A 53,438-nucleotide genomic window follows, 5' to 3' on the forward strand; every position below is an offset into this window, starting at 1 on the left:
TTATTTGCAAGATGTATCTTCGTCCCCTGCACCTTTTTTATGAAACAGGTGAAAATCCGGAAGGCACAAATCTTCATAATGAAGACATGTTAAGAACAAATACGGGGTTGGGATCAAAGGGGATTCGGGCAACAGGCCGTCAAGGGCTGACCCTGATTTCCTGATTTTTTAATTTATGAATTAGTACCTGTACTTATTTGTTATAGGGAAATTCCAGTCTTTTCCAAATGATCGCTTTGTGATTTTCGGTCCAGGGGCAGATTGCCGCCTTTTATACTCATTCCTATGCACCATATCTATAATGGTCTTTACAAGCCCGGCATCGTATCCTGATGCAATTAACTCGTCTGCTGTCCTGTTATCTTCTATATGCGCCGTGAGGATAGGGTCAAGCAAATCATACGGCGGAAGCGTATCCGTATCTTTCTGGTCATGCCTAAGCTCTGCTGAAGGGGATTTGTTTAATATCCTTTCGGGTATAACTTCCCTACCCTCTTTTTCATTTACCCAATGAGAAAGTTTATATACGAGGGTCTTCGAAACATCTTTTATGACTGCATAACCGCCTGCCGTATCACCGTATAATGTTGAATATCCTGTGCCAACTTCAGATTTATTGCCTGTCGAAAGGACAAACCATCCGTAGTTGTTTGAAAGCGCCATAAGGATATTTGCCCTGACGCGGGGCTGGAGGTTCTCCAGTGTTATTTGAGATGCCGGGCCTTTGAAAGGTTTTTGCAGTATTCCTAAATACGTTTCAAAAAGTGTATCTATGGGCACCTCGATCAACTTAATACATAGATTTTTTGCAAGTATTTCAGCATCAACCTTGCTCTCTTCAGATGTGTATTTGGAAGGCATGGACACACCAAACACATTTTCTTTACCAAGGGCATCTTTCGCTATCGCAGCGACAAGTGCAGAATCAATCCCGCCGCTGAGACCCAATACGGCCTTTTGAAAACCGTTTTTTCTCACATAGTCCCTTGTTCCCAGACAGAGCGCATTATAGACTTCTTCAACGGGACTTTGCTGTTTAACCACTTTTTTTCGCAGGACCTTTTTCTGTTGTACCAATTTCACCGGAATCATTACGGTTAGGGCTTCATCCGATTCCATAACAGCTTCTTCTGTCTCTATATCTCTTATAAGAATACTTTCCTCAAATAACGGGCTCTTTGCAACAATTTCTCCATTTTTGTTTATGATCGAGCTATTGCCCCCAAAAACCCATTCGTCCTGTCCGCCTACAATATTTACATAAGCCAAATATCCATGGTGCTTAAGGGCCTCCACGCACAGCCGTTTTTCTTTCTGCGTGTTGCCGGTTATCCAGTACGGAAATGCATCGACATTTACGATAAGTCCTGCATCATGAAATATATCGTTGCCAATAACAACAGAGAAGCTCAAGCCTCCGACATTGAAGAATGGATTTCTCTTGCCTTTTAAAAAATACCGGGACTCGTCATATATGCCCTGTCCCCTGAATGTAGATTTATAGCAGGTGTCCACAAGGCTCCTGTTTTGCATGACTGCTGCCGCATTATATATACCCTTGCCTCTGCCTTTATTTATTGAATCCACAAAGCCTACCACTGCAATAATCCCTTCTGTATGCGGGATTATCCTGCCAAGGCAAGCAATGTTATCTTTTATAAAGCCTTTATTAAACAGAAGATCTTCCGGGGGATATCCTGTAATTGCAAGCTCAGGAAATGCGACAATATCCGTATCATGTCCCTTTGCCTTTTTTATATACTCTATAATTTTGTCTGTATTACCTTTCAAATCCCCGACAGTAGGGTTAATCTGTGCAAGGGCAATTCTCAATGTTTTCATGGCTATTTTTTAGCACAATGAAATGAGAAAATACAGGTAAATGTTGGTCGGAAGGTAATCTGCCGTAACCATTAATTTTGAACCCCTTTCATGCATCCCATGGAGGCGGAAGGATAGGAGATTCGAACTCTACCAGAAAGGGCTCATCCCAGATAATATCCCGAACGAACACCTTCTTTAACCCGTCAAGGGTCTTAACCCTTTTTGCTTTAATGTTGAAGGCGCCTGCGATTTTAACAAAATCAGGGTTTTCCAGTTCCATAGTACCTGATATTCCATAACGCTCATCCATGATGTCTTCGAGAATGCCGAAGCTGTTATTGTTCTGGACAAAGATCACCACTGGAATATTATATTTTTTGATTGTTGCCAGCTCCGCTATTGTGGGAAGCAAGCTGCCATCTCCTGCCAGGCACAAGCAGGGCCTTTCAAGCCTTCCGATTTTTGCACCAATGCTCGCAGGCAGAGAGTAAAAAATAGGAGATATACCCCTCGGCATAAGAAAGGTATTTTGATGATATACAGGAAAGAAATACTCTGCCCAGTAAGAGGGATAATTAAGGTCACAAACAGTTACCGTATCTTCAGGAATAACCTGTCTTATAAGCTCTATCATACGAAGTCCGGGCGATACTTTTTTTAAGGCATCATATTCTTTCCTCTGCATCTCTTTCATGTCCTTGAGGTTCCATTCAAATGTCCTCCCTTTAAGCGTCTGGTAAAGGCCTTTCAGGGGCTGCTCTATATCCCCTGTAATTTTTAATGTTGCAGGGTAATTTTTGTTGATCCATCGATCATCTATATCAATATGAATAAGCTCTCCTATTTTTACCCCTCTACGTTTTGCATCCGTGTCCCGAAGCCTTGTCCCGATAGCTATAACGATATCCGACGATGCTATCATGTCCCGTACAAGGCCCTTCTGTATAATATTCCCGAAGGCGTATATACTGTCTTCCCGAACTAGACCCTTACCGCCCGTGCTTGTAAGAAATGGTATGGACGCCTCTGTGCACATTTCATCGAGAATCAGCCTTGCCTCTTTGAACATCAGAGACTTACCGCCAAGGATGACAGGTCGTTTCTTTCCGCGCAGGGCCTCTTCAAGTCCGTTCAGATCAAAATCAATCCCCTGACTTGTTTTTGATTCACTTCCGATTCCCGATCCCTGGTCCACAACCAACGACCCTGAAGTTGTGTTTCTTTCCAGGAAATCATAGGGCAGGGAGACAACAACAGGTCCCTTTCTCCCGGAAACGGCAGTTTTATATGCATCATCAAGCGTTTGGATTATTTCATGTGTGTTTGATACAACAAAAGTCTTTTTTGTAAAATGTGTGAATATCCCTTCCGGTTCGGCAAGTTCATGGAGTACCCCCCTGCCTCTTTCTTTCCTTTTTGTATCGATATGGATTATAAGAAGGGGTACATCATCGCCATAGGCCTCCATGCATCCGGATACTGTATTTCCCAGACCCGGACCCGGCGTCACGATAACTACCCCGACATTGCCGGACGATCTGGCATATCCGTCAGCCATAAATAAGACATTCGCCTCATGCCTGCCGACAAAAACATTGATATTATGCTTAGTTAGCTCTTCGTTTAACGGAAGTGTATGAATTCCCGGCAAATGGAATATATTATCGATATTATTCTTCTTAATAAACTCTATAACTGCCTGTTTTCCAAGCATTTATTGCCCTTTTATATGAGTTTAACATACTAAACCTGAAAGTTAAATAAATATTTACTTGACAATAAAACAGATAATTTAGTTTAATACTGTAAACTTTCTGTAAGCTTATACTGTTATTATGAATATTGACGGATCGAGGATAGCTGAAAGAATTAAGATGCTAAGGCAGGCCAAGTCTCTCACGCAGGAGGAGCTTGCTACAAGGGCAGGACTTACCAAGGGATTCATCTCCCAGGTTGAGAGGAATCTTACATCACTGTCCGTAGAGAGCCTGATAGGCATTCTTGATGCCCTTGATGAGAAACCGTCTGCTTTTTTTGATGGGGCAATAGATGAAAAAATTGTCTTTAAATTGAAAGACAGAGTTGAGTTGGAATGGGAAGATGTAAAAAATTTTCAGATACTTGTTCCTGCTGCTCAGAACAGAATGATGGACCCTGCGCTGCTTGATCTTGATGCAGGTGAAAAAACACCTGAAGAAGAACCTCATGAAGGCGAGGAATTCGGTTTTGTACTGTCAGGCAGCATCGAGCTTGTGCTTGGCGGAAAACCTTACAAATTAAAGAAAGGTGAATGTTTTTATTTTAAGGCAACAAGGAAACACTATATAGTAAATAGGCGAAATAACAGGGCATATATTCTATGGGTATCATCACCCCCTAATTTTTAGCGCCCTCGCGGGTAAAAAGGTATTTAGCAGGACTGAAAAGTAAAAACATTCTTAAGACTATGTATTTACAGGTTTTTACGGTTTGGAATATAATGCTTTAAATAGCATGAATATAAGGATTTCTTTGCCAAAGAAATCACCCACAAACGTGTTGGGTATTTAAAAGTTTGGGAGGTGGTCAAGTGATTATTAAAACACCCACGAAGTTTTTTCTTGTCAGCGGTTCATCTGAAGGATTCTCATTATTAAACGCATTCGATGGCGCCCTTCTGGACTCAGGCGTCGGAGATACCAACCTCGTTAAGATGAGTAGTATCCTTCCTCCCGGCTGTGAAGAAATTAAACCACCACCAATTCCATTGCCTCAGGGAGCCCTTGTGCCTGTAGCCTACGCGTCTCTTAATAGTGACATTCCCGGAGAAACCATTTCTTCAGCAGTAGCAATAGGCATACCAAAGGATGAGAATCGTGCCGGCTTAATCATGGAATATTCGGCAAAGGCAGAGGAAAACATCGTGTTGGAACAGGTCAAGAAGATGGTTAAAAAGGGCATGGAGATGAGGAACAGGGAAATAAAAGAAATAATGGCTATTTCAGCTTCATATAAAATTGCTGCTATCGGCGCCGTGTTCGCCGGTGTAGTCCTGTGGGATTAGCATGGAGAGGAGGAATGCAAAAATGACTCCAAAAAAGATTTTTTTTACGAAAGGGGTGGGCGTTCATAAAGATAAATTGTCATCCTTCGAGGTTGCCTTAAGAAATGCAGGCATTGAGAAATGTAATCTTGTGTATGTATCAAGTATATTTCCACCAGAGTGTAAGATTATTTCAAAGACTGCCGGTTTGAAGCTTCTCAGCGCCGGCGAGATTACTTATTGTGTAATGTCACGAAATGAGACTTGTGAACCGAACCGTCTTATTTCTGCAGCAATCGGTGTTGCAAGACCAACGGATTACTCCCAATACGGTTATCTCTCCGAGCACCATGCTTTCGGTGAAAAAGCCATTGTCTCCGGGGAATACGCAGAAGATCTTGCGGCTACAATGCTTGCAACAACGCTTGATATTCCTTTTGACCCTAACCAGGCATGGGATGAGCGGAAGCAGTCTTATACAGCAAGCGGCCACATATTCAAAACTAAAAATATCTGCCAGTCGGCTGAAGGCAATAAAGACGGTCTCTGGACTACAGTATTGGCTACGGCAGTTTTTATTATAGATTGATACAATGTCGCCAAGGCTTCCCTTCAGTTTCTGTGGGTTACCCAATGATGATAATGATTACGAGCAGGCATCTATCGTCATATTGCCGATTCCCTTCGATAAAACAAGCACATGGCAAAAAGGCGCCGACAAAGGCCCGGCAGCGATAATCGAGGCCTCTGAATATCTCGAACTATACGATATAGAGACAGATAACGAGGTTTTCAGGAAGGGAATTTTTACTGCCAGGCCGATCCACTCGGCCTCTTCTTCCGCTTTGTTAAAAAAAACCGATTCAGTAGTCTCAAAATATCTTAAAGACAATAAATTTGTTGTAACCCTTGGAGGTGAACACTCTGTTTCTATCGGCGTTATCAAATCATATGCCGGGTGCTATAATGATCTGAGCATACTTCATCTTGATGCCCATGCCGACTCACGCGACTCATATGAGGGAACCCCTTACAGTCATGCCTGTGTTATCGCACGTGTCCGGGAATTTACCGGAAACATTGTTTCTGTGGGGATACGCAGTATGGATGTCTCGGAACGCCCCGATATTGACAATAAGAAGACGTTTTTCGCACATGATATACACGATTCTGACAAATGGATAAATAAAGTAGTTCCTTTGCTGACAGATAGCGTGTATATCACCATTGATCTTGACGTCTTCGATCCGGGTATTATGCCGTCAACAGGGACCCCGGAACCGGGCGGTTTAGGCTGGTACCAGGTTATGAAACTCCTCTATGCTGTTTCTAAATCAAAACAGATAGTCGGGTTTGATGTTGTCGAGCTTTGTCCGTCAGATTCTAAAGCACCCGATTTTCTTGCAGCCAAATTAATCTACACACTTTTAAGCTATATTGATGTAAACAAGCAATGACTGCTGTGAACCCCTTAAATTATTTCAGGTCTTGCAGCCAGTCCCCTTCCTTAAACCATTTTTCCATCATCATTTGAAGTGCACCGCTTCCTTTAAGACTACCAATAACATTGTCAAGGAAGTTGACGAAAAGAGGATCGTTGGCCGGTATGGCAACGCCGATTGGTTCGAACGTAAGATTATTGGTGGCGACAATTCCCTTATCTTTGTGGCGTACTGTGGCTACCGAACCGGTTGCTCTGTCGGTTAAGATTGCTTTGACCTTGCCTTCCAGAAGAAGCTTCAATGCTTCATCCATGTCTTTTGCTACTATCAGCTTTGCCTTGGATATGTTGTTCCTGACAATCATTTCACTTGTTGTTCCCTTTGGAGCAGCAATGGTAAAGTCAGGCTTGTTGATATCGTTTAAATTTTCTGCATTTAGGGCTGTTGCTTTTGTGGTCACAAGTGATTGACCCGAAATGAAGTAAGGGCCTACAAAGGCAACCTTGAGATTCCGTTCCGGTGTCATAGTCATAGCGGCGATTATTATGTCAATCTTACCGGCTTCGAGAGCTGATAAAAGGTCCGGGAAAGGGATTTCAACAAATTTTGGAACTACTCCCATGCTGCTCGCTATGATCTTTCCCAAATCAATATCTAAACCCATCAGCATCCCGCTTTTTGATTTCGCACTGAAAGGCGGATATTCACCTGTGGTTCCGATGACAAGTTCACCTTTTTTTAGTATTTTATCAATTACCGGTCCCGCCTGGGCAACTGTTACTACAACAAGTAAAACAAGAATAACAGCTATGGTTGCAATGGCTTTTTTCATTTCCTCTTTCTCCTTTTAGACATTTATTATGCCGCGAAATATCGTGTGAAATAACTCTATAAGGATATCACCTGCCTTGTCAAGAAAAATGCTGGACCCTTTCCCGGAAATTCCTTGACACATTGTTTCTAAATATCTACAATAAATAGCGACATCAAAGGGGACTTAAAGGCAGTGAATAGTAGATAGTGAATAGCTAAAAAGGCAGAAAATATGAAAAGGCAGTGAATGGTAAAATAGGTTTTTGACTAACGACTATTCACTAACGACTATTCACTAAAATTAAAACAGGGGGTAATTATGGCAACGAAGAAGACGAGTGCAAATCCTGAATTTCTGTACATTCCCGTAGACAAGATTGTAGTGTTGGAACAGGTGAGATCGAATATTGATATTGAAACAGATTCATTCAAATCGCTCATGCAGTCGATCAAAGACAAGGGCATCTTAGAACCGCTTATCGTAACCGGACAGGATGACGGGACATATCTACTCATCTGCGGGGAGAGGCGTCTTGTGGCAGCACGGCAGTTAGGGTTTGAATCCGTACCAATAAGAGTTATTGAAGCAGGTAAAGAATTAGGGGACACCATAGCCCTTCAACTGACAGAGAATCTTCAGAGAGAAGACCTCAACCCTATTGATCAGGCGAAAGGAATACTCTCATTTATTCAGGCAAAACATCCCGATAAAGGGTATGATGTTGACGGGGTGATGAGTGAACTGGTGATGTACAATAGGAGGCCCGAAGACCTGCCGGAAGAAATTGCTATCACTGTGATAGCAATTTCTGAAATCTCCGGAAAGTCAATAATGACGCTGCATCGCACGATATCACTTTTAAAACTTTCTTCAGAAATTCAGGTAGAAATCCGGTCAGGAAATCTCCCTGTTTCTCAGGGTTATCTCTTTGCCGCAAACCTTGATTGTCCTGATCTTAAAAATATATTCGATACCGTCATAAAGACACCGATAACCAATGCCACATTAGAAAGGATGCTCACAGCATACAAAGAAGTCAAACCTGACCCTGTTGATACGAAGCCAAAATCCGTTAAGAAACAAGTTAAAGGCCTGGTATCCATTAAGACGGATTTTGAGAAAGGCCTTGGAACCTATGTACGGGAAGACGTTGAAAAATATCTCTATGAACTGCAGGTTTTCTGTGATTTTATACAACAGCAGATGCCCAAAATACCATACGGTAAGAAAAGACCGCCACAAGTGTAAAAGACCGTGAAGCGTGAAGCGGGAAAGGCCGGGAAGCAAAAGAATCCGTGAAGCCCCCGCCAAGCGAGGACAGGCGTGAAGCGGGAAAGGGAGGTAATGTTGAAAACACCAGACGATCAAAAGAAGCCAATTTCGGGGAGCGTGAAATTGATTAACCAGGCCGAAAAAGTGAGTCAGCGGGAACAAGAGATCGCAGAACAACTATTTCATTCGAAATGCGAGAGTTTGGGCGAACAAGAAAGGAATGTTGCACGACATCTCGCCGCAAGGACCCATATTGCGAGGAACACGTCTCAAGAGTTTGCCGACCAGTTGACATTAGGCCAGCGACTCGCTGATCGGGTAGCGGCTTTCGGAGGTTCCTGGACCTTCATCTCAGCGTTCGGAGCCGTGCTTTTCCTTTGGATTGCGCTTAACTGGTTCCTTCTTCTCAAATTGAACAGCACTTTCGACCCGTATCCCTATATTCTCTTAAACCTTGTCCTGTCAATGCTGGCTGCAATTCAGGCGCCGGTAATCCTGATGTCCCAGAACAGGCAAGCCCATAGGGATCGCCTTGACGCCGAACATGACTATGAGGTGAATCTAAAGTCAGAACTCGAAATAATGACACTCCACGAAAAAATTGACGGACTCAGAGAGGAACAATGGAGCGAACTTATCGCAATTCAGCATGAACAGCTCAAACTCCTGGGACAACTTATTGATGGTTTGAAGAACCGTCAATAAAATCGTTCCTTCAGGTTCATTCGGATATATCCAACTCTCGCGAGAGAGCTTGGGACGGCTAAGGAGATATTGGTCTAAAGCAAACTTTTTGGCAGAATTGATTAGGGTGGCGGCTTAAAGCAGCGCAGATCGGGAGGCCGGGAAGAGCTTAATTTTACGGAAGTTGCTTCACAATTAAAAAGATCAGGGTTTTCTTAGAGTTGAAAATGATATAATAAAAACAAGGGTATTGTATGGCAGAGAGTGGTAATATATGGCAACCGATAACTTGTCTTTTAATGACAGACGACTACAGCAAATTACCATAATTAAGTAAGATATGGAGGAAAATAACCAATGGCAATGACACATATCAGCGGCAGCGACAAAGGGGACCTGGTTCTCTACACATTGAGCACCTGTATATGGTGCAAAAAAACAAAGGCTTTTCTTAACAACCTTGGTGTACAATATGACTACGTGGATATGGACAACCTTGATGATGATGAAAGAGAAAAAAAGATGGAGGACCTGAAACGCTGGAACCCGAAATGTTCTTTTCCTTCAATTGTAATCAATAATGAGACATGCGTCGTTGGTTATGATGAGGAAAAGATAAAGGAAGTCATAGGAGTATGAGTTATAAAGACACAGTAGACTTGCATGACATTGATACGCTCTTTGATACATTGTCACAAGATGCAGAGTCAGCCGGATACATTCTTAACCCTGATAAGGAATTTACAAAAGCCCTGATAAGGGGCCTCATTATTAATCAGGGAAGATACGGTTACCCCTCTTGCCCATGCAGGCTGGCCGATCAAAAAAAGGGAGATGATCTCGATATCATATGCCCTTGTAATTACAGGGATGCTGACCTGAACGAGCATGGCGCCTGTTACTGCGCCCTCTATGTAACCAGAGACATAGCAGATGGCAAGAGACCGTTGAAACCCATCCCAGAGAGAAGGCCACCCAAAGAAGAAAGGATTAAAAAGAGTCGCCCCGTTGAATCAGGCACTACCCGGCTCTCCCATCCGGTCTGGAGATGCACGGTATGCGGCTACCTCTGTGCAAGGGAAAACCCACCTGAAGTCTGTCCCATATGCAAAGCCCAAAAAGAACGTTTTGAAGAATTCCTTACACGTATATAATTTGTGTATGCTGAGAGGCGTAATTGAATATAAGACATAACATTACCCTTGATGAGGATATTTCTCGGGAATTGGATACAATTTCCAACGAACTCGGTGAAAAGAAAAGTTCTGTAATAGAAAAGACACTCGCTGTTTATTTTGATTTTCTTGATCCCAAGCTTGTACAAAAAAGAATGAAGGACCTCAAAAAAAGGCGGGACACGATTATAGACGCAAAAGAAGTATGGAAAGAGATCGGGAATTAAAAGGCGTGTACGCTCTCAAATTCCTTGGCTTCCACAGGTGTGAGAGCAGGAACAAACTTAGTTCCTATGAGTAAAAATCAGTTGCAATTTTATTCAGTTTGCAGGAAAATGGAAAGAAAAAGGGTGGGTATAACAGGAATCAATCGGTTTAGAAACTCCTTGTTGCCGGAGGAAAGTTGTTTATGATTTTATGGGCCCCTCCACCCTCACTTTTGTTCCTTCCTTGCATCATATCAGTTGGTAAGATCTGATTTCGTTATTTTTTTTATTATTTTTATAATGGCATCATCATTTATTTTCTTAATTTTTTGTAGAAATAAGCTTATAATACTTCAACCATGATTGAAGCCTATTATGATAAAAATAGATTTAAATTGTACAAGAACAACTGCATAGAAGCCTTGGAAACAATTCAAGAAGACTCTGTTGACTTGATATTTGCTGATCCACCATATAATCTCTCAAATGGTGGCTTTACATGTCACGCTGGCAGGAGAGTAAGTGTAAATAAAGGAAAATGGGATGAAAGTAGAGGCATGGAGAAAGACTTTGAGTTTCATAAAGAGTGGTTGGCTAGCTGCAAGAAGGTTTTTAAACCTAATTTCTTTTGCGTGTGACTTATTATGAAGCAATATGAAATGGTCATAAATGTTATGACACAAAATGGAGGTTATGCAACATTGGGATTTTTGAATCAAAATATAAATGTGAAAGATTGGAAAACCAAAACCCCATTCGCATCTATTAGAAGAATTGTGCAGGATAGCAAATACTTTTTTAAAATACGGCCTGGGCTTTGGGCATTAAAAAGTCATCAAAAAGAAGTGTTGAAAGAATTTAATATCGAAAGTAAAAAGAAAGCAGACATTGAAAAATTTAATCATACATATTATCAAGGCTTGATAGTTGAAATTGGTAATCTTAAAGGATACAAAACCTATGTCCCTCCTCAAGATAAAAACAAACTTTTTCTGGCCAAGAAGTTATCATATCTGGCGGGATTAGAGCATATATATGAGTTCACTTATGAAGACGTTTTGAGAAAGGCAAAAACAATAGATGTTATATGGTTTAATGATAGAAAATACCCAAATTCATTGTTTGAGGTAGAACATACAACAGACATTTATAAATCTTTACTTAAATTTTATGACCTACAAGATTTTAACACAAAATTTCACATTGTAAGTTCTGTTACAAGAAAAAGAGAATTTGAGCAGAAAATTAATTCTAACGCGTTTCAGTCAATAAAGAACAAAGTCCATTTTGTAGATTATGATTTCATTTCAGATTTGCACACCAAAACATTTGAATTGGCAGTTTTGGGAAGTTTATGATGTGTTATAAGAAAAAAATATTAACCAATGAACTGATTTTATTATTAAAATCTAATAAAAGAAAATTTATCGAAGCTAGTCTAAACGATGGTATTATTAATGCTACTCATTTTATCTGGTTCGGCGGAAAAACGATATATGACATGGGTATCGATAGTAATGAGGTTAAATGGAATATTAACAGTTTTCAGAATTGGTATCAAAGTGCATACTGGAGAATAGACCAAATAGTCGGCTAAAGAAACAAGGAAGTTTAGGAACATCCTTCATTATTTCAATAACTTTTTCATGTAAAATTTCCGCAGCATTTCCGGCTGAAGCCATTATTTGATGCATGACGGGGTGGCAAGGACGAGCACACCGGAAGCACAGGCGAGCGAGGTCACAACTCAAGTTCAGGTCATATAGTTATAAAACAAAATCCGGATAGTTTTCCGGATTCACTATTGAAAATGTGGCGTCCTTGTATTCATTCAGCCATGATTTTGGCTGTTTATATTTTTTTAGTTGAGACCACTTGAACGGAAAGCTTACCATCCCGCTCTTCCAGGAAATCCAGCTCCTGACCATCGTAAGTTCGCCAGAAATAAAACGTGCCATACAGGGACTGATAGGCATATTTTTTCATCCGTTCGACAACGAGAAAGTTTTCCCAGAGCTGCCCTGCATCGTTCCGGCTGTCAAGCAGATTAAACATATTAATAATTGCATTGCGAATCCCGTTATCCAGAAAATAGTATTCTGATAATGTAAATCCACAAATTAAACAAGTTATTTGGAATTACACTCCATAAATTAGTATATTTTCTCTACATTTTCCGCTCAACACTTCGCCAGGCTGGTCCATTTGGATGATGTCAACTTGCCCGTCAGTCCATCAATGCACGTAATGCTTCGTTGGCATGCACGAGGCGCCCCCCGAGGCAATTGACAATGAACCTGTGGAATGCCAGGGCTACCAGAGGCTCATCCTCCTCCAACTTTTGCAGCGCCTCCTCAGACAGCCGGTAAAACACACTCGGCCTGTCTGTTATGACTGACGCGGTGGAGAGCAATCGCAGGTACAGCCCAAGCTCGCCGACAACTGTACCCGGGCCCATCGTTCTCAACCGAACGGCTTTGCCTTTGCCTTTGCCTTCAAGCTGTGCGGTAACCTGACCTGATTCAAGGAAATAGAGTGATTGGGGAGGATCGCCCTGGCGCATAAGATAATAACCTTCGGGTACCTCTTGTCGTTCCAGATACTTCATAACAGACCCGGCTTCTGTGCCGGGAGGCATAAAATCACTCAACTGGTCTTCCAGGCTGAGTCTCTGTCCATCATGAGTTATTTGCCCTTCTATAAGAATCCGGTTCTCACACCATTCCATAGCGCGGTCAAGATCGACAAAGGTGCGGAAGTGCCCGTCCTCTTTTACATCGAATCCGCCCCGTATAAACTGGCCCGTTACAATGGGTATAAGATGAGAAAATATCAGCTTAAAACCTTCAGTCTCCGCGTACTGCTTCATCTTTGTGAAGCTATTCGCCGCAGAGGAATCAACTCCGTTAACAAACCGAAAGTCGAGAAGAATATAACAAATAGATTGCCGTGTCTTGTCCCTGGCACGTTTACGGATTTCTTCGAGCAGATTGTTTGCAGTCCCGAAGAATATGAAACCCTGCAATTTCAGGATATAGATGGACTCGCCCTGTTCTGCAAGCAGATGCCTGTCGTCTGGAGGGCGGTCTACGCTGCTGTAATAATTCGTGCCTGAAAAGGACTGCTTGATCACACTTACGCGGCTGTATCTGACCACAAATATCACAACTGCAACGATGAGTCCGGCAGCTACACCCTCGAGGAAACCAAAAACGCCTATTACAACAAGGATGAAAAGGATAAGCAAACAATCGATTCTGGGTAATTTAAACCAGCTCGCGTAGAGCCACTCGTAAAGAAAGGTCAGGCTTATATACACAAGAACCCCGCCCATTACGGGCATCGGAAAATAAGATAACATTGTACTCCCGAAGAGGAGGGCCAAACCGCATACAGCCGCCGACAAAAGGCCTATTATCCGGCTCTTTACGCCCATTCTGTGGCCGAGCGTAGACAGGCTGAGTGAATGGATGCCGACAATTCCACCAACAAGGCCTGCCAGGACATTTACCAGGCCGGTAGACCGGAGTTCCCTGTTCAGGTCTATCTCTTCGCGTACCACAAGCTCGATGCCGCTTGCATTGAGGAGCAGCGCTATGCAACTGATTATCATAATTGTACCGATTCTGTTGAACTGGCCGAGAATGATGGTCCAGTCAATCTGAGCCCAGGATGATAATGACAACGGTTGTGCCAGCCCCACTTTCTGGAAAGACCCCATAAGCCAGCCATGGTCCCGGGCTACGGCCAACGAGGTATCTGTCACAAGCAGGATTGAGTAAAATAACCCCATGGAGATTAGAAGCCATGCCGGCATGACGATATAATGATTTCGCCAGCGCAGGATCGAAAACAATATGACGGCAAGCAACAATCCCGGCAGCCATTTAACAAGAATGTCGGATTGCAAGAGGGAAAACAAGTCCATTAATGTAAAGGGCTTTCCTGTCATAAAACTGAAAGCCCCTCTCATGAGCAGCAGTCCGGTACCGGCAAGAAAACCTCCTATGACCGGATACGGGATAAACCGAATCAGGTTTCCCGCCTTAAGAAAGCCCAGGGCAAGAAACAAAGCGCCGGTGCTCAGAGAAGTAATAATGATTATGGCTACGACGTTGATAAAGGCTGCGTCTCCTGTTCCGGAGGAAGTCATGGCAGTAGCAATGATTGATGCAACAAGCGCGAGAATTGCCGGAGGGATTTCGCTGGGATGCACCACCGTTCCCGCGTAAGAGCTTGTTAGAGCAGTACCTATGCCGATTATAACCGCACCAAGAAGGATAAAGCTGACCCCCTGGGAGACGTAGCCCGAGAGAGGGCCTGAGAATATCAGTGCAGCGAATGCCGTCGACGTGATAACAGTAAGGATTCCCGATATAAAACCAGCCGTCAGGATAGCAGGATATTTTTGTAGGAAAGAGGGGTTTCTCCCACAGGCAGGCGGAACCATGCGGCTGCAGGATAGCGGTTCAGATTCAGATGTGCATGGGAATGACATTCACTAAATGATAACGGTACGTTAGCAAAGTGTCAAGAGGAATCGGGGAGCCGGAAAATAGACATACACTTTCATACAATCGGAGAAAATAGGATTAACACTCCATAAAATAATATTATTTCTCCACATTTTCCGCTAAACACTTTAAGTCAGGTACTGTATTCGTGTATTATTACACGGAGAATCCGGGTGATTTGTTGAGGCAAATTGGTTGTTACAAAAACAGCTTCAGTACAACATGCATGATCGATTTGATACCTTGGAAGTTGATATTAAGGCAAAAAAATAATAAAATAAAGCACATGCAATTTATTGCTCAGGAGAGTGTTTATGAATAATACAAAGAATCAGGGAAGAATTATGATAATCGGTGCCGGAGGCGTTGCCGCCGTTGCAATGCACAAATGCGCACAGATTCCTGAAGTCTTCAAGGAAATAATGGTTGCAAGCAGGACACTCTCAAAATGCGAGGCTATCAGAAGGGATATCAACAAGAGGTACGGCAGGGACATTCAAATAGCGCAGGTAAATGCCGACAACGTGCAAGAGCTTGCCGCTCTGATAAACAGATTTCAACCGGACCTTGTACTTAATCTCGCCCTTCCCTACCAGGATCTGCACATTATGGATGCCTGTCTGGAAACAGGGGTACATTACATAGACACCGCAAATTATGAACCTCTCGATGAAGCCCACTTTGAATATAGTTGGCAATGGGCCTATCAGGAAAGATTTAAAGAAAAGGGGGTCATGGCAGTTCTCGGTTCAGGATTCGATCCCGGTGTAACGAATATCTTCACAGCCTATGCGCAAAAGCATCTCTTCGACGAGATCAATTATCTGGACATACTGGATTGCAATGCCGGAACACATGGCCATATCTTTGCCACAAACTTCAATCCTGAGATCAATATAAGAGAAGTAACACAGGTAGTAAGACATTGGGAAGGCGGGAAATGGATTGATACGCCTGCCATCATCGAAGAAGGCAGCGTGCATTTCAGTTTTGATTATCCAATTGCAGGGGCAAAGGAGAGCTATCTTCTCTACCATGAAGAGCTGGAATCGCTGGTCCTCAATATCAAAGGGCTGAAGCGTGCCCGGTTCTGGATGACCTTCTCCGAAAATTACCTGAACCATTTAAGGGTGCTTCAGAACGTGGGCATGACGCGCATAGACGAAGTCGACTTCGAGGGACAGAAGATCGTACCCATAAAATTTCTCAAGGCCCTGCTTCCTGAACCTGCATCCCTTGGGACGGGATATACAGGGAAGACGGTTATCGGCAACATTATGACCGGGAAAAAGGACGGGAAGACCATTACCAGGTACATTTACAATGTCTGTGACCATGAAGATGCCTTTAAGGAGACGGGAACACAGGCGATTGCCTATACGACGGGCGTACCTGCCATGATCGGGGCCATGATGGTACTCACAGGGGTATGGCAAGGGACCGGGGTATATAACATAGAGCAGCTCGATCCCGACAAATTCATGGAGGCGCTGAACAAATACGGTCTGCCCTGGCAGGTTGTTGAGCACACACCGCTTCCAGACAAGGTATGAAGCATAACTTATGACTGTTGATAAACAAATTGAAGAGATAATCCAGGCAATTAAGGCGAAAGATAAATCCGCTGCAAGCCGATATCATGCTTTATCCGGCAATGAGAGAAGGAAAGTGCTTGAAGCTCTAAACGCTGACGGTCTCAGGTCATTGACGGATTTGATCAAAGATGCCAAAGAAAGAAGCTTTACTGCGGCAGAAAAAAGATTCCTCGAAATCGCTGCCGGTGCTATAGCAACTCCTGTATATCTCCTTGATGAAACCCTCATAGAAGAAAACATGCGGACATTGCAGTATGTAAAAGACCGCACTGGCTGCAAGATATTGCATGCCTTGAAATCATACGCATCATTCGCAACCTTTCCCATGATGAGCAGATATCTGGACGGAATCTGTGCCAGCGGTCTCAATGAAGCCAGACTTGGCCATGAAGAATTCAAGAAAGAGGTGCACACCTTCGGGACAGCATATAAAGAAAAAGAGATCCGACAGATATTGAAGTATTCCGACTCCATCATATTCAATTCATTTTATCAGCTTGAGAAATATGGGAAAATAGCCCGGAAAAAGGGCGTTGAAACAGGCTTGAGGGTGAATCCGGGACATGCCGAGGTTGCAACAGAAATGTACAATCCGTGTGCCGGCTATTCGAGGCTTGGCATAGTTCATGATACGTTCAGCGAGCTATTCCCGAAGTACAGGGAACTGGTTGACGGACTGCACTTCCATGCCATGTGTGAGCAGAATTCAGACGTCCTTGAAAGAATTCTAAAATCATTCGAAAAGCTCTACGGGCAATACATTAAGGGGTTGAAATGGGTGAATTTCGGGGGCGGGCACCACATAACCCGTGACGATTATGACATAGAGCGCCTTATCAATATTATAAACAAATTCAAGAAAAATTACGGGGTACAGGTGTATCTCGAACCCGGCGAAGCCAGCGTACTGAATGCAGGGGTTTTGATCTCCTCTGTACTGGATATTGTAAAAAACAAGATGGAGATCGCGATAATGGACGCATCGGTGGAAGCACATATGCCCGATGTGCTGCTTATGCCCTACAGGCCCCACATAATGGGATCAGCCCGGCCGGATGAGAAGAAATATACCTGTAGAATCGCCGGGCCAAGCTGTCTTGCCGGGGACATAGCGGGCGATTATTCCTTTGATGAGCCCTTAAAAAGGGGAGATAAACTTGTTTTTACAGACATGGCTCTATACAGCATCGTGAAGAGCACTACTTTTAACGGCATAAACCTCCCGGATATCGCAGTGATAAGAGCTGGGGGGAAGGTAGAGATAGTGAAGAGATTCGGCTATAAGGATTACAGGGGCAGGCAATCATAATTCCCGGCGTACCAATTTGCCTTAACTCAATGTAACTTTATCACCATCAAGCCCGCACAATTCTCAATTTAGTTTAAAATAAGTTATCGAAGTAACAAAGGGTCAATTAGCGCACGCACAGAAAAATGAAAATCGCTGTAAAATGAATGGGCCGTGGAGGATTCGAACCTCCGACCAATTGATTAAGAGTAGTATGGTGTTGTACATTAATATTAATCATTATCATTAGTTACAATTGTGTGGTTGCGTTTTGGTTGCGCATAAACATATATGCCAATTTCACAGGAGTAATAAAGAAACATGCGAGAAACTTGTCTACGCCTTCCATCGTGGAAACCGTATATTGTCCATAAATTGATACTACACCAGATTATATACAGTATTAGAACTCTAATGAGAGCGGCTTCGTTTTCATAGGCATTTTGTAAGTTACTTTTATCATCAATTCGGTTTTTCTCCTGCCATGAAATGTTTCAAATCGTTATTGTTAAGTTTGTTTTAAACAGCATATACAATATCGGCAGAGATATTTTATCTAATAAGCAAATTGTAAAATACAAATCCTTTGCTTACTTTTCGGCATTGAGCATGGAATCGATCTTGGCAATGATCTTTTCAACGCTCGTGCTCTTGGAGGCCATATGGCGTCCACCTATGAATCCTCCAGTAGCATCCATTTCCTCTTTTGTAACCAGTGATGAAAGAAAAAGGAGCGGGATACTCTTCGTTGCATCTGTCTTTTTTAATAAATTTGCCACATCTGCCCCGTCTACAAAGGGCATTTTTATGTCCGTCACAATAAGGTCAGGGCCAATCTCCTGTGCCAATGCAACAACGCGGCTTCCATCCGTTGTGATAACAATTTCGAACCTGCCGGTCTTTTCGAGTTTTAGCTTAAACGCATCCAGAATGGTATCATCATCATCAACCCATAGAATTTTTTTCATCTCTGACATATGTTTTCTCCTTTCCCGCACGCTGTGCGAGCTATTTTCTCTTTGATGCCATTGCTACAAAGTGTCCTTTTTGTACTCAATCCTGAGATTCGTAAAGTAATCCTTCAATCGTACAAGATGCCCTAAGGCCTTGTCTGTGTTCCCATCCTTGACCGAATTTTCAATATCTGCGCACACCCCGCTCAAAACAGCAAAGCAATAAATACTGAAACTCCCCTTCAATTTGTGCGCAATTGCTTTCGTGGCATCAAAATCATTATTGTGGAGTGACTCCTGCAATGCCGATATATTGATGTCCATCTTCTTTAGGAATGATGGTATGAGTTCCTCAAGATCAGGGTCTATTATGGCAAGGTAATCGAGCTTTTCTTCAGGATGGGAACTCTGATTTTCCGACACCTGGGGAGGCAATCCGGTAAAAAAATCAAGAGGTGTATTATTTGCTTCGGCTGATTGCCGCACGATTCTGAGAAGATCCTCTCGTTTAGCAGGTTTTATAAGGTAGCCTGTAAAACCAGCCTCTGCACATCTCTGCTTTGCTGCGTCATCGTCATGACCTGAAAGGGCTATGACCGGAACGGGCCTTATTTTTTCCGATTCTTCCCATTCACGGATGGCACGGACGGCTTCAATGCCGTTCATAACTGGCATCTCCACATCCATAAAAATAACATCATATATTGATTCACGATGTTTTTCATAGGCGTCCCTGCCGTTTTCCGCACAATCTAAGATAAACTTCGGATAAGTAAGGTGTTTTTCCAGTATCTTCAGGTTAAAAGATTCGTCATCGACAAGGAGGATTTTCTGGTCGTGGATATACTCCAGGCCAGATAACAATTTTTCTTTTTGCTGTTCCCTACTGTCAAGCGTTTTATCATCACGGACATCTACCTTAGCGGCAAGAGGCAACATGATTGTTATCGTTGTCCCTTCATGTTCGGAGGTCTCCATCGCAATTGAGCCGCCTTGCGTCTCTGCGATGAGCTTTGCCGAGTAGGTTCCCAGGCCCGTCCCCCCGCTTTTACCTGCTGTTGCATATTTCTCAAAAAATGTTGAACGGATTTTTTCCGGTACGACGCCACTGTTGTGGATACTTATATGCCCCTCCTGACCGGCTGATGCGAGGGCGACGGAGACGGCTTCTCTCTGTGGCGATGCTTCAATGGCGTTTTTTATGAGATTTGAAAACATGGAATAGCAAAGGAGCTCTTCTCCCTGTAAAAAAAACCTTTCATACTCCTGTATCGGATAACCTTGAAGAGTTATTTCAAGACTTATACTTTTTGATGCTGCAATTCCTCTGTTCTCTGAAAAAATCTTACTAATTATCTTTACAACATCCACAGAGGCAGGCTCAAATTGATACATTCCTCTCTCCATCTTGAAGAGGTCAAGTGAAAGGTTGATCATCCGCAGCATCCTGTATCCTGATTCTTCGATAGCCCGAAGATGTTCTGCACTTTCACCGGCAGCCAGTCTTTCCTGAAGAATAATTTGCGGCAGACTTATGATGCTGTTCAGGGGTGCTTTAAGGTCATGGCGGACAATATTTTCAACGTCCTCACGGAGGCGTGCTGCTTCACGCAATTCTTCATTCTGCCTTGCTAATATTTCCCTTGCTTCTTTAAGGGCAAGATGCGTTCTAACCCTTGCTTTTACCAGAGGGGGACTGACGGGCTTGGTGATATAATCTACTCCCCCAAGTTCAAAACCTTTGAGTTCATCCTCCACTTCACTCTTGGCTGTCACAAAGATAATCGGTATATCTCTGGTTTTAATATCCGCTTTCAGCTTTGCACAGGCTTCATATCCGTCCATAACGGGCATCATAACGTCAAGGAGAATCAGATCGGGAACAGGATCTTTTGCGGCGAGACGCAGGGCCTTTTCCCCGTTTGTTGCCACAATTGTTGTATACTCGTCTTTCAGCACCTCAACGAGTATCTGGATGTTTGCAGGTGTATCATCCACAACAAGGATTGTCTTTCGTTCCTTCACGTCAATCATGAGTTATTCTTACACCTTTTTTTCTTCCTCAATGGCAATCTTTAAAAACTGGGCCTTTTCTTCAATATCTTTGTCCGTATCCTTGAAGTGTTCCGCTACAACCCGGAATTCTTCGGCATTTTCCACAAAAGCATCCGTTACATCAGGGTCAAAATGGATGCCCCAGCCTTCTTTTATGATTTCAACAGCCTTTTCATGGGGCATGGGTTCCTTATAAACACGTCTGCAAATAAGGGCATCATAGACGTCTGCTATCGCCATCAGTCTGGCTGAAATAGGAATCTCGTCACCCCCGATGCCCTCCGGATAACCGCTGCAATCCCACTTTTCCTGATGATAAAGGGCTATTTCACTGGCAAGGCCAAGGAAAGAGTTCGGCTCATCGAGGAGCTTCTCCGATTCTTCTATTGCATGACGGCCCAGGACGGTGTGTGTCTTCATAATCTCAAACTCCTCGGCGGTAAAGCGGCCCGGCTTGAGGAGAATCCGGTCCGGTATGCCTACCTTTCCAATATCATGCAAAGGTGCTGATTTATAAAGGAGTTCAATATTCTCGTCTGTCAGGAAATGGCTGAAACGTGGATGTTTCTGGAGTTTTTTTGCCAGTAGCTTCACATAATTCTGTGTACGGCGGATGTGATTGCCCGTATCGCTATCACGGGTTTCAGCCAAAGATGCCATAGCCACAATTGTCATATCCTGTGCGGTTGTTAATTCCTTCATTCGGCGTTTTATTTCCTGTTCCAGGTACTCATTTTTATCTTTGAGAAAATCCCGGGCAGTTTTAAGGGTAAGATGCGTTTTTACTCGAGCCATGACAATGGGAGGGCTGATAGGCTTTGTGATGTAATCAACCGCCCCTAGTTCGAAGCCTCTCTGCTCGTCCTCCACTTCAGCCTTAGCTGTAAGGAATATTACAGGTATATCAGCCGTTTCAGGGTTCTCTTTCAGCTTCGAAATAACCTCATATCCATCCATCTCCGGCATCATGATGTCGAGGAGGATCAGATCAGGCATAGGCTTGGCTGCTGCAACCTGGAGCGCCCGTGTACCGCGGTTTGCAACCTTTACTGTGTATAAATCTTTCAAAAGACTGCTTACAAGGGCAAGATTCGCCGGTGTATCATCCACGACCAGAACGACCGGTTTTTGTTCAAAGCTCACAGCATCAGCCATATGGTCCTCCTCATTGTTTCATTTTTTGCTATACTATATTGTACGTGGTTTTATCATGTATGAAATTCCTCAATTGCCCTCCTGCATATCCTTTCCGCCTCCTCAAAGTCATATCCTTCTATGGCCCTGGAAACAGCATCAAGTTCTGCGGCAGGGATGACAGCAGACAAATCCTCCCGGTTTTCCTCGAAGAGTTCTCCTGCTTCGGAGTCAGAGTTCTCAAGGAGGGTGATTAATTCGTCAAGTACTGCCTTCCCCTTCGCGGGATCACCGGAAGAGGGAGGGGTAATAATCTCTGCAGCAACCCCGGGGGCAGCACTCAAGGCGCTGACCATTCGTGAGAGGGCTTCATCGAGGGCATTTAGTTTCGCATCCAGCACTTCTGAAGATTCATTGTTCCGGATAGCGGCCTCAACAACAGCAGCCTTCTCCTGGACATCTGATGCGCCTATATTGCCGGAGACACCCTTGGTGGTATGGGCCAACCGCTCCGCTGTCCCTCGATCATCAACCTTAAGACTCTGGCGTATCCGGGCCAGGGTCTGCCCCTGGTCTTCAATGAATTTTTTCAGCAAGCTCATGTATAACTTTTTCTTACCCATGACCCGCTTTAGGCCTAGGCCCGTGTCGAGACCGGGAATATTGGGCAGGTCGTCCTGCTGTGCAGGTTTGAGTTCTTCCTTTTCTGTCTTTTCTGCATGCATCCCGGCGACTTCCTGGCGCTGGCTGGCCTGGCGGGGTTTTACCCACTTTAGCAATTTGCCGAAGAGTTCATCGGGGTCAATAGGCTTACCGATGTGGTCATTCATACCGGCTTTGTAACATTTATCAATGTCATCGGCCATGACATTTGCCGTCATGGCGATAACGGGTAGATATTTGAAACATTCCTGCTTGCGTATTTCCTGTGTCGCTGTAATACCGTCCATGACGGGCATCTGCATATCCATGAGCACAATATCATATGTATGCTTATCCAGCATCTCCAATGATTTCTGTCCGTCTTGGGCAATGTTGACCTCGAATCCTGCATCGGTAAGAAGCTCACAGGCAAGTTGCTGGTTGAATTCGTTATCTTCTACGAGGAGGATGGATACACCCTTCATGGCAGCGAGATTTTCCATCAATGGAGCCGCTTTTTGTTCTTCCCGGGACATCTCAGCCGGTTCTCCACCCAGCACATGAACGAGGGTGTCGAGCATCGTTGAAGCGCTTACCGGTTTAATAAGTACGTCCTCAAGCCCTGCCATGGCCGCCTCTCTCAATACCTCCTCGCGGCCGTAAGCCGTGACCATGACCATATGCGGCAGGGGACTCAAAGGCAGATCCCGGATAGCCCTGGCTGTTTCAATTCCGTCCATTCCCGGCATTCGCCAATCGAGCAATACAACCTCGTAAGGTTTGCCCGATTTGGCAGCAGAACTTATCTCCTTCAAGGCTTCTTTGCCGGAGGCCACATCATTCACTATAAAGGTCATGCCGGTAAGCATGTCAGAGAGAACAACGCGACTCATCTGGTTGTCATCAACCACCAGTACCCGGCGACCCCGCAGGTCAGGTTCCGGCAGTAACTTCCTTGCTTTGGCAATGCCCTTGCCTAATCGTGCCGTAAACCAGAAAGTGCTGCCTTTGCCATATTCACTTTCCACGCCCACATCGCCGCCCATAAGGCTGGCCAGTTTTTTGGAGATGGCCAATCCCAGCCCGGTACCGCCGTACTTTCGCGATGTGGATGTATCCGCCTGCTGGAAGGATTGGAACAGCTTGCCTATCTGTTCCTCTGTCAGTCCGATGCCCGTATCCTCGACGGCAAAACGAAAAAGTCCGTCACTGTCTGTTTCTTCAACAACTTCCACAGAGATAACCACTTCTCCCTGCTCGGTGAATTTAACGGCATTATTGGCATAATTAACCAGGATTTGACCGAGCCGCAGAGGATCTCCCACAAGATATTTGGGTGTTCCTTTCTCGATACGGAACACAAGCTCCAATCCTTTGGTGGCAGTCTTTTCGGAAATAAGGTTGGAAACATTATCCATAACCTTCTCCAGTTCAAATTCCGTATGCTCTACTGATAGCTTTCCTGCCTCTATCTTGGAAAAATCAAGAATATCGTTGATTATGCCGAGCAGATGTTGTCCTGACTGTTGAATCTTCTGTATGTAGTCGCGCTGCTTTCGATTCATATCCGTTTTCATTGCCAGACTGGAAAACCCGATTATAGCGTTCATGGGCGTACGGATTTCATGGCTCATATTGGCCAGAAAGTCAGCCTTGGCTTTGGCGGCAGAGTCAGCTTCCTGTCTGGCTTCATCAAGATCTTCTAAGATGTTTAACATCGCTTTTCGTGCTTTGTCCATCTCCGCAATCTGATTCTGGAGATCCTCCTCGGATTCCTTTCGTTCCCGAAAGGAGGTTTGCAACTGCTTGGTCATGCTGTTGAAGGCCTCGGAAAATTCACCCATAAAGCTGACTCTTTGAGCGAAATCTCCTGTGGCAATCTGTTTGGTGACCCAGGTCAAGGTTCTCAGGCTGGCGTGGAGACTCTTGAGCGACTGGCCGATGATCAATCCTACCTTGGGCGGGTCGATATCGATCTCACCCCTCCCCAGATGATAGGCAAAGGCGGTCATTTCATTATATTCAGCAATGAATTTGTTGATATAATCGACGGCCTGCCGGATTTCATTGTCCGGATATTCTTTCGGAAGTTCGACAGGTACGGGCTTCTTGCCTTTGAGGATGGAATAAAAGACTTCCGTGATCTTGTCGATATCCTTCTCGTTGATCTCGATCATTTTATGTCCTTAAGCTGTTGGTTTGATATCAAACCGGCATACCCGGTCACCTGAGCACCAGCAATCGACCTCTTTTACAGCGAAATTTTTTCCTGAAAATCCAAAAAGCAGGCCGCTGATGAATCCTTCATCATAGGTGCAGATTGTTTCGTCGGAGACTGGAAGCCCTGAGCAATCGAGGTCTTCTGCAACAGTCAAGGTAAATTCCATTTTATCTAAATCTGCTTTTTCCACTCTCAGGATACCGATCTTTAAAGCAGCCAGCAGATCCTGCAGTTCTTTCACAAAAGCGCCGAAATCGGTCTTTTGAGTAATCAAGTTCTTGAAGAGTTCCCGGCCTGCGAGTTCACCGGCCTTGTAATAAATTCGCTCGGCCGTTGCCGTGTCAAACTCCTGGATGATGACATCTCTCAGCGTAAACTGCATGAGACGATAGACCGCCACATCCATGTTTGCTCCGAGGTTGGGCCTCCCTTCGCCGATATTTCCGATCATGCTCCAATCAAACAACGAAGTGTCTCTTTCCTCTTTGAACATGGGTTCCTCCTTGGATTCTCGGTTGGTAGCTCATTTACTCAACAATCTTATACTTTTTCTCCTTGCCCGTTTGCTCCAGGATCGTATTGATTTCCGCCTTGAGCTGAATCATCTTTTCCTCGCGGTTGATGGTCAGGCGACTGAACCGCTCCAGGTCTTCCATGCGTTCCTTCAGTTCTTTCTCTGCCTGCTTGAGCGAAGTGATATCTACCAGCCATCCCAGGATGCTCGGCTGGTCTTCGTACGTCGTCGGCAAAAAGGTCAACATAATATCGACGGGGGATCCGTCCGCGCCGTTCATCCTGATCTCATAATTGCTGACGATACCATCGCGTTGCAGGGCTTCAATTATCGGCACCCGATCATCCGGGTTGAGATATATTTTTGTAATGGGATCGCCAATCTTGATGTTCAGTGTGCTTAAGAATTGCGGATTGGCAAACTTCAGGAATCCACTCGTTGATATGCCGACACAGATGGGGCTGCTGTCCATCATACCCTGCAGCCTTTCCCGCTCTTTGTGAATAGCGTCTTCCATCGCCTTACGCTCCGTGATATCGCGAAACGAGATTACCGTCCCGACCACCTGGCCGTCTTTCCAGACCGGAGTTGTGGAGTATTCCACGGGCACCGCCGTGCCGCCCTTGCGCCAGAGCACCTCATTGTCCACAGTGCGGGTCTTGCCGTCCTGGGAGGACAGGTACATGGGGCACTGCAACCGCGGGAATGCCGAGCCGTTGGGATAGGCGTAGTGGACCTCGGCATGCATTAATTTGCCGAGCAGTTCTTCTTCTGTATAGCCAAGGATGGAGCTCACCGCGGGATTGACGAATGTAACCCTGCCCCCAGCATCCAAACCGAATATCCCCTCACTCACGGAGCTGAGAATTAAGCGGCCTCGCTCCTCGCTGGTATGCAGTTCGTCGGTCCGCTCCTGAACCAGAAGCTCCAGGCGGTCTTTATAGCGCTCAATTTCTGCACGGGCCGTGTTGGCGTCCTCAGCCAGACTCATGGCAACGGCGCGTTCCCGTTTAGATTCCTCGACCCGCTTGGCTATGGAGATCTCCGCCTGTCGGGCCTGGTTGCGCTCCACGGCCATGGCAGCCACTATTTGGGCCATTTCCACAAGGAAACCCAATATAGCTTCGAGTTTGTCCTCACTCACTATGGGCACTTCCTTGATGGCCTCCAGATATGGCTCTATATCCAGGCCACACTCTTCGGCCTGGCGGCGAAAAAATTCCATATCCGGAAGACCGGTGAAAAACTGCCCCACGAAGGCGTTGGCGATGTGCTTCCCATCGATGATGATAGGCGAGGCGGCGTCAGTCAGACCGTTTTTGCAGGGGTAAACGGAAAACGGCTTGCCTTCGTTAAGATTCAGGGCAAGCCCGGTGTCGCTTTCTATGCAGCGGGCGCAGGTCTTTTCGTTGACGCGGTGAAAGTCCGTGCAGGCCCTCTGCCAGCGTGCCGCGGCGAGGACTTCGCCTTTCAGGTCGATGATGGCGGAGGCTATTCCTACCGACTCACAAAAATCCACTAGCAGGCGCTTGAACTGATCCACGCTGAGTATTTCGGCCAGGGTGTTTGGGGCAATCTCCGGCTGCTCTGGCTCCATGACGGTCGATTCTGCCTTGGCCAATTCTTCATCCAACCCACCCATTAGCTCGTGTTCCTGATAAAATGCCTTCTCGCCTGCCTTTACGGCCAAGGCATTCACCTGCTCCTTGATCTCGATGATTCGTTCTTCCCGGCCTAAGGAAAGGCGGTTGAACCGTTCTATCTCCAAAACCTTGGCCTTGAGTTCCTCCTGGGCCTGTTCTGCCCGGGCGGCCGCCTCCTCGGCAACCTCCTTTTCCACCTTCAGGCCTTCAGCCCGTTTGCGTTCAGTGATGTCGTGAAACGAAACGACCGCCGCGATTACCCGGCCGTCTTTCAAGACCGGTGTTGTTGAATATTCCACGGGCACCGGCGTGCCGTCCTTGCGCCAGAACACCTCATTGTCCACTGTGCGGACCTTGCCGTCCTGGGAAGTCAGGCACGTGGAGCATTGCAACCACGGGAATTCCGAGCCATCCGGATGGGCGTAGTGAACCCTTTCATGCAGCAGTTCGCCAAGCATCTCTTCTTCTGTATAACCAAGGATGGCGCTCACCGCGGGGTTGGCGAATGTCACCAAGCCATTGGTATCCATACCGAATATCCCCTCGCTCACGGAACTGAGAATCAACCGGCTCCGCTCTTCAGCCTGAGCGAGCAGTTCCTTCTGCCCCTCGAGTTCATCTGTTCGAGCCCGCAGTTGACTCTCTGAATCAGCAAGGGCCACTGCCTGGTATTGACTCTCTTCGAGTAGGCTCTTCATACTGAAATTCGATTGCGTAAATACATAAATCACCGCAATAAAGCTTAGTGACAATAAAATGGTAAGCAGGGTAAGAATAATACCGAATGACCGGTACATGCTGATCTGTCCTGTTGGCCAGAGTAGGACCACAGAAATGCCCTCATAAAGTGTGGCAGCTTGTGCTGATAGATATTGCCCTCCCTTAAAAGTCACTTCCGCCTCGGCCTTGAGTTGTTTTTGAAAAACAGGTTCGAATGGTCCCGGACCGTATTGTTTTGAAAGGATAATTTTTTGTTTCTGCTCGTTATCCAGGGGCCATAGAGTTTTCAGACGTGCTTCCGGCTGCGAAGATATAAAGATGATGCCGTTTTGGTCCACCAGGAACCAAACATACTGCTTGAGCTTTATCTCTATGTCTTCGAGTTCCTTCTTTATTACCACAACTCCGACGATCTGACCTTCCTTATCCTTGACGGAAGCGCTTGCGAAAAATCCGCGTATCCCCGTTACCGTACCGACGGCAAAATGCCGGCCAACGCCGCCTTTTATCGCCTGCTGAAAATAAGGCCGAAATGTATAGTTCTGCCCTACAAAACTGTCCTTCGCGTTCCGGTTGGAGGATGCCAGCGTTAATCCGTCATGATTGATAAGATAACAGGCGGCTGCATCCAAAGACTTGTGATATCGATCCAATATGTTGTTTATTTTCTCGATGTTCGCAGGGGTATTGGCCTGCAAAACAGGAAGTGTTAAGGGGGATCCGGCAACGGCCACTGCCGCGCTTTCGATTCTCTTTAATTCATTGGTCAAGTTAAGTGATATAATGAGATTCGCATCTTCCACATCATGCGTTACTGTGCGCGTTGCAATTTCTACTAGGTGGCCGGTAAAAATCCAGCCTGCAGCCGTCACAATGAAGATTGCGCACAAGGCTGTAATAGCAAACCATTTTTTGGTAAAATGAAGTGTTGGCATGATCAAAATATCCCTGCTGTAAGATAAATTCGTTTTTTTAAAAATGTATTTAATATTCTATTCATCACTGACAATACCCCGCGCGTTTGAGGTTTTTGGCAGGTAGCAAATATTCGGTACCATGCCCTATCAGCCGCTGCACCTCAAATTTTTGAGATGTTAAAAAAATATGAGGCACTATTGTTTTAATAATACTATAAATTATTTATGGAGAAAAAGTAATATATTACTGGTTGAAATACCTCATATTAGTCTAGATTGGCATTTTGTGGACTTCATTAAGGCAACTGTATATCTCATAGATAGAAAACAAGCTGCCAGACATTTGCATATTTCATTCAGTATTCAATAAGTTCAATTAAATATATATGGTGCAGATTTGTATTTGCTATACATAACATATCTTGCTTTCACTCTTAATATTAGTTACTTACGCCCTATTTTCCTTTATCCATTTTTTATTCAATTCAAAGTCATCGTTTCCACTTGACTGGGTACGTTGCACGACAATCTCAATAGCCTTGTAGCAGTCCCTTTGCACCTTCAGGGGTGGTGATCCTATTTCCCCCGAGAACAAATATTGCCCTTGTAGTGTACTCTCATGTTTGAACCGAAAGAAGATGATATTTTCTGTGAATTTTTGGTGGGCCGTGGAGGATTCGAACCTCCGACCAATTGATTAAGAGTCAACTGCTCTACCGGACTGAGCTAACGGCCCCGGGATGGTTTTATATAGCATATAAACCAAAGAAAATTCAAACCAATTATTTATATTAGTTATAGCAAAAGATATTTTTCACATATGTATTCAAAAATAAATTGACTAAAGGGAATCTGTATGATAAAAAAAGACTGGTTTTGAATGGATGTGTCTATGTCTGACAACAAAAATAATGTAGTCAGATCTCTTATAAGCTTTAGTTCGCTTGGCTTGGAGATGGGTCTTTCCGTGGCCATAGGCATTGGGATGGGATACTTCCTTGATTCTTATTTTAAGACATCCCCCTACTTAACCATACTATTTATGCTTTTTGGCATCGTAGCAGCATTTAAAACAATATATATGCTGTTGAAAAAGGTTAAAAAGGAAGATGAAAGAGACAACAATTATTAATATTGAGCATGTTAATGTTATCGTACTTGTAATAGGTTCCATATTGTCCATATTGATTATGAGAGAATTCAAATACCTCTTCAGTTTTGCCGTTGCAAGTGCCATTATGACATTAAATTTCAGGTTTTTAAAAAAGATCATGGAAGCAGGATTCCTTGAATCCGGTGGTGGTAAAAAAGGCTTTCTTATTGCGCTTCCTTTAAAATTTCTTGTTCTTACAGGTCTGATAGTGGTTGTATTTTTATATGGAGAAATAGATATAATTTTTTTTATGATCGGTTTATCGACTGTATTTATATCCATAGTGATAAACCAGATAGCTATTTTATTTAATCCTGAAGCAAAAAGGAGGCAAAAAGATGGGGCATGAAGTTTTTACATGGGCTTCTTTATTTCCATTTTTGAAAAATTTACCACCCCATGTATCAAATGCGATTATTGTTTCAATAATACTCCTTATTATTGTAATTTTGGGATATAGGCAACTGAAGCGTACAGAAGACGAGGTAGTGCCCGAACCTAAATGCACATTCAGGAACTTTATTGAAATGATAGTTGAGAATCTCTCGAGTATTATAGTGGATTCCATGGGTCCCAGGGGTAAGGAGTTTGTTCTGGTTGTTGGAACGCTTGCACTTTTTATCCTGTTTAATAATCTTTCAGGGCTTGTACCGGGTTTATTACCGGCCACTGACAGTGTTAACACAACATTCGCCTGCTCATTAACAGTTTTTGTTATGACACATTATTACGGGTTTAAAGAGCATGGCATAAAATATTTGAAGCAATTCGTGGGGCCTATGTGGGCTATTGCACCACTAATGATACCTGTAGAGATTATCGGACATATAGCCCGGCCATTATCACTTGGGTTAAGGCTTTTTGGAAATATAACAGGCGACCATCTCGTAACTGCCATTTTTTTTGGTCTCGTACCTTTGTTGGTTCCTTTGCCTGTTATGTTTCTCGGGTTGTTTGTAGCATTTGTTCAAACGTTTGTGTTTATGCTGTTGTCCATGGCGTATTTTTCAGGGGCAATTTCGCATGAAGAGCATTAAAATCTAATAGAAAGGGGTGAGATTTAATGAAAAAATTTTTAACAGTTACGTTGCTTCTTATGGTTTTCGTAGGCTTTTCCTTTGGTATCGCAATGGCTGCTGAAGAAGCAAAGGGGCTTGACCCGCAGGTAAAACAGATGATTGCCCTTGCAGCCGGTTTTGGTATTGCCCTTGCAGCCTTTGGTGGAGCACTTGGACAGGCGAAGGGTATTGTGGCTGCACTTGACGGGATAGCAAGAAATCCGGGAGCACAAGGGAAGATAGTCACTCCTATGATCATCGGTCTGGCTATGATTGAATCACTCGTAATATATTCCCTCGTTGTTTCATTGCTTTTAATTTTCAAGCTTTAATAAAAGCATTTACGGGGCAGGCGACTATGTCTGTCCCGTAAGGTATTGCCCCTCTGCTATTTGAGACAATTCTGAAAAATGCGCTGTACATCGACAGCATGGCTGTTAATATGCTTTTGAATGACTGTGTAATCAGATGGATCATGGATACGATACTGATCTATGCATGAAGAAAAAAGGGCTCTCATTTTGTTTTCGTTCATGGATTTCAGTGTGTCTATAAAAACATCGATCTTTATACCGGGGCAGTCACCTTTGAATTCCATTTTCCTTAAAGCATCAAGAAAACCCTCCAACACCGCCTTGAGAATAGACGCCTCAACCCAATAAGGTTCGCCAACCCCTTCCAATTTATCTAACCGCATTTTTATGGTGATATCGAAAAGAAATAGCATGAGCGCCTTCAATGGATCAACTCTTTCTTCCCCGCTCGGTAATTCAATCGGTTCGTAACCACGGACAGTTACCAATCTGACATCTACAATCCCATCAACAGTTTTCACCACAAAATCGCCGGCGCCGTGGTGCCAGGGATAAATCCGGCAATAGGTGTCTGAATTATAATAAAGAGTGAGGATCTTCGATGCCTGCCTGATGATTTCATGAACTTCATAATCTGAGGCAAACCGGTATCCTCCATTCATATCCCAGATTATGATACGTTCCACATTGTTGTCATCCTTAGAGAAATGCCATTCATGGTAATTTTCAAACCACTGCGACATTGTCATGAGGATCGTCTCAGACATTTCCTCCCTTATCAAAGTTATCGCCTGCCTGTAATAGGCACGTGGAAGATAGGGAAGTCCTTTCTGATAATACAGGTGCTGGATAAGATCAAATTCCCGGTTGAGTGTTTCCTTTGCTTCGCCGGAGATGGCAGTGCTTACAGAAAATTGTTCCTGTTGATCCTGCGAAAAGACTTCTGCGCTAACAATTTGATAAAGAGTGCCATACTTTTCGTAGCGGATTATTATTTTCTCAATATCTATAATCTCTACCTTTTTGTCCCACAAATGTGCAAGAAGATGCACAAGGTGCTGTCCGTTGTCGAGGAGGATAAAGCCCCTGACAGCAGCAAAATAGTCCCCAAGGGTCATAAAAGGATGATTTTCAAAAGGAGTCATGATAAAGGGCCGTTCAAGCGTAATGGTATCAATAGGCACATCCCCTTCGGGAGACGAAAAGCAATAAGATACAAGCATATAAGTTTCCTTTCAAAAGAGTTTACATAAAACAATGAGGATCATGATTATTCCCCCCTCACCCTTCCCTCTCCCACGAGGGGCGAGGGAATAATGAACTGTCATGTCATATGATAAACCACTTTCCCTCTCATTGCAAAAAGAAATAGGGAAAAGAAGCCTCTCTTTGGACTCAGAGATTCATATTGCCTTGCAGGCACTGAGGATAAAATTATTACTCTGTCGAATGAACTACCCCGCAGCAGAGCTGCGAGGTATCAGCGGAATGAGGATGTGATTATTAATTGAAAAAAACAAGGGTGTCCTGTATGATATTGAAGCAATGGAAGTTTGCCTGAAACTCTTCAGCAAGATATGGTTTACATTGGAGTAAGCATGGACAACAGGGAGAAGAAAATAACAAAGGCACAGCTCGTATGCGAATTGACGGAAATACGCCGTCGTGTTTTTGATCTGGAAAACTCGGAAGCAGCATATAAGCAGGCTGAAACCGCTTTAAAGAAAGATAAAGAAGTATTATATGCATTAATCAATGCCACCAGAGAAACACTGGTTCTGATTGACGCTGAAGGCATAATTCATGTGGCCAATGATACATTGGCTCAAAGAATAGGCAAAAGTGTCCGTGAACTTATAGGTACCTGCCTGTATGATTATTTCCCCCCTGATATTGCAAAACATCGAAAAGAACAATGCGATAAAGTGTTTATTACAGGCAAACCGGTAAGTTCTGAGGATTTCCGGGCAGGCAGGCTTTATTTGATGCACGTTTTCCCTGTCTTTAATGACAATGGAGGGGTGTCAAAAGTATCCATTTTTGCCACGGACATTACTGAGCGCATGATAGCTGAAGAATTATTAAAAGACGAAAAGGAAAGGTTTTCTAAAATACTTGAGAACGACCCCTGCAGCATCGCAGTTATCGGCAGGGATGGGACATACCGGTACGTCAACCCTGAATTTACCCGGATAACAGGATATACGCTTATTGATATCCCTACCGGAAGAGATTGGTTTGAAAAGGCATATCCGGATCCGGAATACCGAAAAAAGGTATATAAAGTATGGAAAGGCGATGTAATTAATGATGTGGGAAAAGGCGCTGATTCTGAATTCAAAATAACCTGCAAGAATGGCGGGCAAAAGGATATCGAATTCAGAACAACCTATTTGAAAGACTTCAGCGTTACTGTAATGAACGATATCACTGCCCGTAGACAAGCCGAGAGCCTTCTCAAAGAATCGGAAGAACGCTACCGTATCATCACAGAAAAATCAACGGTTGGTGTTTATCTAATCCAGGGCAATAAATTCCAGTATGTCAACGATGCTTTTGCACAGATTCACGGATATGATCCCGATGAAATAATTGACAGATTCGGCCCGTTAGACTTCATCCTCCCTGAAGACATCCCTCTAATCAAGGAAGGCGCCAAAAAACAGTTGGATGGTCATATTAAGGGGGCCCATTTTGAGTTCAAGATAAAACGGAAGGACGGTTCAATACGTCATGTTGAGATCTTTATAGCCCGCTTAATGCATAAAGGGGCGCCGGCAATTTCAGGAACATTAGTGGATATTACAGAGCGCAAAGAGGCAGAAAAACGGTTGGCTGAAGAAAGAATGAGATTTCTGAAACTGTCGGAGAATGCACCTTTCGGTATGGTTATGATTGATATTAAGGGTAATTTTACTTATATCAATCCCAAGTTTAAAGAACTATTCGGTTATGATATAAATGATGTACCTGACGGAAAGACATGGTTTAGAAAGGCGTATCCCAATCCTGATTACAGACATAAGGCAATCTCTGCGTGGATGAATGATTTAAAAGAGACAAAGACAGGCGAATCAAGACCGGAGATTTTTAATGTTATTTGTAAGAATGGAACGGAAAAGATAGTAAATTTTATCCCCGTGCTGTTAGGTACAGGCGATACTTTAATGAGTTGCGAAGATATCACAGAACGAAAGAGGCTTGAAGAACAACTCCACACAATGTCAATTGTTGACGAACTTACAGGTTTATATAATAGACGGGGATTTTTTACCCTTTCTCAGCAACAGTTTAAATTAGCAGAGAGGAGCAGGAAAGGCATGGCGCTGTTTTTTATCGACCTCGACCGTATGAAGTGGATTAATGATACGCTGGGTCACCATGACGGTGACAGGGCGCTTATTGAAATTGCGGATGTTCTCAGAAAAACGTTCAGGGAAACAGACATTATCGGACGTATCGGGGGGGATGAATTTGCGATCCTTGCGATGGATATACAGGCAGATATTAAACCGGAAATCTTTCTCACACGTCTCCAACATCATATTGACGCGTTTAACAGGCTTAAACACAGAAGTTACAAGCTCTCCTTGAGTGTAGGCATAGCGCATTACAATCATGAGAAACCCTGTTCTCTTGATGAACTTATATCAAGGGCAGACATATCGATGTATGAGGAAAAAAAGAATAAACAACGTTAAGGGCTGGACAATAACCCTTAACGTTGATGATTTCCAATAAATAATCATGAAAATCACAAAAAGAACAGAAAAAATAGTCCCTTTTTATGTTATGGAGTTGCTTGAAAAGGCAAAGGCCATGGAATCGCGGGGTGAAAACATCGCGCACATGGAAGTGGGTGAGCCTGATTTTGCCACTCCACAGGCAATAAAGGAAAAGGCCATAGAATCAGTAAGAGAAAGCCGGACCTTCTATACCCACAGCCTTGGAATACCTGAACTGAGAAATAAAATAGCGGAACATTATAGTAAAAATGAAAACATAAACGTTTCTCCGGAAAGGATTGTAATTACCAGCGGAGCATCAGGGGCTTTTTTACTGCTGTCGGCCATACTCCTTGATAGAGGGAAACCTCTCGGCGTTTCTGATCCGGGTTACCCGTGCTACAGAAACTTTGCCCTGCTCGTCGATTCGCCGCTAATCTCGATACCTGTAAACGAAGAAACGGCATTCGAAGTCACGGTGGATCATCTTCGACGTTTAAAAAGACTTCCCCATGTCCTTATCGTGTCTACGCCATCAAATCCGACGGGCATTGTTTATCGTGAAGAAACCATGTATGAACTTTCCGGGTTTCTTTCCGGGAAGGGCAAAGTCATTGTTGCAGATGAACTATACAAAGGACTTATTTATGGAAAAGAGTCAAGGACAGCACTTGCCCTTTCGGAAGATATCTTGGTTATTAACGGATTCTCAAAGACCCACGCCATGACAGGGTGGAGGCTCGGGTGGATGGTTGTGCCGCAGTCCCTCATAAGACCCATACAGAAAGTCGCCCAGAACGTTTTTATATCCCCTCCGACCATATCACAATATGCCGCACTGTGTGCATTTGATGTGGCTGATGATCTGGAAAAGATGAGGAAAGCCTATGAGGCCAGGAGAGACTTTTTGCTTCCGAGGCTTAAAAAAATGGGTTTCCATATACCGGTGGACCCGGAAGGCGCCTTTTATATCTATGCGGGTATTGACAAATGGGGACTTGACAGCATGGAATTTGTTGAAAGGGCGTTGAATGAAGCAAAAGTCGCCCTCACACCCGGATATGATTTCGGTTTTTACAAGGCAGGTTCACATATTCGTTTCTCTTATGCAAACAACATGGAAATGTTGAAGGAAGGCTGCGAACGTTTAGAAGCCTGGCTGCAAACACTGTAATTCCAATTCCAAATCAAAGCGCTATCATCGTTGTCTTCGTCATCGGCTCCTCTATTTCTGGGGCTCACGTCGCCCCCTCCACCAGCAAAGCTGTCGGAGCCTCCCCTTCTCGCTCACTTTGTGAGCTAAATAATATGCTTGCCTCTCGACGTTTTGCTTAGGACAACCCGACACCGATACTTATCCTAATGGAAAATTGGGTTTAAAGAACAGATTGCCTTGCCCTCCGCCTTTTAATGAGCGTGACAATAAAGATTACGATTGCCAGGACTATTGACCCGCCAAGCACGGCAATACAACTGAAAATAGTTGTCATAATCTTTTCCTGAAAACCCTTCCCGATGGCAAATACTACTTCCTGACCGGTTTTCCCTTCAGAATACCATGCAGCAATCTCGTAAGCCCCCGGCTGTGTTATGGTAAATTCCAGCACCGCAATCCCTGACTTCCCGAATGAATAGGAATAGCTCATCGAGGGGCTTGCAAGCGCAACCGGTTGTCCGGTAGCTTTGGACAAAACGTTGCATCTCATTTGTGGTATCTTCTGGCCTGTCTGATACACCTTATCCCCTATTAAACTCTGATATTCATAAAAAATGATATATTTACCCTTTACTGTCAGGTTCATATCATATTTGCCCGGAACAACTATCCGCGCAAGCGATTTATCGAGGCCGCTCAGACTGTTGAGAAGAAGCAATACAAACGATGCAATGCCAACCACGAGTATAAGCGCGGACAGGGCGTAAAACCAGCGACTCGGGCCGTGTTTTTGACCAATATTTCCATAAGGCGGCGCCTGTGAAATTACTGGCTCATTTGGGGTGCTTATTGCAGAGCTTTCCTGCATGGCAATCTCAACAGGCTGCCCACAATTCGAACAAAACTTTGTGCCTGATTTTACTTCAGATTTACAATATGGACATTGCATATTATGCCTCGCTTTCTTTTTTTAGAGCCATCAGTACATGGCTTTGCTTTTCATTAAAACGGTTTTAAATCTCCAGCCATTGTTATTTATTACATTTTCAACGATTGAACGGGTTTTTCCATAATCCCAGGTATAGTCAATAATCTTACCACCAGGACCGTACCGTACCTCTTTGACTTTGCCAAAGAGGGTTTTGCCGCTTGTAAAACTCCCGGTTTTAAATCCCCCGTCAATATCCATCCCTGAACCGGTTTCTTTGATCATCTCCCAAAATACTGCTGTATGTTCAGCTTCTTTTACCAGCAAACATGCCGCATATTCTACTTTCTTTTTGCCCACGCCCCAGTTTGCATCTGCCAACACACTCTTTATTTCCAGATCTGTTTTGTCGCTCCTGCTAACGGACAATCCAGGATATTTTGATAACTCCTGCTCCACTGCGCTCAGTACAGGTTCTTTTGAGCTTGCAGCGGTGTCGACAACACCGGCAGTTTCGGGTCTGGTCGGACGATCTTCATCAACATTCAATTTTGTTCCGCATTGTCCGCAAAAATGATCTTCCAGTCCTACTCTGTTTCCGCAATTACTGCAAAACTATAGGGAGTTTGAACCATTCTCCTTTCAATGCCTTAATCATCAGAACAATCCAGAGCAGTAAACCCGTCAACAATAGCAGAACTGATATTAACCACCCTAAGTATGGGATTGCCCCCAGAAACATTGATGCAACAGTAATAAATGAAAAAGTTACCAGTGATTGCATCGCGTGAAAACGAACGAATCTGTTGCTTTTCTCCAGGATCAGAAAAGCAATGCCGGTAATCCATCCCAGCAGATAACAGAGTAAACCTTCAATGTTTTCATCGATTCCAAGTGATGTTTTAGACTTACAATCTTCTTCCATGACATGCCCTATCTATAAACAGTTCAAAAAGCTTAAACGGTTCAGTTGGGGTCTTCCCTTCTCACGTTGCCCCATTCACAGACATACGCCTGAAAACAAGGGTATTAAAACACACTTCAGTTGTCAATATAAATGTAGTAAACTTTGGAATGGAATCAAAAACATTGAAATGGTTTTTTATTATAGTGATTCTCTGTACCGCCCTTTTGTGTCCTGGGTTTGCTCTGCCGGTGGAGGGGGCTACCCCCACTACGGGAGAACAGGCGCAAGCCGATGCACAAGACATCAAAGAGATAGATAGCTTACAAAGCTTCGCATCAGATAGAGAAGAATTTATATGGAAGGGCTGGGCCTTTAACCTTGGGAAGGATGTTACTGAAATTATTGCCAACCTCGGAAAACCTGGCAGAATTACAACAAAGAGGATCAGAAACCGCCACGATCCAAAGCAGACAGACATAATTTCCAACCTCTTTTACGATGGACTGGAGGTTGCAACGTATCAGGCGGGCTACGATAAAAAAGAGTTTATTATATTGGTAGCCATTAAGAACAGTAGATACAAAGCAAAATTTGATATCGTTATCGGCAGTAAAAAAGATAATATAATAAGCATACTGGGAAAGCCTTCAAAGCAGAAGAAAAATATCCTCACATATGAGGATAAAAGCGGTTATGCTGATGTAAATTTTTATTTCAGAAACAATATGGTATATAAAATTGAATGGCTCGTCTTTCCTGATTGATACATGGATCTTTTAAAAAAAAGGAGCAAAAATAATGCATAATCAAATAAAAATAATCATACCGGTTTTTTTATTGTTTTTGTTCTTCAATCTGCAAGCCATTATTGGCAGCGATATCGAATCGCCAGGCACATGCTATGCTCAGGCTACAGGCACTTCCACAAACGCTTTTGATCAAAAGAACAATCTGGAGATGGCGAAAAAACTCCGCGCGCAAGGGACGGACCTGCAAAAGAAGGGGCAACTTGCCGACGCTATCGACAAATACGAACTGAGCCAGAGCTATTACCCTGATGCAACACTTGCCGGTCATATTAAGACACTTCGCAATGCCCTTGCAAAGCAGTATATGGAGGCAGCAAAAAAGCTCCGGGAAGAAGGCGCCGTGCTTCAACAACAGGGCAAGATAGAGGCTGCAATAGAAAAATATATGCTGGCCCAAAAATATTATCCGGATGCTAAATTGGCAGAGCATATATCGGGGTTGCAGAAAGCTTATAGTAAACCGAAATTTGAACTTGGCGGGAAGCCTGAAGGATTTAAGGAGGAACTGGTTGCGATTGAACGATTAAAAAAAGACCCAAGCAGGGCTAACATAGACGCCCTTGCCGAGTTGCGTTATCAGTATGCCCTTACCCTCACCCAGGTTGCGGCTAAGAAAAACAATGAAGATGCATATAAACTTGCATTTCAGTATGCTCAGTCGGCGACTGAACTCTCCCCGGATAACGCCGATTATTGGTCTGTTTTGGGACAACTCTACGATACTATGGGGGATGATGCGATTGCAGAAATAATGGCTGAAGATGCCCTGCAAAGGGCTGTGGCGATCAATCCGAATGACGTGAGGAAACGATTACTTCTTGGACAATTCTTTTTTCGACACGAAAACTATACAAATGCTCTCAAGCAGTTTGAAACAGCACTGAAGATAGATCCGAAATTTCTTTCATCTCCATTAATTGCGACTATGTGCTCATCTTATATTCTAAGCGCAGGGCCTGCGAGGGGTCTCAATTTTTTCAGAGAGATTCTTCCGACGCAAGCTAATCCGGACAGCGTCAGATTGGCCATTGCCATACTCCTTCATGAACAAAAAAACACTGTTCAGGCGAGGGAGGAACTCAATAAGATTGTAAATAGAAAAGAGGCCTCTTCAGAAAATCGTGAGTATGCCTTAATGCTACTGGAAGATTGGAAAAAGGAGGGGGTGAAACCATGAAGAGCATCCTCCGATCCATTTTATTTTGCTTCCTTGTAGCTTTTTTTACAATCGGAGCAGATTATTCCCCATCCGGCTACAATGTCTTGATAGATCGTGAAAACCTTTATCAACCATATGCTGAACTGAAGCCGAAGATTTTTGAGTTAGAAGGTGCATTAAACCCTGACGGCACAATCAATAAAAACGCTGAAGGCTACCAAAGGGCAGTGGAAAAACTGAAACCTGTTTATGAATCAATGATGAAAACAGGACAGGCAGGTGAGGAAAAACGAAAGGTTATTTTGGATTATTTGTATAATAAAGCGAAGATAGAGAAAAAAAACGAACCCGAATTATCAGGAACAGATCCGTCTGAGCGCAAAGGTATCTTTTCAGACCGTGAGAGCACAGCAAAATCTGCTTCAGACTATGAAAAAATTGCAAAACAATACGAGGCATACGCAAAAGATAATGGATTTACCTTTCAACGTGAGGGTGACTATATAAACATCAAAGAACTCGATGTCCCGCTTCATCGACCGGCAGGGCCTCAGGATCCAATTGGCAGCAGCGCCCATGATGCAAGAGTAGACGCGCAGACAAGCGGGACGGAAACAGCAGGATCTGCTTATGGACAGAAAAAATATCAGGGCGTGGGAGGGGAGTTTGCGGATCAGGACGTGAAAGGAAAGGCCCTCGACAGTATCAAAAAGATTCAGGAACCCTTAAATAAAACTGCAGAAACATCATGGCAGCAATACGAGCAACAAATGAAAATCGCCAAGGAGGCAAACAGGATAAATCAAGCCGCAGGGCGACCGGAAGATGAGCTACTTAAGGCCGTTAAGGAAGGAAAGATGGACCCTGATTTGATGCCGGAGCTGAAAGAAACGGTAAAAGAAAGGGCGCTAAAGCAGACTAAGGAAGCCTGGCCCGAAATAGAGAAAAAAAATGCCAAAAATATAGAAGAGCAGACAAAGAAGATTACTGATCCGGAAACACCTCCTGCAGAAAAACAAAGGCTGAAGGCCGAGTTGAATGATGCCATTCGACGGCAGCAGAAAACAACGCAAACAATAATGAATAGTGACGAAGGGGCTGCGTTTAAGTCAGTGACAGGCAAAACACCGGAAACCTCGATAAATGAATTGAAAACAACAGTTTCTACGACAGTAACATCGAAGATTAAATCCGCGGCTTCGACCTTTAACCCTTTTGAGCCGGTAATAGGCTATGTAAAAACACCGACAAGCGCAACAGCAGGTGCAGGTGCGGCCCTGGCCGTCCTTTTTCTCTATGAAACATGGAGAGAAAAGAAGAAAGAACAGCAGCCCTGGGAGAGTGAACCGGAGGTGGCAGCAAAGGCTCTCTGGGAGGCAACAGGCATACCGGGAGCTATAAGTATTGGGGATAACGCAGCCCAGAAAGCACTCAAAGAGTACCGGGACTGCGTGAATGCCGGCAGAAAAGACTGTTCCAAGATGACGACCGTACTCAAAGCAAACGTCTATGCCGTCAAAGATGCCGGCATTGCCATTGTAACGGGCATTGCTAACATACCCAATTTTGTCATCAATACCCCGCTTCGCTGGGATGCCGATAGCGCTGAGGAAACAGCAAAGGAAATGGAAAAACGCGTTGAACAATACCGTCCCATAGGGGCTTTAAGAAAGCTTGCGTTGGAACTCTCAGGGCTGGCGAATGAAGCAGATACCCAATTGAGATCCTTTGTCCCTCTCGACGAGCAGGCATGGAACCTGCAAAAACAGGTGATCTCTATAAGCAGCAGTCAACTGCAATTGGACGGATCTATTAAAAGGCTGAAAAATCTGTGCGTATCAGCGAAAGAGATGAATAAAAAAACCGCAACTGTGAAAAATCCTGCTGAAATATACGCGAATCTTACAAAACGGCTTGCTGTGGTGAAGCAATACGCCCAACAAACATGCAGCGCTTCAAATCAAGCGATAAAGACTTTCAATGAAGGCAAAATTGACGAAAAAGGCCTCGAATCATACAAGGCCAATATAAAATCAACATACCTCGATCAAGCCGAGACGCAGTACGCCTATGCCCAACAGGAAATGACGGCGCTGAAAGGTGCTGTCGGTGAAAAGACCGATCTTGCATCTCAGGCCGTGAACGCACAGAAGGAATTTAAGGAATACATGGATTTCATACAGGCTGTATCCAAGAACGCCGCCAAACTGAACGATGATTACGTGAAAAAGATCATTCAACTTAACGCTACCGTCACAGATTTTAACAATGCTTTGGGCAGATTTCATACAGGCGTGAAATATTTTTATAACGAGAAAGACGTTAAGGAACAGCAGGAAATTTTAGAGATTGCCCGCCAGGTTGATGCGCTGAAAATTGATACCAAAAGCGCCGTGGAACACGAGGGCAAGATCAAAGACTTTTACCGTTTTACCATTGATGTTACAAAACTTGCGCAAATAAAACCCGAATCCTGTCCGGAGATGGATCAACTTGTTTTACCGCCTCAGGGCGCTGATCCTTTAGCCCCGGCATTTGAGGAGGCCGGGAAAATGATCGCTGAAGGGCGCAATTGTTATGCCAATTTAAAAGGCACTGCACAGGTTAAGACCGAAGTTTCAATCAGGGTATCGCCTGCAAGCGCCGAGATATTTGTTGGCGATATGATGACTTTTATTGCATCGCTTACTCCGGAAACAAAAGACACGCAGAATTATTTCAGATGGACGGTGAACAATCAGGAATCAGGCAACAAGGGCAGTTCTCAGTCCTTAAAGATCGGACGCCAAGGCAGCCACACAGTCAGGGTGGAGGCGTTCAGAACTACGGGCAGCACAGGACAGAAAATAGGCGAGGCAACATATTCGCTCATTGCAAAAGAAAAAGAACAGGTAAAGGTATCAATCTATATCTCCGGGCCGGGTCAAATAAAGATGGGCCAATCAGGCACATACACGGGGATGATCTCCGAGACGAATGTTCCCGAATCTTCATTATATTTCAAATGGACAATCGATGAGAAGGAAGCCGGCAGCGGAAAGACTATCTCGTTCAATGGAAACACTCCCGGTGTACATGCAATCGGGGCAGAACTATGGATGAGGGGAAATCCGGACACGAGGGTTACACAGGCAGGGTACGCGGTAGTCGTGGAAGGTCAGCCTGCGCCTCCAAAGGATAAAGACAGTACAATAAAGAAAAATCAGTACGAAGAGTGCATAAGCAGTGAAAAGAAGTATTACGAAAACGCGGTGAATTGGTTTCCCAAGATCAGGAACAAGGATTCTTATCCACACTATAGCTGTCAGCCCATGGGTGCAACTCAGGAATATCCCCCCAAGCAGTGTTGTGATGCATACTATACAACCCGAAATCAACCGGGCACGTGGAACGAAGCTTGGCTTGTATTGCAGGAATGCGGATGGAAAGAGGAAACAAAAAAGAGAAAAGAGGCCTTTGATAAAAAAGTGGAGGCATGCCGTAAAAAATATCCTGATGCAAAGCCGTAATAAACATGAAAAGTGAGAATGCAATTCATTCATAAACATATGAGGTAATTAAAATGGTAAAACCCAAACACTGCAACATCTTGCATATAATCCTCTGTTTCATAATGATATCCGCCGGCATAGCTACCGGACTCTATGCCCAAACCGGCCCTGCCGGGGCGGCAAAGGATGACCGCGACCCCATACAGGTAAAACTTCTCGGCTCCCCGAGATTTGTAAATGCGCCAAAAGATGTTGCCATCGCCAGGATGCTTCTTAGTGTCAAAAACGGCAGTCTCAGCCCCGAAGGTTTTTTCAAGGGACTCGGTAACACTGGCGGCAATATGAAAGATGTTATACGGGTAAAGACAAGCCTTAATAATGAAGGCCTTGGAAGCGAGTTTCTGGGTGAACATTACGGCGAAGGCGGCACCCGTGTTGAGGAAAAGCTTTTAAGCTGGCGGCGGGCTCAGACCGAAGCAGCCATAAAAGATGTAATTAAAGGCAGAAGCAGCAACTCCAGCGTTTTCGTTGCATATGTGGGGAGTTGGGTGGGCCAGCCTTCAACAGCGTTAAAATTCGAAGGCGATATTGATTTCAGTTTCGTATCCAGGGACACAAACATTATTTCTGCGCTTAAGAGTGCCTTTGAGGCAAAGCTTATGGAGCGCACAGGACTTTCCTCCCAGGCAATAGATTCGGTCTGCACAGCCCACGGCAAGGCCGGGCTTGAGGTCTACATCGGGCAGCACGGGGCGGAATTCGCCTTGTCTCAGATGAAGATAGTGGATGAAATTTTGTTTTCCGAAGAAGGATTGAGGCGTCTTTCCGAAGACTCAGCAGCAGGCACTGTGCGGGGCGCACTCGGAGAAGCAATTGACCGGGTTGTCAGGGAGTCCGAATTTCAGACATCAGATCCTCGCATAGCCTCTTCTAAATACAATGCAGAGCCGGGTCTTTCTATGGAAAATCTGCGCCACTTTTATTCCGATATCGTGAAAGAAGGGATCTACAGCCCTGTTGATACGGTTATTAAGGCTGCTAAATATGTTGACCGTAGCAATAACGCACTAATGAAATATCTGGGCATAGGTTCTTCCGATCCCGGCTTGAGCGCTTTAAGCGGAGAGCTTGACAAGCTGAAAAAAGAGTCAAAAGTAAAACAGATGGATCAAAAGATCAGGGCTTATTTCCAGGAGAAATACGGGGCTATGCCTTTTTCACGGTTTGAGATCACTACGTCCAATACAGGCGGTCCATGGCTTGTCACAAGGCCGAACAAGGAGATTATAAACAGGTTTAATGAAGACTGTGTCAGCGCAATGTGGAAGAATGTGGAAACAGGGTACGGCAAAAGGATTGACGACATCAAAAAACAGCTTGATCGTTTAAGCGAACTTGAAGGCAATGAATCCACAAAAGAGCAGGCGAAACAGTTGGAGGATAAACTAAGTAAAGAGATTGACGACCTTGAAAAGATGGCAGATACGGAGATGGGCGTATTACGGGACGCCGGGCTGACGCATGAAGGCGTTGCAAAGCTTCACGAAGATTTCAAGTCACTTGCAGGCGAATTCAGACAGGGGAGAGGAAAGGCCACCCCTGACATGCTAAAGGACAAACAATACCTGAAGGCACAGTTCGAGGCAAAGACAAAATTAGGCCGTATGCTCGGCATTGCATATCTGATGAACAAGATCGAGAAGGGATTGGACTTGGGCGATAAGGGTATAAGCTCGATAAATTTTTATCTCGACATCCTTGACGACAAACTGCTCGGTGAACTCAGGGGCGATAACCCTGATTTCGACAGGTTTGTGACCGAATACAAGGAGACAAAAACTCTTAAAGACTCCCGGTCAAAATCCTCTGCCCTGAAGGGTTTGAAAGGCACTGTTGCGAACGGAATACAGCAGGTTAACCGTAAATGCAACGAGGCCATACAATCTACTGCAGTGGGGCGCGGAGCAGTAAAGGGTTTAATCGCCATCGGACTGATTGAGGAAGGAGCAGCCTATCGCGATGCATATTTGAAGGGCGGCTGGGGCGAACTGGCTACCGAATTCTTCCGCAGGCGCGTGCCCTTTGGTTCTTCCGTAGAACAGGCAATTATGGGGAATTACCTCGAAGCAGGATGGGAAGTTGTCACTACCCTCGTTCCACCCTTAGGTCTTGCGCAGGCTGCATACGGGATAGGCAGGTATGTGCTGATTGATATGCCCGTCACTTTTTACTGGACCGAGCAGCTTAACGTCTTTGTTGACACCCTCTATGCCACAGCTACATTCAAGCTCATAGGTGTTGAATCATACGAATCTGCAAAGATCGGTACGTGGCGTCTCATTTCTGCTAAATATTCAGGCGGTGTGCTGAATGTTGAACAGTTTTCAAGATATAAAAAAGAACAGGTCGAGGCAATGCGGCAGCAGTTAAAAAAAGGTCTTTCACAGCGGGACATGTCTTTAAAGGCGTATTACACTTTGACCGACAGGGCCTTTATAAATGAAATGCTGAAGAAAAACATAGCAGCAACCGACCCGGCGCTCAACCTCATCCAGCAGATGATGAGCAACGAGTATGTGGGGTCAAGGCTCCTGCAGCATTACGGAGACATCTACACAATGCGCTGGGAGGAGGCAAAGCTCAACTTCGTACTGAACATGATTCATCAGCTCGAGGATAGAAAAGCTATTGACGATGCCCTGCTGAGGGGGATGCTGCCCGAACTGTTCGCTGAATTGAACAAGATTGCCAAAGAGCTGAAGATCGATGCAGCACTGGAAAAAGAAATGGACAAGGAGCTTGATACGAACAACCTTAAGTCCGTATTCAGGTGGCTCTGGAATGTAAAGCGCGATTTGTTAAGTGAAGGACAGATGGAGAGCGATTATACAAAGGCCGGCGAAATTGTGAAAAAATACCTTGACGCCTACAAGATCGTCTATGAAGCACGGCAGGAATCCGAGGCAATCTTTGCCGCAGGCAGCCCTGCCGAACATGGGGTAAGGATACTGACCGGGTCGGATTTTCTTATTGCAAAACCCGAAGGGGACAAGAGAACTGCGCTTCAATATTATCAGTTTGTAATAAATACAAAGAATTCTGTTGAGAAACAGCTTCTCGAAATCAAGACGACCTGTATCCCGGAGGCAAAACTCGACAGCGAATACGATAAGAAAACTCTCGGGTACGTAGTCCAGAATAGTGTGTGGCAGGGTCTATGGAGTGCGCTTTTTCAAAAGGACCATACCCTGTATGGTTCGGCTCCTAAATGGGCAAAGGAGCATAATGTACAGAGCACTGCCGCAATTAAGGGCTTCAGAGAGTATTATTCGAAAAACTGCGTATTAATCAGCATTGAAGGCAATCCTGCGCCGCCATATGCACTCGGACAGGATGTAAAGTTAAAGGCAATCGTGAAATTCACTGTGCCGCCGAAAGAGCCGCCTGTTCTGCGTTATGTATGGAGCGACATGAAGGGCTCGCTTCGCTTTGCCGAGCAGTCCGATACACTTAAAATCAATACATCGGTTGCCGGAACATTCGGTGTAAAAATAGAAGTTCAGAAAGCGGAAGCTGGCAAGTGGGAAAAGTTCGGCGAAGCGACGTATACATTTACCATTCAGAAGGCATCAGTAAGAATATCCGCGGATGACAAAGCCGTTGTGGGTCAGATTGTAGAATACAAAGCAGCCGTTGACATAGACCTCTCCCTCAAACCCTCTCTCAAGTATGCATGGAGCTACGAAGGACAGTCAAATATCTTCAGCAATGCCGAAGGATTTAAATGGTCTCTGGTAAAACCAGAAACAATCAATGTTAAGCTCGTTGTTTATCAGGTAATAGAGGGAAAATCCATGCTGGTAGGCGATGCCAAGCATCAGATGGTCGTAGAAAACCCAACGGTTTCCATGTACATTGACGGACCGAAAAGGACCATGATCGGGCAGGATATAACACTCACAGCAACAATAAGATCCATAGACAAAAAGGCACAGTTTGCTTATATGTGGTATCAGAACGGTCAACAACTTGGCAGCAAAGGCAACACCCAGACTATCCAGGCGCCAAGACAAGGCAGTTACACCATTAAGACTGAAGCATATCAGGCAATTATGGGAAAGTGGCAGAAGGTCGGAGAAGCAACTTATCCCCTTGAGGTCCAGGCGGCGTATGGATACATATATATCAGCACAGCCAAAGACAAAATAAAAGTAGGTGAATCGACAACATTAAACGGTATGGTTTCCGAGACGAATGTTATGAACCAGGGGCTGTTCACGTTTAAATGGATTGTAAACGGACAGGCCAGGGGCGCAGGCAGTTCATTCAACTTTGCAGGGAGTTCGCCGGGAAGATATGAGGTGTTCCTGGAACTCTGGATGATGGAACAATCGCAACAGGTACGGCTTGCGCAGACAAGCCGCTTCGTTACGGTAGAAGATGCTTCAAAAAAACCGGGCAGCGATACAACCAAAAAACCTGATGTGCCCAAGCCGCCTCCAAAAAAATACGAGCAGCTCACAGACAAGGAAAGACAGAATGTACTTGACTGTCTATGCCAGTGCAACAGCACTGCAGTTCCCGGCGCTGTTTCCACTTATTATGATCCTAAACCAAGTAACAGCTCCCCGCACTGTGCTAAAACATCCAACGGCCCATGCATCAACCAGGGATTCGGATGCTGGAGGCATTTCCCCATAAACACCGGGGATTGTTCAAAGAAGTGTTATGGAAAGTATAATGTGGAATCGGTCCCTGATGCAGCAGTAAATCTGGGTAAAGGAACGGATACGAAGAAATAGATTGCCACGGGCAAGCCCGTTGACAGGGCATAGGAAAAAGCATAAATTACAACCGGGCTTGTTTGCGCCATATTGTGGCATTTAACGGAGGAATATAGATGAGTATAATGGATGACATAAAACGTCTCGGCATAAAGCTTGAGACATCCGAAAAGGATGAGATCAAAAATATTATTGAGCATATCACAAGAGAGAAAGAAGATGAATTTGTAAGGGACGCACTCATCGAGGGGGCAATAGGGGAATTCATCAATGAGACCCGCCCCGATGTAATGGAGGCTCTTATTGCTGAAAAGGACAGGCAGAACAAAGAATGGATAAGGATGAGTCAGAGGAAGTTCGATGAAAAAGGGAACAGGATCTGTGATGAGCAACACTGTTCTTCAATAATTGAAGTGGCCCAATGCAACTACTGCGGAAAGTATATATGCAAGGAACACAACTTCTTAGAAGGTTCTAAGTGTTGTTATGGATGTTGGGTTTTCAATTTCGGAGAAAAGAAGCAATAGACTTCAGGAGTGGATTGGTCTTGTTGCCGGGGCTGCCGGTATGGTGTATTTTGTGAACGGTTTTTTTGCAATTTTCTGATATTGTTATTTTAAGTCATTTATAATGCCATTTCTTTGAATAGATGCTATTCCACCAGTATCAATCCGTATATATCCCTGTCCTGTGAATGGTCTTTTACCACTTTGATGGGAAGCCCATTTTGCTTCGCTGTCCTGAATACATCGATCCCGCATGACTCCATGGAAGGTCTTGCCTTGTCGGAATGGAGACAGGCGCCGGAAACATTGCATTCTTTGCATCTCGTGCAGGGGCCGCTGCCGATTGCCCACGTCTTGTAATAACCATCAAGAAAAATGGTTCTTTCCAGATCCACTATGATTTCATTGAATTCGTCGATATATTTATACCCCTTCCGTATATGGCGGTGCAGAAGGATTCCGCATCGGTAAGAATCAAGTATCTTTCGCATTTCTTCCGGTGTGGGTGTACGGGGAGGGCAGCAGAGGCTTTTGCCGTACATAAAACAGCCGAACTGGCACCGCATCCTTACCCAGGGCTCGGTAAAGACTTTTGATGTCTCAACGACAACCGCATGGTTCACTTCTTTTTTCAGTGCAGCTTCAAGATAAGGCTTTAACATTTCCATAAAACACCACCTTTCGTTTTATTGAGTGTTTTTCAATACAGTTCCTTCGTCTCCGGAAGAACTTTTCCTGCGGGGCACAAGGGGTCACCCATCATAGCCTTTACCTGCCTGTGCCTTGGATTAGGCAGACAGACCTCTCCCCTCACGCTTTCCTATACCTTCGGCGATAAGAGCGAGAACAAGTGTATTCAGGCTCACTCCTTCCTGTTTTGCCCGTTTCACAAGTTTTGCATGAAGTGTCAATGGAATCCGTTGAACAAACTTACCGGAAACTTTTGGCATTATTTCCTCTTCAGGTCTCCAGCGGGGTTCAGGAACCGGCCTGCCCATGTCTACCTGAGCGGCAATCCAGCATTCAAAGGCATCTTTCCCTTCAATAATGGCTTCTTCAAGTGTCTCACCGTCGGCCATACACCCAGGCAAATCGGGAAATGTAATAAGATAACCGCCACCTTCATCTTCATCAAGAGGCCGGATAATATGGGCATATGCCTCAAACGGCCAGGGTGATTTTACGGAAGGTATAGTTTTAATACTCATGTTGTGCCTCCTTTACAGCATTTATAAGTGTTACAAGTTGCTTGATATATGCCGGTTTTATCGGCTTGTTAGCCGGTATGCTTATATGTTCATTAATGCCGGGATATGACAGGGTATGGTGACTGCCTCACTTATTTCTGATCTCAATCCCATATCGTTCCGCTATGGCAATCACGTCCTCAATCCGCCAATCCCTCGGGTTGTTCCTCATTTTTTCAAGGGTCTTTTCTGCCGTGCTCATAAATATGATAGTATTGTATATGATACTATGTGTCAAGAAAAATATGTTTATTTTTTGATGAGGCTTCCTGACTTTCTAATGGCATAGCCGGAATACTTTTTCCGGCGACGATGGAACTTAAAAGGCTTCCAGCCACTTAATGGAAAGTTGAGATGTCTTTCTATAATATCAGCACGTCAGATATTTTTTAGAAGTGATATCGTGCGGAACAAGGAGGCACAAGCCTTTCCTGAGATTTCAATGATGGTGTTCAATGTGAACACCACTGCCTCCGATAGAGTATCAGGTTTCCGTATTGGCAAAAGAGAGAAGAAATTATGTCCCGATTTCCTTTAACATTTTCATTTCTTTTCGTAATATTGTATTTATTACCTTATCAAGCCCAATATTTCTTTTTAAAGCCTTCTTGCTGAAAAATTCCTTAACTTCTTTATCTAAATATATCGGAATTTCTAATTCTTCTATCGGTCTATAAAATTTTCCCTGTTCTGCTTTTGAAAAATCATAGTTTTTTTTCATTGCCTGTTTAATCCCATGTAAATTTCATTAATTACCTTATGATAAGAGTAACATATCTCTTTTTATGAAACAAGGGAGTGATAATATAGCGCCAATAAACAGTCCCTGCGATATATTTTTAAGCTGCTTCTTATCGATTACATATCATCGGGTTTGAGAGCTGTTCTTTTTGCAATCCGGGTTAACATTTTTGGGCCAATCTCTTCACCGTCGTGAAAAGCAAAAACGTAATCAGGCCAACCGGGGCGGTGAAGAATTTTATGAGAACCGGACTGTCTTTTTATAGACCATCCTGTCTTTAACAAAGCGTTTAAAACCTTTTTAGCGCTCGTGCTTGACCATTCACTCATGCTGCGGCAAAAGTAATGTTTAGATCAGTGAGGTATTGTTCGCCATGCTCCAAGCGTTCGGCAATTACTCGGAGGGCAAGAGCTTGAGCCTTCGCCATGGCCTCTTCAGGATTCCTTCCGTATGCCATAGCACCCGGTAAATCAGTTACTTCTGCTATCCAGCGACCATCTTCCTCTTGTTCTATTTCAACAGAAAATCTCATAACGCCTCCTGCAATTATTATTAACAATTATTGTATGATTTACAACAGTTATATTTTTTATTGCCTATCTGATTCAACAATTTTTATTTCTTCTTCCGTCAGCCCGTACAACTCATACATAAGCCGGTCTATCTGCCGGTCGGTGGCGTCTATTTGACGTTGGATGGCGGTTTTGTCATGCGGTGTCATTGCCCCGGCAAGTTGCTTGTGGAGGGCAAGCATCTGCTCTACGAGGGAGACCATGCTGGAGTGGAGGGTAGAATCGGTAGAATCTGCAAAATTGATGGTACGTATAGGCAAAGGCACCATGTACTGACGTTTCCACCGGTAAAAACCTCCCCTGATTTCAGAACTTATTTTAGAAAATAAAAACGTCCAGAGCGTTGAGTTGAGTATACCTAAAAGGTATTTATCCTCAGTTCCGAGAATATAGGTTGTTGTATCGGAATAACTGTTGTAATCATCAATAATAAATTGACCTTTTATGGCTATTTCAGCATAAATTATTTTAGGTTTTTCGAACTCTTTATAATAATCACATGCTCGCAATTCCCACCAATATTGACCTTTGTCATACCTTTTTTTCGCTTTGTCTGCAAAAGGTGTGAGGTGGTCGGCGATTGCAGGATAATTCTTTTTGAACCAACCCCAGGCATCGCGGACATCTCCTGATTGTACCCGTGTCCACCCCTTTGGAATAAGAATAAGGAATTGTTTCGTTGCTGGTGGTTGATACCGTTTGACATCTCTCCCTAACAAAAACGGCTTGATAAGCTCTGCGCTTTTCGGGTCTTCTGCGATGAGTTGTTCCCGTGTCTGTGCGTCGATGACAAAGGCTTCGTTAAGACCCGTTAATACGCCACGGTAGATTTTGCCTTTCACATATTCTCCGAGAGGTACCCCCTGTTTCCGTATCTTAGCAAGAAGTAACTGTGTCCGGTCGTCGGAGAGAGACCAGCCTTTGTCATCAAGAGTTGTTTGATTAATGTTGTAACTATTTGAATTTACAAAATCTTTCAGACTTATGAAGTCCAGGGTTTTGACCTGAACGGCATTAAAACTCAATTTCGGTACTGCCTTTGAAATACGTATAATACATGGATATGTAGTAGCCTTCTGAAATACGGGTAAATCACCGAAATCAACAATCTCTTCAATGCACTTGCCTTTTAGCCATTTCCTCAAGGGTTCACCATAGCTTGCCCGCATCCATTTATTCGCAACGATGTAGGAAAAGATACCGCCATTGTTGAGAAGGGAAACGCCTTTCTCGATAAAATAGGCGTAAAGATCGGCTGAGCCATCATAGACCCTATAATGCTTCTGAAAATACTGTTTTAAGCCACCCAGCATCTCCTGACGGACATACGGAGGATTGCCTATTACCGCATCAAAACCACCCGCCTCTATGATCTCCTGAAATTCCTTTTTCCAGTCAAAGACATTGATCCGGTAGCGTTCCGTATCATCAAACAGGCCCATTTGCCTGTTGTCGTAAAAATCAGGGCCGATGAGAGAGTTGCCGCATTTTATATTGTCGCTGAGATCCGGGAGCGCCCTTTCATGGAAGAGCGCCATCTGTTGCGATATGGATTGCTCAGTTTCGCCCTCCAGCACTTTCAGCAGAAGTGAAAGTTTTGTAACCTCCACCGCCTGGGTGTCAATGTCCACGCCATAGATGTTGTTGAGGAGTATGCGCTTTCTCTCACCTGTTGTGAGTCTCCATTCACCCCCTGAGGCCTGATACAGGGCGGGTGATTTGCCTCTTGCCAGTTTTTCAGGGGTGTGCCCGCTATACCAGTCTCTGTGCCAGTCCAGGAGGCATTGATACGCACCGATAAGGAATGAGCCTGAGCCACAGGCAGGATCGAGTACCTTTATGTTTGCCGCCTGTTTTGGCGTCTTGCCTTCAAGAAGTTTTCCAACGGTGTTTTTCACAATATAGTCAACGATGTAGCGCGGGGTATAGTAGACACCGCCTGCCTTTTTCACTTCCGGCTTATCTTCTATCACTGCTCTGTGCCCTGCCGTAAGATGTATCACCTTGCCGAGAAATTGTTCATAGACCTGGCCTAAAATATCTGCCGAAAGGACTGAAAATTCATAGGGGCTGTCAGGGTAGTAAAGATTTTTAATGATCTCTTTTATGACCTTATCGTCTATGAGGAGATTGAGAGTTAAATCATCGGGCGGCTCAGGGCGCATTTTTTCCATTCGGAAATGGAACAACCCTGAATTATAACGCTCATCGGCCTGGCGGAACAACTGACAGAGCCTTTCATATACATTAGT

General features: G+C 44.3%; 45 protein-coding genes and 1 tRNA gene. 24 read left to right on the top strand and 22 right to left on the bottom strand.

Going from position 1 to position 53,438, the window contains the following annotated elements; genetic code table 11:
- Nucleotides 1-180: 180 nt before the first annotated feature.
- A complete protein-coding gene (locus NT178_14710; GenBank protein MCX5813778.1) occupies nt 181-1,842 on the bottom strand; it encodes an NAD+ synthase in 1,662 nt (553 codons plus the stop codon).
- An 88-nt stretch (nt 1,843-1,930) separates the two neighbouring features.
- Nucleotides 1,931-3,538, bottom strand: coding sequence for a thiamine pyrophosphate-binding protein (locus NT178_14715; protein ID MCX5813779.1), 1,608 nt, complete (start codon nt 3,536-3,538; stop codon nt 1,931-1,933).
- A 121-nt stretch (nt 3,539-3,659) separates the two neighbouring features.
- Between NT178_14715 and NT178_14720 the strand changes: the two genes are divergently transcribed.
- The 4 genes from NT178_14720 to speB all read left to right on the top strand — a co-directional run bounded on the left by NT178_14720 (nt 3,660) and on the right by speB (nt 6,303).
- Nucleotides 3,660-4,211, top strand: coding sequence for a cupin domain-containing protein (locus tag NT178_14720; protein ID MCX5813780.1), 552 nt, complete (start codon nt 3,660-3,662; stop codon nt 4,209-4,211).
- 182 nt (nt 4,212-4,393) lie between these two features.
- Nucleotides 4,394-4,867, top strand: a complete 474-nt coding sequence (locus tag NT178_14725; protein ID MCX5813781.1) for an arginine decarboxylase, pyruvoyl-dependent — start codon at nt 4,394-4,396, stop codon at nt 4,865-4,867.
- 22 nt (nt 4,868-4,889) lie between these two features.
- Nucleotides 4,890-5,435 (top strand): arginine decarboxylase, pyruvoyl-dependent, encoded by a 546-nt coding sequence (locus NT178_14730; protein ID MCX5813782.1) that lies wholly within the window; start codon nt 4,890-4,892, stop codon nt 5,433-5,435.
- Nucleotides 5,436-5,439: 4 nt separating this feature from the next.
- A complete protein-coding gene (speB, locus tag NT178_14735) occupies nt 5,440-6,303 on the top strand; it encodes an agmatinase (protein ID MCX5813783.1) in 864 nt (287 codons plus the stop codon).
- A 19-nt stretch (nt 6,304-6,322) separates the two neighbouring features.
- Here speB and NT178_14740 read toward each other — a convergent pair whose 3' ends face one another.
- Complete coding sequence (locus NT178_14740; GenBank protein MCX5813784.1) at nt 6,323-7,120, bottom strand: transporter substrate-binding domain-containing protein; 798 nt, start codon at nt 7,118-7,120, stop codon at nt 6,323-6,325.
- Between the two features lie 300 nt (nt 7,121-7,420).
- Here NT178_14740 and NT178_14745 point away from each other — a divergent pair, with 300 nt between their 5' ends.
- From NT178_14745 to NT178_14775, 7 genes are all read left to right on the top strand, one after another.
- Entirely contained in the window at nt 7,421-8,350 is a 930-nt protein-coding gene (locus NT178_14745; protein ID MCX5813785.1) for a ParB/RepB/Spo0J family partition protein, read from the top strand.
- Nucleotides 8,351-8,446: 96 nt separating this feature from the next.
- Complete coding sequence (locus NT178_14750; GenBank protein MCX5813786.1) at nt 8,447-9,079, top strand: DUF1003 domain-containing protein; 633 nt, start codon at nt 8,447-8,449, stop codon at nt 9,077-9,079.
- 336 nt (nt 9,080-9,415) lie between these two features.
- A complete protein-coding gene (locus NT178_14755) occupies nt 9,416-9,697 on the top strand; it encodes a glutaredoxin family protein (GenBank protein ID MCX5813787.1) in 282 nt (93 codons plus the stop codon).
- Nucleotides 9,694-10,212: a ferredoxin:glutaredoxin reductase gene (locus tag NT178_14760; protein ID MCX5813788.1), complete on the top strand. Its 519-nt coding sequence runs from the start codon at nt 9,694-9,696 to the stop codon at nt 10,210-10,212. The genes NT178_14755 and NT178_14760 overlap by 4 nt, the downstream gene beginning before the upstream one ends.
- 23 nt (nt 10,213-10,235) lie before the next feature.
- Nucleotides 10,236-10,460, top strand: coding sequence for a hypothetical protein (locus NT178_14765; protein MCX5813789.1), 225 nt, complete (start codon nt 10,236-10,238; stop codon nt 10,458-10,460).
- Nucleotides 10,461-10,798: 338 nt separating this feature from the next.
- Complete coding sequence (locus tag NT178_14770; GenBank protein ID MCX5813790.1) at nt 10,799-11,077, top strand: DNA methyltransferase; 279 nt, start codon at nt 10,799-10,801, stop codon at nt 11,075-11,077.
- Nucleotides 11,078-11,083: 6 nt separating this feature from the next.
- Nucleotides 11,084-11,797 (top strand): hypothetical protein, encoded by a 714-nt coding sequence (locus tag NT178_14775; protein ID MCX5813791.1) that lies wholly within the window; start codon nt 11,084-11,086, stop codon nt 11,795-11,797.
- Nucleotides 11,798-12,290: 493 nt separating this feature from the next.
- Here NT178_14775 and NT178_14780 read toward each other — a convergent pair whose 3' ends face one another.
- Complete coding sequence (locus NT178_14780) at nt 12,291-12,494, bottom strand: DUF4143 domain-containing protein (protein ID MCX5813792.1); 204 nt, start codon at nt 12,492-12,494, stop codon at nt 12,291-12,293.
- 172 nt (nt 12,495-12,666) lie between these two features.
- A complete protein-coding gene (locus NT178_14785) occupies nt 12,667-14,937 on the bottom strand; it encodes a SulP family inorganic anion transporter (protein MCX5813793.1) in 2,271 nt (756 codons plus the stop codon).
- Between the two features lie 330 nt (nt 14,938-15,267).
- On the opposite strand from NT178_14785, the gene NT178_14790 reads away from it, so the two are divergent.
- Nucleotides 15,268-16,506, top strand: coding sequence for a saccharopine dehydrogenase family protein (locus NT178_14790; GenBank protein MCX5813794.1), 1,239 nt, complete (start codon nt 15,268-15,270; stop codon nt 16,504-16,506).
- Nucleotides 16,507-16,738: 232 nt separating this feature from the next.
- Nucleotides 16,739-17,857 (top strand): carboxynorspermidine decarboxylase, encoded by a 1,119-nt coding sequence (nspC, locus tag NT178_14795; protein MCX5813795.1) that lies wholly within the window; start codon nt 16,739-16,741, stop codon nt 17,855-17,857.
- A gap of 569 nt (nt 17,858-18,426) precedes the next feature.
- Here the strand turns inward: nspC and NT178_14800 are convergent.
- The 7 genes from NT178_14800 to NT178_14830 form a co-directional block, all read right to left on the bottom strand.
- A complete protein-coding gene (locus NT178_14800) occupies nt 18,427-18,813 on the bottom strand; it encodes a response regulator (GenBank protein ID MCX5813796.1) in 387 nt (128 codons plus the stop codon).
- 54 nt (nt 18,814-18,867) lie between these two features.
- Nucleotides 18,868-20,823 (bottom strand): response regulator, encoded by a 1,956-nt coding sequence (locus tag NT178_14805; GenBank protein ID MCX5813797.1) that lies wholly within the window; start codon nt 20,821-20,823, stop codon nt 18,868-18,870.
- 9 nt (nt 20,824-20,832) lie between these two features.
- On the bottom strand, nt 20,833-21,999 hold the full coding sequence (locus NT178_14810; protein ID MCX5813798.1) for a two-component system response regulator: 1,167 nt from the start codon (nt 21,997-21,999) through the stop codon (nt 20,833-20,835).
- 53 nt (nt 22,000-22,052) lie between these two features.
- A complete protein-coding gene (locus NT178_14815; protein MCX5813799.1) occupies nt 22,053-24,797 on the bottom strand; it encodes a response regulator in 2,745 nt (914 codons plus the stop codon).
- A 9-nt stretch (nt 24,798-24,806) separates the two neighbouring features.
- Nucleotides 24,807-25,334 carry a 4-vinyl reductase gene (locus tag NT178_14820; GenBank protein MCX5813800.1) on the bottom strand — a complete coding sequence of 176 codons (528 nt, stop codon included), beginning with the start codon at nt 25,332-25,334 and terminating at the stop codon, nt 24,807-24,809.
- Between the two features lie 34 nt (nt 25,335-25,368).
- Entirely contained in the window at nt 25,369-28,653 is a 3,285-nt protein-coding gene (locus NT178_14825) for a PAS domain S-box protein (GenBank protein ID MCX5813801.1), read from the bottom strand.
- 641 nt (nt 28,654-29,294) lie between these two features.
- Nucleotides 29,295-29,371: transfer RNA gene (locus tag NT178_14830), tRNA-Lys, on the bottom strand.
- Between the two features lie 156 nt (nt 29,372-29,527).
- On the opposite strand from NT178_14830, the gene NT178_14835 reads away from it, so the two are divergent.
- The 4 genes from NT178_14835 (at nt 29,528) to NT178_14850 (ending at nt 31,178) form a co-directional block, all read left to right on the top strand.
- Nucleotides 29,528-29,767 (top strand): AtpZ/AtpI family protein, encoded by a 240-nt coding sequence (locus NT178_14835; protein MCX5813802.1) that lies wholly within the window; start codon nt 29,528-29,530, stop codon nt 29,765-29,767.
- Nucleotides 29,745-30,137, top strand: coding sequence for a hypothetical protein (locus NT178_14840; protein MCX5813803.1), 393 nt, complete (start codon nt 29,745-29,747; stop codon nt 30,135-30,137). Before NT178_14835 ends, NT178_14840 begins: the two co-directional genes overlap by 23 nt.
- Nucleotides 30,127-30,825 (top strand): F0F1 ATP synthase subunit A, encoded by a 699-nt coding sequence (atpB, locus tag NT178_14845; protein MCX5813804.1) that lies wholly within the window; start codon nt 30,127-30,129, stop codon nt 30,823-30,825. The genes NT178_14840 and atpB overlap by 11 nt, the downstream gene beginning before the upstream one ends.
- Nucleotides 30,826-30,917: 92 nt before the next feature.
- A complete protein-coding gene (locus NT178_14850; GenBank protein ID MCX5813805.1) occupies nt 30,918-31,178 on the top strand; it encodes an ATP synthase F0 subunit C in 261 nt (86 codons plus the stop codon).
- Between the two features lie 56 nt (nt 31,179-31,234).
- Here the strand turns inward: NT178_14850 and NT178_14855 are convergent, their stop codons facing one another.
- Entirely contained in the window at nt 31,235-32,383 is a 1,149-nt protein-coding gene (locus NT178_14855) for a hypothetical protein (protein MCX5813806.1), read from the bottom strand.
- A 354-nt stretch (nt 32,384-32,737) separates the two neighbouring features.
- On the opposite strand from NT178_14855, the gene NT178_14860 reads away from it, so the two are divergent.
- Nucleotides 32,738-34,861 carry a PAS domain S-box protein gene (locus tag NT178_14860; protein ID MCX5813807.1) on the top strand — a complete coding sequence of 708 codons (2,124 nt, stop codon included), beginning with the start codon at nt 32,738-32,740 and terminating at the stop codon, nt 34,859-34,861.
- A 46-nt stretch (nt 34,862-34,907) separates the two neighbouring features.
- The gene (locus NT178_14865) at nt 34,908-36,059 is read left to right on the top strand and encodes an aminotransferase class I/II-fold pyridoxal phosphate-dependent enzyme (protein ID MCX5813808.1); all 1,152 of its coding nucleotides are present in this window, start codon (nt 34,908-34,910) and stop codon (nt 36,057-36,059) included.
- 202 nt (nt 36,060-36,261) lie between these two features.
- Here the strand turns inward: NT178_14865 and NT178_14870 are convergent, their stop codons facing one another.
- The 3 genes from NT178_14870 to NT178_14880 are packed head-to-tail and all read right to left on the bottom strand — an operon-like array spanning nt 36,262 to nt 37,894.
- Nucleotides 36,262-36,990, bottom strand: coding sequence for a zinc ribbon domain-containing protein (locus NT178_14870; GenBank protein MCX5813809.1), 729 nt, complete (start codon nt 36,988-36,990; stop codon nt 36,262-36,264).
- A gap of 30 nt (nt 36,991-37,020) precedes the next feature.
- Nucleotides 37,021-37,518, bottom strand: a complete 498-nt coding sequence (locus tag NT178_14875; GenBank protein ID MCX5813810.1) for a hypothetical protein — start codon at nt 37,516-37,518, stop codon at nt 37,021-37,023.
- Between the two features lie 55 nt (nt 37,519-37,573).
- A complete protein-coding gene (locus NT178_14880) occupies nt 37,574-37,894 on the bottom strand; it encodes a DUF4870 domain-containing protein (GenBank protein ID MCX5813811.1) in 321 nt (106 codons plus the stop codon).
- Nucleotides 37,895-38,043: 149 nt separating this feature from the next.
- On the opposite strand from NT178_14880, the gene NT178_14885 reads away from it, so the two are divergent.
- The 5 genes from NT178_14885 (at nt 38,044) to NT178_14905 (ending at nt 48,646) form a co-directional block, all read left to right on the top strand.
- A complete protein-coding gene (locus NT178_14885) occupies nt 38,044-38,640 on the top strand; it encodes a hypothetical protein (GenBank protein ID MCX5813812.1) in 597 nt (198 codons plus the stop codon).
- Nucleotides 38,641-38,674: 34 nt separating this feature from the next.
- A complete protein-coding gene (locus NT178_14890) occupies nt 38,675-39,862 on the top strand; it encodes a hypothetical protein (GenBank protein MCX5813813.1) in 1,188 nt (395 codons plus the stop codon).
- Nucleotides 39,859-43,353, top strand: coding sequence for a hypothetical protein (locus tag NT178_14895; GenBank protein ID MCX5813814.1), 3,495 nt, complete (start codon nt 39,859-39,861; stop codon nt 43,351-43,353). Before NT178_14890 ends, NT178_14895 begins: the two co-directional genes overlap by 4 nt.
- A 104-nt stretch (nt 43,354-43,457) precedes the next feature.
- A complete protein-coding gene (locus NT178_14900; protein MCX5813815.1) occupies nt 43,458-48,137 on the top strand; it encodes a hypothetical protein in 4,680 nt (1,559 codons plus the stop codon).
- A gap of 98 nt (nt 48,138-48,235) precedes the next feature.
- Nucleotides 48,236-48,646, top strand: a complete 411-nt coding sequence (locus NT178_14905; protein ID MCX5813816.1) for a hypothetical protein — start codon at nt 48,236-48,238, stop codon at nt 48,644-48,646.
- A gap of 125 nt (nt 48,647-48,771) precedes the next feature.
- On the opposite strand, the gene NT178_14910 is transcribed toward NT178_14905, so the two are convergent.
- The 6 genes from NT178_14910 to NT178_14935 form a co-directional block, all read right to left on the bottom strand.
- The gene (locus tag NT178_14910) at nt 48,772-49,293 is read right to left on the bottom strand and encodes a DUF2284 domain-containing protein (GenBank protein MCX5813817.1); all 522 of its coding nucleotides are present in this window, start codon (nt 49,291-49,293) and stop codon (nt 48,772-48,774) included.
- 120 nt (nt 49,294-49,413) lie between these two features.
- A complete protein-coding gene (locus NT178_14915) occupies nt 49,414-49,833 on the bottom strand; it encodes a type II toxin-antitoxin system HicB family antitoxin (protein MCX5813818.1) in 420 nt (139 codons plus the stop codon).
- A gap of 556 nt (nt 49,834-50,389) precedes the next feature.
- Entirely contained in the window at nt 50,390-50,593 is a 204-nt protein-coding gene (locus NT178_14920; protein MCX5813819.1) for a hypothetical protein, read from the bottom strand.
- A gap of 137 nt (nt 50,594-50,730) precedes the next feature.
- Nucleotides 50,731-50,943, bottom strand: coding sequence for a type II toxin-antitoxin system HicA family toxin (locus tag NT178_14925; GenBank protein MCX5813820.1), 213 nt, complete (start codon nt 50,941-50,943; stop codon nt 50,731-50,733).
- Nucleotides 50,940-51,146 carry a type II toxin-antitoxin system HicB family antitoxin gene (locus NT178_14930; protein ID MCX5813821.1) on the bottom strand — a complete coding sequence of 69 codons (207 nt, stop codon included), beginning with the start codon at nt 51,144-51,146 and terminating at the stop codon, nt 50,940-50,942. The genes NT178_14925 and NT178_14930 overlap by 4 nt, the downstream gene beginning before the upstream one ends.
- A 57-nt stretch (nt 51,147-51,203) precedes the next feature.
- A partial coding sequence (locus NT178_14935; protein MCX5813822.1) for an Eco57I restriction-modification methylase domain-containing protein occupies nt 51,204-53,438 on the bottom strand: 2,235 nt, incomplete at its 5' end.

It is taken from the genome of Pseudomonadota bacterium (genome assembly GCA_026388255.1).
Taxonomy (GTDB): Bacteria; Desulfobacterota; Syntrophorhabdia; order Syntrophorhabdales; family Syntrophorhabdaceae; genus JAPLKB01.

Excerpts from the sequence above, each read along its gene's own strand:
- NT178_14890 (MCX5813813.1), top strand. The coding sequence starts at position 38,675 with ATGCATAATCAAATAAAAATAATCATACCGGTTTTTTTATTGTTTTTG.
- NT178_14745 (MCX5813785.1), top strand. The coding sequence starts at position 7,421 with ATGGCAACGAAGAAGACGAGTGCAAATCCTGAATTTCTGTACATTCCC.
- NT178_14915 (MCX5813818.1), bottom strand. The coding sequence starts at position 49,833 with ATGAGTATTAAAACTATACCTTCCGTAAAATCACCCTGGCCGTTTGAG.
- NT178_14770 (MCX5813790.1), top strand. The coding sequence starts at position 10,799 with ATGATTGAAGCCTATTATGATAAAAATAGATTTAAATTGTACAAGAAC.
- NT178_14785 (MCX5813793.1), bottom strand. The coding sequence starts at position 14,937 with ATGTCATTCCCATGCACATCTGAATCTGAACCGCTATCCTGCAGCCGC.
- NT178_14810 (MCX5813798.1), bottom strand. The coding sequence starts at position 21,999 with ATGGCTGATGCTGTGAGCTTTGAACAAAAACCGGTCGTTCTGGTCGTG.
- NT178_14835 (MCX5813802.1), top strand. The coding sequence starts at position 29,528 with ATGTCTGACAACAAAAATAATGTAGTCAGATCTCTTATAAGCTTTAGT.
- NT178_14825 (MCX5813801.1), bottom strand. The coding sequence starts at position 28,653 with ATGCCAACACTTCATTTTACCAAAAAATGGTTTGCTATTACAGCCTTG.
- NT178_14925 (MCX5813820.1), bottom strand. The coding sequence starts at position 50,943 with ATGAGTGAATGGTCAAGCACGAGCGCTAAAAAGGTTTTAAACGCTTTG.
- NT178_14805 (MCX5813797.1), bottom strand. The coding sequence starts at position 20,823 with ATGATTGACGTGAAGGAACGAAAGACAATCCTTGTTGTGGATGATACA.
- NT178_14710 (MCX5813778.1), bottom strand. The coding sequence starts at position 1,842 with ATGAAAACATTGAGAATTGCCCTTGCACAGATTAACCCTACTGTCGGG.
- NT178_14755 (MCX5813787.1), top strand. The coding sequence starts at position 9,416 with ATGGCAATGACACATATCAGCGGCAGCGACAAAGGGGACCTGGTTCTC.
- NT178_14860 (MCX5813807.1), top strand. The coding sequence starts at position 32,738 with ATGGTTTACATTGGAGTAAGCATGGACAACAGGGAGAAGAAAATAACA.
- NT178_14820 (MCX5813800.1), bottom strand. The coding sequence starts at position 25,334 with ATGTTCAAAGAGGAAAGAGACACTTCGTTGTTTGATTGGAGCATGATC.
- NT178_14920 (MCX5813819.1), bottom strand. The coding sequence starts at position 50,593 with ATGAAAAAAAACTATGATTTTTCAAAAGCAGAACAGGGAAAATTTTAT.
- NT178_14930 (MCX5813821.1), bottom strand. The coding sequence starts at position 51,146 with ATGAGATTTTCTGTTGAAATAGAACAAGAGGAAGATGGTCGCTGGATA.
- NT178_14905 (MCX5813816.1), top strand. The coding sequence starts at position 48,236 with ATGAGTATAATGGATGACATAAAACGTCTCGGCATAAAGCTTGAGACA.
- NT178_14790 (MCX5813794.1), top strand. The coding sequence starts at position 15,268 with ATGAATAATACAAAGAATCAGGGAAGAATTATGATAATCGGTGCCGGA.
- NT178_14870 (MCX5813809.1), bottom strand. The coding sequence starts at position 36,990 with ATGCAATGTCCATATTGTAAATCTGAAGTAAAATCAGGCACAAAGTTT.
- NT178_14800 (MCX5813796.1), bottom strand. The coding sequence starts at position 18,813 with ATGTCAGAGATGAAAAAAATTCTATGGGTTGATGATGATGATACCATT.
- NT178_14900 (MCX5813815.1), top strand. The coding sequence starts at position 43,458 with ATGATATCCGCCGGCATAGCTACCGGACTCTATGCCCAAACCGGCCCT.
- NT178_14850 (MCX5813805.1), top strand. The coding sequence starts at position 30,918 with ATGGCTGCTGAAGAAGCAAAGGGGCTTGACCCGCAGGTAAAACAGATG.
- NT178_14750 (MCX5813786.1), top strand. The coding sequence starts at position 8,447 with ATGTTGAAAACACCAGACGATCAAAAGAAGCCAATTTCGGGGAGCGTG.
- NT178_14885 (MCX5813812.1), top strand. The coding sequence starts at position 38,044 with ATGGAATCAAAAACATTGAAATGGTTTTTTATTATAGTGATTCTCTGT.
- NT178_14910 (MCX5813817.1), bottom strand. The coding sequence starts at position 49,293 with ATGGAAATGTTAAAGCCTTATCTTGAAGCTGCACTGAAAAAAGAAGTG.
- NT178_14840 (MCX5813803.1), top strand. The coding sequence starts at position 29,745 with ATGAAAGAGACAACAATTATTAATATTGAGCATGTTAATGTTATCGTA.
- NT178_14880 (MCX5813811.1), bottom strand. The coding sequence starts at position 37,894 with ATGGAAGAAGATTGTAAGTCTAAAACATCACTTGGAATCGATGAAAAC.
- speB (MCX5813783.1), top strand. The coding sequence starts at position 5,440 with ATGTCGCCAAGGCTTCCCTTCAGTTTCTGTGGGTTACCCAATGATGAT.
- atpB (MCX5813804.1), top strand. The coding sequence starts at position 30,127 with ATGGGGCATGAAGTTTTTACATGGGCTTCTTTATTTCCATTTTTGAAA.
- NT178_14775 (MCX5813791.1), top strand. The coding sequence starts at position 11,084 with ATGAAGCAATATGAAATGGTCATAAATGTTATGACACAAAATGGAGGT.
- NT178_14740 (MCX5813784.1), bottom strand. The coding sequence starts at position 7,120 with ATGAAAAAAGCCATTGCAACCATAGCTGTTATTCTTGTTTTACTTGTT.
- NT178_14815 (MCX5813799.1), bottom strand. The coding sequence starts at position 24,797 with ATGATCGAGATCAACGAGAAGGATATCGACAAGATCACGGAAGTCTTT.
- NT178_14855 (MCX5813806.1), bottom strand. The coding sequence starts at position 32,383 with ATGCTTGTATCTTATTGCTTTTCGTCTCCCGAAGGGGATGTGCCTATT.
- NT178_14720 (MCX5813780.1), top strand. The coding sequence starts at position 3,660 with ATGAATATTGACGGATCGAGGATAGCTGAAAGAATTAAGATGCTAAGG.
- NT178_14865 (MCX5813808.1), top strand. The coding sequence starts at position 34,908 with ATGAAAATCACAAAAAGAACAGAAAAAATAGTCCCTTTTTATGTTATG.
- NT178_14780 (MCX5813792.1), bottom strand. The coding sequence starts at position 12,494 with ATGTTTAATCTGCTTGACAGCCGGAACGATGCAGGGCAGCTCTGGGAA.
- NT178_14760 (MCX5813788.1), top strand. The coding sequence starts at position 9,694 with ATGAGTTATAAAGACACAGTAGACTTGCATGACATTGATACGCTCTTT.
- NT178_14715 (MCX5813779.1), bottom strand. The coding sequence starts at position 3,538 with ATGCTTGGAAAACAGGCAGTTATAGAGTTTATTAAGAAGAATAATATC.
- NT178_14895 (MCX5813814.1), top strand. The coding sequence starts at position 39,859 with ATGAAGAGCATCCTCCGATCCATTTTATTTTGCTTCCTTGTAGCTTTT.
- NT178_14730 (MCX5813782.1), top strand. The coding sequence starts at position 4,890 with ATGACTCCAAAAAAGATTTTTTTTACGAAAGGGGTGGGCGTTCATAAA.